Here is a 57,671-nt window from a genome sequence, read left to right on the forward strand (position 1 = left end):
ATTTTAAGGCGATTGCTGATTAGCTGTATGGCATGTGTGCTGACGTGGAGAGTGCAACGTTGTACGGATGAAAAAAATAAGCAAGTCCGTGCATTTCTGGCCCGTCTATCAGGCAGACAGCAGAAAAGAGGCAAGCTGGAAAGTGCACCGGCCCTATTGGCAGGACTTTCGATTTTACTGAACACCCTTCAACTGCTCTCAGAATATTCAATAGATGAACTAAATGAAATCGCAACCATTGCATTAGGTACCTAAAGATGTGTAGATACCTATGCCTAGCAGGAGAGGGAATNCAACTGCTCTCAGAATATTCAATAGATGAACTAAATGAAATCGCAACCATTGCATTAGGTACCTAAAGATGTGTAGATACCTATGCCTAGCAGGAGAGGGAATTTAAGCCATAAAAAAGCGCCTCAAATAAGGCGCTTTTTAATGTCTAAAAATTAACGTTTCACCACAATGGAATCAATGCCACTGCGTTGCAAAGTTTGCTGTGCAATCATTGCAGCTTCCTGAGAATCATAAGGCCCAGAAATTACCCGATACCAGGTTTGACCGCCTTCAACCGATTTCACTACGTCAGCAGACAGACCATTCAGGATAATTTCGGCACGGCGTGCATCGGCACTATCTGGATCGGGATAGCTACGCACCTGCAAAATATAACTCGGCTGGTGGGCAACTGGCGCTTCAGCGCTTTCCAGACCTGGCTCGGCTGTCTCAGCTGGAGGAGCGGTTTCTGTTTCTGGAGCTTCAACAATCACCACAGTTTCTGAATTTTTAGTTTCAGGAACTGCCTGATCTGGAATAGGCGTTACTTGCTGCTGTGGCAATAAATCGTAGAAACGATAGTCCTTGTTGGTATCTTCCTGATAATGTTCAGAACTGATCTGATTTTTCGGTTTAACCGGTGCCCACGGTTTCCATAGCATCAAAGCTACCGCAAAACTCAACACAATTAAAATAACGACAAGCGTTCCCAGCCATGCAGGAATTAATGGCTTTTTCGGCTTATTCGGTCGTTCAGAGACACCGCGCTGCGTTTTTCCAAACACGTGGGATTCCTCGTGTGTTATTTTTGAATTAAATGTTTTTAAAAACAAGGTCTTATTTTTAAAATAATAATCCCTTGTTTACCCTGTTGTCTATAAAACATGAGCTAAGCTTGCATCATCAACATGACTTTCAGTCTTGCAGTGATGCAAAAGCTGGTTTTGCTTACATCGCCTCAGGAGCAGATACACCTAATAATTCTAAACCATTACGTAAAACCTGTTGTACGTTTACTGAAAGCAATAAACGGGCTTGTGTAAGTTCAGCATCATCATTGAGTACTTTATGCTCATTATACCAACCGTGGAATAATGCTGCCAATTCTTTCAGATAGTTACCGACTTGATGCGGTTCATAACTGTTGGCTGCACGAACCACGATTTCCGGGTAGGCTGCAAGTTTGGCCAGAATTTCTGTTTCTGCATCCAGCGCAAGTTTCGCCGCAAATTGACGTGCATTCGCAGCATCAAAGTTCACGCCTGTTGTCGCTGCTTTTTCTAGCATACGGCAGATACGGGCATGTGCATATTGAATGTAGTACACGGCATTGTCTTTGCTTTGCGACACAGCCAGGTCCAAGTCAAAGTCAATGTGCTGTTCAGACTTACGCATCACGTAGTAGAAACGCGCTGCATCGTTGCCGACTTCTTTACGCAGGTCACGTAAGGTCACGAACTGACCTGAACGGGATGACATCTGCACCATCTCGCCACCACGCCATAAGCTCACGAACTGAACCAGAAGCACGGTCAATTTTTTCGAGTCATAGCCCATTGCATCAATCGCTGCTTTAACACGTGCGATATAACCGTGGTGGTCTGAACCCCAGATATCCACGATATCGGTATAGCCACGTTGCAATTTGTTCAGGTGGTAAGCAATGTCAGAGGCGAAGTAAGTGGTTTGACCATTACGGCGTTTGACTACGCGGTCTTTTTCATCGCCAAATTCAGTCGACTTGAACCAGATGTTGCCATCTTGTTCGTATAAGAATCCACGTTGATCCAGGGTTTGTAGCGCTTCTTCAATTTTTTCGGTTAAAGATGCTTCACTGAACCATTGGTTGAAGGTTACACCAAATTCGCCCAGGTCATCTTTAATGTCATCCAGAATGGCTTTTAAGGCTGCTTGATGGAATACGCGATAACCTTCGCCAATCAAAGCTTGAGAGTTATGAATCAGACCATCGATGTGTTTTTCTTTATCACCGGATAATACTACTTTGTTGCCGTCAGCATCCAGTTCTTCAGCGTATTGAATATCTTCAGGTACATCTTTATATACGTCTGCAACCGGACGTACATAAGTAGTGCCGTCTTGGTTAATAATGCTTTGCGCGATTTCTTTAACGTAGTCGCCCTGGTAAGCATTTTTAGGGAAGACTAAGGTTTGACCCGTAAGCTCTAAATAACGCAGGTAGGTAGAGGTCGCCAGAATGTCCATCTGACGGCCAGCATCATTGACATAATATTCACGGTCCACTTTGGCACCGGTTGCTTCCAGCAGATTGGCAACGGTCATGCCATAGGCTGCACCCCGACCATGACCAACGTGCAGGCTAGAAGTCGGGTTTGCTGAAACAAATTCGACTTGAACGCGTTTTTCACCATTGGCTTGAGTACGACCAAATTGATCTTTTTGTGCTTGAATCTGGTCTAAAACAGCAAAGCGCTGGTCGGCATTTAAAAAGAAGTTAATAAAGCCGGGACCCGCAATTTCTGCTTTGCTGATGTCTGCTACTTCAGGAAGGCTTGCAAGAATTTTTTCTGCAAGATCACGAGGCTTCATACCTGCAGCTTTAGAACCAATCATGGCAATATTCGAAGCGAAGTCACCGTGGCTTCGGTCTTTGGTTCGCGTTAAATGACCGCTGTTATTCCAGTCGGATGGAAGTACACCTTCAGCTTGAAGAGATTGCACTGCATGATCGAGAGCTGCTTGGATTGCCGTATTCATAATCAGTCGAAAAATAAATGTCGCAGAAAAACAGCAAATATAGCAAATTTCACAGTCTTTAGGTGAACCCATTTGTATTGAATGAATCTTGTCCGACAACGAGTGCAGAATTGAAGCTGGATAAATGCTGCCAAAGATGTAAAAAAGCATGATTTAGGCTTGTTTAAACGGATCATTCACGAAGGCTTTGCTTTTTCTAGTGTGCTGATTTTATTGCCGGTACTATGCAAAAGGACTGCAAAAGCGGTCGTTCTGCCTATGCTGTCGTCAGCCTGAACCAGAGCAAAGCACGGCTTTGTTTTCTGTCAGATGCAGCTCAGGATGAGTTTGTGTGGGTGCCTTGCTCCCTGCTAAAGCGCCCAGTCAATCAAGGCACGAATAATCCCCAGCACTAAACCGATAAAACCGCCGACCACCACACCATTGACCCGGATCATGTGCAAGTCGCCACCGACTTCATTTTCAATTTTGTCGATCATTTCGCGCGAATCCCACTCATGAATGCGTTCGCTGATAAAACGGATCACTTTTTCGCTGTATTGATCACTTAAATTGACCGCAAGGCCACTCATCCGTTCATTCAGCAATTGACGTACAGCCGGATTGGAAATGATATTTTCCCCGACCTGTTGAATGGCAATACGCAGGTTTTGCGCAATGCCTGAATCTGCCTTGAGTAAATCGGCTTTAATGGCATCACAGAGGATCACTACGGCGCCACTGATAAAATTCAGTACTTGAGGGCTATCCAGCAGGGCATTTTTGGTGCGGTTTAAACGCTCACTGGCTTCACTTTCACTATCGGCCAGCTCCAGCATAAGCTGCAGGCCCATCTGTTCAATTTTTTGCCGCCACGGATGCTGCGGGTCGGCCAGCATGGATTCCACCCGTTCAATCAGTGAATCGATGGTGCGTTGCTGTACATCAATCCCAATCCAGCTGGCACCTTTGGCCAGTTTCCACACGCCTAATTCTTTGAACAGCCGGCGAGTCATTTCATGGGCTTGTTCAGGATGTGAGATCATCCATTCATGCGCCAAATCCAGTCCGCGTTGCAATACATCCTGATGGAAATCATTTTCCAGCACCGCGCGCAGCATTTCACTGGCCAGCGTGTTGATCTGGGTATTACGTACCCACTGCACACTGTTGTTTTGAATGAAATTTCCAATCTGATCCTGACCGACAAATTCAAAAATCTTGGGTACGGTTTGCTGAATCACTTGCATGACCTGGGTGTTATTTTCCGGCTTTGCCAGCCATTGTCCAATCGCCAGACTCAGATCGGTACTTTTTAGGCTTCTTTCCACCACTTGTGGAGATAAAAAGTTTTCCTGGACAAAACGCCCCATGGATTCGGCAATCCGGGCCTTATTGCGCGGAATGATTTCAGTATGATCGAGCAAGAACTTGGGAATCGGCATTTTCCCAAACGGATTGCGGAACAATACGGTAATGGCATACCAGTCGGCCAGTCCGCCGACCACACCTGCTTCGGCAGAAAGCATCAAAATATGAATGAACCAGGCATATTCAGGAATCAGCTTGGCCACCAGCATCAGCACCAGCCACGTAACGATGGCACTGATTAAGGCAATGGTGGCAAAGCGTTTACTGCGTTGCAAACTCGGTGTGGTGATTGCTTCCGCTGTGCTCATGCAAGATTCCTGTCGGTTGCTAAACTATTGTTATTTTGCCGTTTTCGGTATAGGTGGGGGCAGCACCTGGCCATTAGGACCCAGGCCATATTTTTGTCCTAAATATTTTAAAATCAAATAGGCATCAAAGGCATCGTCGGGTACTTTTTTCTGATCTTTATAACATTCAATGGTATAGGAAACCTGTACCGGGTCAATAGTCACTATACGTGGCATGTCATAAAACGGGTCAGGCCAGAAGCCGGGATAACGGCGATAATAGCCATAGGGATAGTACATCGGGCTGGAATAGACCACGGCCTGACGGGGAGGCTGGTTGCGGTTACTCGGATCATTCAGCACCTTAAAATAGCGGAAGCCGTTTTGTACTGTGGTCTGGGCGGCTTTTACCAAGGTAATTTCTTCGGCAGTGCCAAAACTCATATTGGGACGGGCCTGGAAACTGATGCGATAGCTTTGTGCATTCAGGGGGGTATTGCTAAATTGCCCGAGCTGGTCAAAAGTCAGCGGTTTTGAAGGCGTGGTTGCACAGCCTGACAAGGCCAATACCACCACCATGCTCAAGCCTAGAATGCTGTTCTTCATGTTAAACCTCCATACGATTTACTGTGCGCGGGAGGAGACACAATAAATGCTTAGAAACGACTATTCGGTTGGGTTAAAAATTCGAGCTCTTCTACAGTTGAGCTACGTGCCAGGATGTGATTGCGGTGCGGATAGCGTCCGAAACGGTCAATAATCACCTTATGCATTTTTTCGTAATCCAGATTCATGGGATTATTTAAGCGCTGAAATAATTTTAACGCGAATTCGTGAATCAGTTTCGATTCACTGTGCATAAAGGGCATGTATAAAAACGACCGTTGTTCCGGACTTAATTGTTTATCCAAATCCAGGCTAATGGCTTCTTGCGCCAGTGCCAGGGCCAAGGCATCCTGGGCGAAGGCCTGAGCCTGGTCCCGAAACAGGTTACGTGAGAATTGATCCAGAACAATAATTTCAGCTAGGCGGCCTTCAGCGGTTTGACGCCATGACCACAGCTCAGAACGTGCCGCTTTTTGGTGAATGTCCTGAAATTTTTGCTTGATCAGTGCATCAAAATCATCACTTTTAGCAAACCACAAGGGCTGAGTTTCCAGACTAAACCAGAAGTCCAAAATATCTGGATAATTCATAATATTTACAATTCCTTAGCACTTATTATTCAATACAAACACAAAATTCAGATGTCTTATAGAGTATCTTTGTGATAAAAATTTGCCAGAAATAAAATTGACGTTTTGCTTGAAAACTATACAGGGTGTAATGTAGCAGCCAAAAATCACGTTATACTGATATAAACTGATGATTTTATTTTAGTAGTTTTATTTAGTAGTTATCTTCCGATAAGCGAGATTGTTAATGAGTCAACCCGAATCGACCTCTCAAGTTGTGGTACCAACTTGGGTGGATTCTTCGCTGTTTAAGGGCATGTTGCGCGGTATTGAACGTGAAAGCCTCCGTATGCAAAGCAATGGCTTTCTATCCCAAGCATCACATCCTCAGGCACTTGGCTCTGCTTTAACACATCCGCATATCACCACGGACTATTCCGAAGCCCTGATGGAGTTTATTACTCCTCCACAAGACAGCATTGAAAAAGCACTCGATTATTTGGCCGATATTCATGCGGTAGCGCACCGTCAGTTGGAAAATAGAGAAAAACTCTGGCCCTTGTCGATGCCCTGCATGCTGGACGATGACGAAGAAAACATTCGTTTAGCCCAATATGGCAGCTCCAATATTGGACGCTTCAAGACCTTGTATCGTCGTGGTCTGGGCGTGCGTTATGGTCGCCGTATGCAGACCATTTCCGGCGTACATTACAATTTGTCTTTTCCGGATCAAGTGTTTGAAGCACTGCAACAGCATGAAAACGATGAAGCGCTAAAAAGCCTCAGTTTGCAGGATTATCGCAGTCACCGTTATTTTGGCTTGATCCGTAACTTTATCCGTTTAACGCCTTTGGTGATGTTCCTGGTCGGAGCCAGCCCTTCGGTTTGTCAGTGTTTCATGACCGGGCGTGACCATCATCTGTTGCCTTTATTAAAAGGCACCCTGTTCTTGCCTTATGCAACAGCACTGCGTATGGGCAATTTCGGTTATCAGAATTCTGCACAGAAGCAATTGGGCATTCACTACAACAATCTGTCGGGTTATCTGGACGGTTTGCAGAAAGCCGTGAAAACACCTTATGCGCCTTTTAGCCGTTTAGGGCTAAATGATGAACAGGGTGAACCCATTCAAATTAATGATCATGTGCTGCAAATTGAAAATGAATACTACAGCCTGGTTCGTCCGAAACAGGTGCCTCAAGCAGGAGAAACCCCATCCCAGGCGCTGAAAAATCGCGGGGTGGGTTATGTTGAACTGCGTGCAGTCGACGTCAATCCGTACAGTCCAATCGGAATTGATGAAAATACGGCAGCATTTCTGGAAGTCTTGGCGCTGCATTGCCTGGTACAGGACAGCCCCGATTTGCTCGATCCGGAACAGGAACAGATTGAACGTAATCAGGCCGAAGTGGTCAATCGTGGCCGTGCACCGAATGCCACTATTGTGGATGCGGCTGGAAAACATCCGATTGAAGACTGGGCACGTACGCAGGTCATCAAAATGCAGCCTTGGGCTGATTTACTGGATGCCGCCTATAGCACCCGGATGTATTCAGCAGCCTTGGCGGTCATGCTCAACCGCATTGATGAGGTGGATGAAACTCTGTCAGCACAAGTGATTGCCGATACTTTAGAATATGGTGGGACATGGGGTTTTGGTAGTATGATGGCGCTGCAACATGCAGCAACTTATGAACAGCACCCTTTAAGCCCGGATACGCTGGCTTATTTTGATGGTTTGGCGGGGCAGTCATTGCAACAGCAACAGCAACTGGAACAAGATACGAGCATCAGTTTTGAGCAATATCTTGCCGATTATCGATAAAAATTAAGAGGATTTGCCATGCAATGGAGTTATCGCTTCGTGAGTGGTTTTTTATTTTTAGCTAGTGTCGCGGGGATGGCATTTGCGTTGTATTTAGAGCATGGACAAGGGCTTGAGCCTTGTCCACTCTGCGTTTTTCAGCGTATAGGGCTAATTGGGCTGGGGATCATTTCCCTGATCGCTTTCCTGCATAACCCCATTTCAAATGTGTTTAAGCGTTTTTATGCTTTGTTGGGTACGCTTAGTATCCTCTGGTCCGCAGGGGTGGCTGCACGTCATGTCTGGCTGCAAAATTTGCCACCCGATCAGGTGCCGAGTTGTGGTCCAGGCTTAGATTATTGGCTCGATACCTTGCCATTAAAGTCGGTATTTGAACAGGTGCTGAAAGGTTCGGGTGAATGTGCCAAAGTAGACTGGACCTTTTTGGGACAATCTCTTCCGGTATGGTCCTTGGCTTTCTTTGCGGTACTTGCCTTGATCAGCTTGTGGCAACTGTTGCGTCATTATCTAGGGGCGAACAATAAAACAGCCAAGAAAAAATAAAGCTATGCATAAAAAAGCCAACTGAACGTTGGCTTTTTTATTGTTGACTTAAGTCAGTGCAATACCTGATAAATCTTCCAGCTGCATGCGGTATTCATGCACTTCTTCTTTGACCTGTTCATTTTGCGGCGGGTAGAACCATTTTGCAATCTGTTCCGCCACACTGGAATGATAGTGAATTTCAAAATGACTTAAGCCATAAAAGATCGCTTTGTGTGATTCCGGCACTTTCAGTTGAAAACGCGGATTGGGATGTTCACCTAAAGCACTTTCCACACTGACCAGATAGTCCCCCAACACCTTTAAGGTTCGGTTCTTTTTATTTTCATATTCAATGGTGCCTGCAACCAGATAGGTATTGATATGTTTTGGCAGGGGAGCCGGTTTACGGTTGTCATCCATGCCGCCAATCCGGGCGTGATTATGCTCCCAGTCATCATCACGCACACTGCCATAGCGCAAATCCAGAATGCCATTGCTGCGGATATTGACAATATGCCGGATGATTTTCACAAAGGGAAAATGCCCCAGTTTGTCTTGCAGGATAAACCCGAAACGTTCCAAGACTGCGCCATGGTGCGGTGAACCCAGGCAGACCAGGTTTTCGGTCAGATGTATCCATTGATACATGTTCTGTTTGCCGTAAAACAGGGCGCTGCGCGAGACCAGACCGCCCATGCTGTGGCCAATTAAATCAATACTGGTAATGCGCGGATTGCGACGAATCAAGTCTTCCAGCGTATGGGAAAGACTACGGCCATTGGCCGAGATACGCCGTCCGCTATTGTAATTCAGGTACAGCATGGTGTTATTGCCACGTTGCGCCAGCAATTTCTCGCCAATACCGCCGTATTGCGTGTTGCTCCAGCCCAGATGATTCATGCACAAGCCATGTACAAAAATGACCACGCGACCGGATAAATCGCCCTTTTGCAGCCCGCCGTAATGGTCATACAGCACCATCGGCAGTGCCATCGGGTTCTGGTATTTTAATAAGTAATCACCCAGCACCCCGTTGAGCACCCCGACCAGAAAATGCAGGTTAGGCGTGAGCGGCTTGTCATGTAATTTTGGGTATTTTTCAATAATTTGACGTAGGCCTGGTGCCAATAAATAGTTGCCGTAGTTGAGCAGGGTGTCGAAGGACAGCTGGTAGAGTTTGTCGATATAAGGAATTTTTTGCAATTTTTTCGAGCGTTGCTCACTCATGCCAAACATGCTAATTAAAATTTCGCGTTGAATCGCCTGGATCAGCTCCTGCATGACGTCGTTTAGACGGGTTGTCACCAATTGTGCGAGACCTTCCAATACATCAGCTTGACTGGGCGGTGTACGGTCCCATCTACAATAGGTTTCATGTAATGGGGTTAAACTCGGCATTTGACCTGTCCTTTTTGTGACCATGTTTCCCAGACCCTTTATTTTTTTTTGGGATCACGGTATAAACTCTTAGCTTTTCATTTTATATCGTTCATCTGGAACAGTTTTTACAATAACGATGATTGAGCTTCAGTATTAATTTTTTTGTCTGACAATCCTTGTTATATCTACATTAAAACAGATAGGCAGCTAAGACTTAGGCATAAAATAAATCTAGTTTAAATTTGATAATGATGCAATAAAAACCATGAACATCATTTATTTACATGGATTTCAAAGCAGTGCTTTATCCATAAAAGGCCAGCAAATTAAAGACTACTGTCAGCAGCAGGGCAATCTTCAGGTACATCTGCCGGATCTCAACATGCCTCCAGCGCAGACAATCGCGCATGTGGCTGCCATGATTGAAAGTCTGGACCAGGTGGTGCTGGTAGGGAGCAGTCTGGGTGGCTTTTATGCGACACAGCTGGTCGCAAAGTATAGCGTGCCGGCTGTTTTAATTAATCCCGCTATGCGACCATGGCAACTGTTTCGAGACTTGTTTGGTGTCGAGCAGATCCCCTATGTGGTCAGTGAAAAATGGACCCTGGATCATACCCATCTTGATCAGCTTGAGCAGATGGCTGTGCCATTTGTGCAAGATGCGGACAAAATTTTAGTGTTATTACAACAAGGTGACGAAGTTTTGGATTATCGTGAAGCACAGCGCTATTATAGCAATGCTTCGCATCAGTCCATGCTGATCACGGAAGCAAATGGCAACCATGCGATGGAAAATTTCGCAGACAAAATACCGATGGCATTACAGTTTTTATCGGATTGTATAAATTAAGGAAGCAGTACAACGTGTCTCAATATACGGCTCAATCACTTGAAGTTTTATCTGGTTTAGATCCGGTACGTCGTCGTCCGGGTATGTATACCGATACCACTCGTCCAAACCATTTGGCGCAGGAAGTCATTGATAATGCTGTGGATGAGGCACTTGCCGGACATGCCAACAAAATTACCGTCACGGTGTATAAAGACGGTTCCCTGTCGGTTGAAGACAATGGCCGGGGGATGCCGGTGGATATCCATCCGGAATATGGCCAGAGCGGGATCGAAATCATTCTGACCAAGCTGCATGCCGGCGGTAAATTCAGTACCGATAACTACCAGTTTTCCGGCGGTTTGCATGGCGTGGGCATTTCAGTGGTGAACGCGCTGTCGACTCGTGTGGAAGTCGAGGTACAGCGTCAGGGCAACCTGTATAAAATGGCCTTTGAACACGGCGAGCCGGTTGCTCCGCTTGAGGTGCTGCAAGGTAAAGCACCGAAACGCGCGACAGGAACCACGGTACATTTCTGGCCGGAAGCCAAATATTTTGATTCGCCCAAGTTTGCTTTAAAAGCGTTAAAACATAATTTAAAAGCCAAGGCCGTTTTAGCGGCAGGTTTGGAAATCAATTATGTTGACCAGATCAATGATGAAAAGATCAGCTGGCAGTTTGAAAATGGTCTGGTCGACTATTTAATGGATGAGCTGGAAGACCGTGAAATCATTCCGAGTCCCGCTTTTGTGGCCAGTGGTGAAGCCGAACGTGCCAGTGCCGAATTTGCGATTTGCTGGAATGCCGAAGGCGGCGAACAGATTCAGGAAAGCTATGTCAACCTGATTCCTACTGCGCAAGGCGGTACCCATGTCAACGGTCTGCGTTCAGGGGTCACCGATGCCATGCGCGAGTTCTGTGAACTGCGCAATCTGTTGCCGCGCAATCTGAAACTGTCTGCCGAAGATGTCTGGGATGGAGTGAACTACATTCTGTCGTTAAAATTTCAGGAACCACAATTTTCCGGTCAAACCAAAGAACGCCTGTCGAGCCGTGAAGCATCTAGTATTGTGCTCAATATTGCCAAAGATGCCTTTGCACTGTGGCTGAATCAAAACTCAGACATTGCCATGCAGCTGGCTGAATTGGCAATTGCCAAGGCAGGTCGCCGTTTAAAAGCGGCGAAAAAAGTTGAACGCAAGAAGATTGTTTCCGGGCCTGCATTACCGGGCAAATTAGCCGACTGTGTCGGACATACCCTGGAAGAATCGGAACTGTTTATTGTGGAAGGGGATTCTGCAGGCGGTTCTGCCAAGCAGGCACGTGACAAGAATTTCCAGGCGATCATGCCCATTCGCGGGAAAATTTTGAATACCTGGGAAGTATCCTCTGATGAGGTCTTGGGTTCTCAGGAAGTACATGACATTGCCATTGCCATTGGGGTTGATCCGGGCAGTGATGACCTGTCAGAACTTCGTTACGGTAAAATCTGTATTCTGGCCGATGCCGATTCGGATGGTTTACATATTGCGACCCTGCTCTGTGCCCTGTTTGTAAAACACTTCCCGGCCATGGTCGAAGAAGGGCATCTGTTTGTGGCCATGCCGCCCTTATTCCGTATCGATGATGCTAAAGATGTGCACTATGCACTGGATGAAGAAGAGCTGGAAAGCATTTTGAAAAAATGCAAAAGCAAAAATCCGCAAATCACCCGATTCAAAGGTCTGGGTGAAATGAATGCCAGCCAGTTACGTGAAACCACCATGGACCCGAATACCCGTCGTCTGGTGCAGCTTGATCTGGACGATGCGCATTTTACCGCAGGTCTACTGGATAAACTCCTGGCGAAAAAACGCTCGTCAGACCGTAAACACTGGTTAGAACAGAAAGGTAATCTGGCGGATTTAGCAGTTTAGTTTTTATTTGAATGCATACACATCTATCTATGAAGAAGCTCGCAAGTGCGGGCTTTTTTTATGTGTTTAAATTGAGTTGCATCAACACCAGATCACGCCATTTTCCAAATTTTTGTCCAACTTCTGGCATATAACCCGTCTGCTTAAAGCCTAATTTTTCATGGAATACAATTGATGCCTGATTTTCATGATCAATCGCAGCGACCATCACATGAATATGATTTTGCCGTGCATGATCAATCAGTTTTAGCATTAAGGCTTTGCCCAGACCTTGCCCGCTAAAGTCCGGATGAATAAAGACGGAATGTTCAACCGTGTGTTTAAACCCGGTAATTTGACGAAAAGATGAATAATCGGCATAGCCTGCGATGTGTTTAGTCTCTGAATGTTCAGCAACAAATAGTGGAAATTGCTGCTCAGCAAGGTCTTTAAACCAGCTCTGAAAATCCTCAATAGACTTTGGGGTGCTATTCCAGGTCGCAGTGCCATTTAAAATTTCAGCATTATAAATTTTAAGAAGGTGTTCCAGGTCTTGTGTTTGAGCGGGACGAATCAGAAAGTCCATGAGCATAGGCCGAACGAATCAATAGACTCAGGATTTTAGAAATAAACCTGATTTTCAGCAATAAAAAAGCAAGACCGAAGCCTTGCTTTTTCAACCTTCACAACGAGGTGCTTAGAAGTGGTATTTGACCAAAGCGCTGACGTCATTTTGATCGACGCCTTGAATACCAAATTTGTTGTTCCAAACCGAGTGTTCAACACCCACGTATAGTTTGGTTTTAGGGGAGATGTGCTTGCCGACATTCCATTTGTATTGGCTGGTCCAGTTCAGCTCGCTTGCTTGAGCGCCTTTTTCAGCTGTTGACCAATCCAGGAAGGCATCTACCAGGAAATCTTCAGAACCTAGTTTAAACGGAACGGCATAAGTGATCGTCATTTGATAATCATCTTTAGTGAAAGCTGATTTCGAATCGTTATCTACTTTATAGAAGTTCACATTTGCATACTGGGTGTATGGAATATCTAAAGCGAAACCAATACCGTACAGGAAGTTATTAAACTCTTGGTTTTGATCGTATCCTGCATTATGTTCCCAAGTTGTCGCAATAAGGACATCTTTAATTGGACCAAAAGAAAGGTCTTTTCCAGATACTTCGCCTAAGCTTAAACGTGGCGCTAACTCGAAATATGTATTTTGTTCATCATTGCCATCCAATTGATGGTCAACGAAGAAGAATACATCAGAATATTTAAGTTTAGCTGCATATTCTGCAGTAACAGTTGTACGGTCTTCAGTACCTACTTCATAGTTTTCACCATAAAGACCAGTCAAGCTGAAATCTTGCCATACTACAGGTGAAGCTTGAGTGAATGCAGCAGCTGGAGCCAATGCACATGTAGCAAAAATTTGTGTAAGTTTCATTAAAAAATATCTCCCCCGAGAAGCACACAAAGGATACAGATTCTTAAGTAAAAATAAAGCCAAAATTGATCAATGGTTAAAAAAATCGTCTATTTTGCTCAGATCACTTATCATCAAAATGACGACACAGCTTTGATACCCAAAAATACATGTTGATAAAAAAAGTAAAATGGTTGCAGGAGAGAATTTTATCTTCAAATAAATAATGTGATATTTATCAAACTATTTTATCGGAAAAGTCAAATCACCTATTCTTTATAGGGTATTTAAAAAAATATCAAAATACTACTTGCATAAGCTTCACCTAGACCCTTATATTCAAAGCATAAGGACACGAATCTGCAGACTCAAAAGTGTTCATCGTTCAATGTGGAGGAATTCGTTCCAGACTGATTTGAAGATGCTCAGCGCTGTTGTTAACAGCAAGGTGAAACGTGCCAAGATAAGAAGTTTTGCACAAAAAAGATTTGATGAATAAAGAGGATGAAATTATATGAACATTGAAATCCGTACCGATAAAAACATCCAAAATAGTGATCGTTTAATTACTTATGTTCGTGCAGAACTGAATGCTGAATTCCAACGCTATAGCGAACGTATTACCCATTTCTCGGTTCATTTCAGCGATGAAAATGGTGCCAAAGGTGGTGCAGATGATATTCACTGCATGATCGAAGCACGCCCGGCAGGCTTGAAACCGGTGGTGGTGAATCATCATGGTCATAATATCGATACTGCCATTCATGGCGCTATTGACCGCTTAAAACGCAGTTTAGAACATTTATTTGAGAAAATAGATGATCCGCGCGCTGCAGTGCCGGTACTTGCTGAAACTGCTGAAGCCAGTGATGTGGATGATGCAAATCATTAAGCGCAATTTTGCTTAGGTAATAAAAAAGCTCTTCGGAGCTTTTTTTATGGGCTTTTTAATCTGCTATTTCTGCACAAGTCAAAAGGCATTAAAAAATATAATCGGTATAGATTTAGCTAAAACAAATGACAGTTTATTCGGCATAATAGTCAAAAAATGATTGAAGAGTATTTTCTCCATGTTAACAGCGCAACAACAAGTCTTTGTACAGGCAATAGAAGAACTGGATCTTGCCCAGGTGCAACGTCTTTTGGCAGAAGGTCTCGATCCGAATTTTATTGATCTGGAAAAAGGGCCGGCCATTTCTGTCTGGTCCGATGGTTTGTTCAAATGGTGGGAGCATATTTGCGAAGCCTATGAAGCCGGTTCACCTTTATCTGAACAAGAAAAACAGCAGAATCTGGCGGTTCATCTTGAAATTTTAGAGGCACTTATTCAAGCCAAAGTCAATTTACATTTATGGGATGCCGAAGAGCTGTATGGTCCATTATGGGATGCCGCCAGCTCTGCCTGCGTACCTGCCGTAAAACGTTTGCTGGATGAAAAAGTAGACCCCAACACCAAAGATGAAGATGGCCAGACCATATTATCTTCGATTAGTGATTTATTCTTTGACTGTGATTTTGATGAAATCAACTGGTCAGAAGCCTTGGCCGAAGAAAAGCAAACTTTAGAATTGCTCCGTAGTCATGGGGCCAAAATGACTAAAGAATTAACATAATTAGTGAGACAACTCATGTCAGTAGTAAAAACAGTAGGTTTCATTTTTGCGGCGGGTTTCAGTATCAATGCCATGGCTGCCGATTTTTCTTTTGACCGTCCAGGTGCGGGAATAGGCACAGGGATTACTCCAGTCGGTCAGCTGGCATGGGAACAAGGCTTACCCAGCCTCAGCTATTCAGAAAGTAGCGATGAAAACGGAATCAAAGTGAAAAATACCACTTTAAATGCCGACATGTTGTTGCGTACCGGTTTAGCGCAAGACCTTGAGTTGCAGTTGGGCTGGCAAGGTCCATCCTGGTCAAAAACCAGAACCGCAGGTCAGTCTTTTGAAGAAGACGGTCTGGGTGATGTCAGCATTGGGGTGAAAAAAGCCATTAATCTGGATGATGAAAAGCTGTCTATGGCCATTTTAGCCGAAGCGATTCTTGCAACCGGCAATGATGGTTTTAGCAATCAGGATGATATTTACAGTCTGACTTCGGCTGTCGCTTATGAGTATAGTGATTTAATTCGTACCTCTATGACCATGCGTTATGAAGCGCAAAACAGCAATTGGGCGGTGACTGCAATACCGAACATTGAATATAAGATTACCGATAAATTGTCCGGTTTTTCTGAACTGGTCTATCGCAAAGCTGAAAGTCAACACTATGAATATGCACTGGGTTCCGGACTGGTTTATGCGCTGAATGAGCGTATGCAAATGGATGCCAGTATTGGGGTAGACTTAAATGGTCGAGATAAAAATTATCAATCAGGTTTGGGCGTTTCTTTCCTGTTTTAATTCAAAAATAAACTGATATGAAAAAGCATCTTCAAGAGCTTGGCTGGTGGTTTCGGTTCGCTATATGCGGATTGATCGGTAGTGTGATTTTATTGTGCTCCATGACCCTGCAGGCGCAGGAGCAATTGCTTGCAGCCGAGGATGCTTTTTCTTTGAGTGTTGAATCCAGCAGCACACATGAAGCTCAGCTGAGCTGGACAATTCCGGATCGCTATTATTTATATCAGCATAAATTTGAAGTCCGGCAAGGGACGCAAAAGCTGGCTTTAAATTTGCCGCCAGCGACCGATTTGCATGATGAAAATTATGGCCATACCCAGGTCTATTTTCACCAGGTCCAATTTAAGGTTCCCACCGAAGCCTCGAAAACCTATCAGGTAACGTGGCAGGGCTGTGCCCAGGACCGGATTTGCTATCCACCGCAGACCATTGAGTTTCAGACCGATATTGACGGTTTGGTGCTGCTGCAAAATCAGGCCAGAGCAAGCAAGCGTCTGCTGGATCTTTCTGCATCGTCAAACAGTTCTGTCACTGGTCAAAATACGTTGAGTGCTGGACAGAATAACCTCCAACCGACAGTAAGGCCTGTCACACAAGATACTGCAAAGGATCAGATGTGGTCGGAAACACTGGCTGAAAGCTCTTTGGTGTATGGCTTATTGCTGTTTTTCGGTTTAGGCATCTTGCTGGCTTTTACACCATGTTCATTACCGATGCTGCCCATTTTAACCTCGCTGATTGTCCGGGACAGTAAAGGGCTGAAAGCCTGGATGATTGCCCTGGTGTTTGTTTGCAGCATGGCCATGGTCTATGCAGTTTTGGGCTTAATCGCTTCATCTGCCGGTTTGAACTTTCAGCGCTGGTTACAGCAGCCTTCCACCCTGATTGCTTTCAGTGGGTTATTTGTTTTATTTGCCCTGAATTTATTCGGTTTATTCGAAATTAAATTACCGCAAGGCTGGCTTAACCGCCTGGATCAGGCCCAATCGCTACAAAAAGGCGGCAGCCTGATTGGAGCAAGTGTCATGGGGATGATCTCGGCACTGCTGGTTGGACCCTGCATGACCGCGCCGCTGGCCGGTGCACTGTTATTTATCTCCCAGAGCCAAAGTCAGTGGCAGGGGGCAATTTTGCTGTTCACCTTGGGTTTTGGCATGGGAACGCCCTTGCTACTGGCCAGTGTCCTGGGGTCCAGGGTGCTGCCTAAAGTCGGGCTGTGGATGCACCAGATTAAGGTGCTGTTTGCCTTTATCATGTTGGCCCTAGCCCTGTATTTTATTCGTCCGCTTATTTCCGAGGCCTGGCTGCAATGGGCGGGCTTAGGTTTAGGCATTGCTTTTATTGCGTATATCTTTTTTCGCATCAGGCAACAAAGTCCACTTCGGGCCTTATATATAATTGTCTTGCTCGTGGTGATGCCTTATCTGGCTTATACTCAATATCAACACAGCCAGCGGTTTTTTATCGGACAGAGCACCACCCAGGCCACCTGGCATGTGGCAAAAACAGCGGATGAATTTCAGCAGTTGCTCAGCAGTGTGCCTTCCAATCAGGCGATTATTATTGATGTCTATGCAGACTGGTGTGTGGCCTGTCAGCCAATTGAACATCGGGTGTTAAAATCGGTTCAAGTCCAACAAGCCCTTGCGCCACATTTTCTGATTAAACTGGATTTGAGTGACTATGATGCAACGCATCAAGTCTTGTTGAATCAATGGGATATTTTAGGACCGCCCACCTATTTATTCCTGGATGCAAAGCAGCGGGAAATTCGGGGTTTACGTCTGACCGGTGCTTTTAGCGAGACTGAATTACTGAAACAGCTCGAGCTGTTTCAACAGCATATGGGATCATAATCTGATGTATCAGCTCTATATTGCCAATAAAAATTATTCCAGCTGGTCAATGCGCCCGTGGCTGGTGTTGCAGGCTTTTCAGTTGCCTTTTCAGGAAATCATGATACCGTTTCCCGTGGAACGGAACACGGGCACATTCAAGCAGGATGTATTGGCCATTAACCCCAATGGTAAAGTACCGGTATTGATTGATCATGACCTGATGCTGTGGGATTCGCTGGCGATTTGTGAATATCTGGCAGAACGGCACCCCGATCAGCATTTATGGCCGCAAGATGTCAGGCAGCGGGCACGAGCACGTTGTATTGCGGCGGAAATGCACAGCGGATTTTCCGGTTTGCGCAATGCCTGTGGCATGAATATCCGTGCCCATTTAGCCGATGTGGGGAAACGTTTATGGCAGGACAATGCCGAGCTTAGGCAAGATGTGGCACGTATCGAGCAGATCTGGTCAGAACGTCCAGAGGTGAACGGTTTTTTATGCGGTGACTTTTCAATTGCCGATGCATTTTATGCCCCGGTCGTGACGCGGCTTATGACCTATGCCTTACCGGTGAACGAGTCTACACGGCAATATATGCACACCATGCTGCAACATCCGGCCATGCAACTGTGGATGGAAGGCGCGTTGCAAGAACAAGCCTGGGTGAATTATTTAGAATCGTATCAACAGCAGCCGCTTTAGCAGGGCTTGGGTTCAGTAAAAAATTCTTCCTGGTAACATTTGACCTGATTGCGTCCGCTGGCTTTGGCTGCATACAGCGCCTTATCTGCCTGGCTGAGCAATTGTTGCGAATTTAGGGAGTGGCTGGATAGTGCGATGCCAAAACTGGCGGTGACCGGAATGATCTGTCCTGAATCACTGCATAAATGAAGCTGTTGAATGGCGTGACGACAACGCTCGGCAATAATTTGTGCCTGTTCCAGAGAAGAATGATTCAAAATCAGAATAAATTCTTCTCCGCCAAAGCGACCGACCACATCACTATCCCGAATAATCTGTGACAGGACTTGACTGACCTGAATCAGGGTTTCATCGCCTTTATCATGCCCGTATTGGTCATTAATGCGCTTGAAATGATCGAGGTCAATTAACACCAGGGCATAAGATGTACTTGGCTTGCGTTCCAGTTTTTCCAGAACGTAATTGATGCTGCGCCGGTTAAGTGCATTGGTTAAGGGGTCAACCTGACTTAAATGCTGAATCAGTTTTTCCCGGTGGCGCCATTGGCTCAGTAAAATCTCAAATAAAATCAGGCAGGTAATTAAGATTGGCACGATGAAATACATCATACTCAGAACCCAAAACATATTTTGGTAGGGCAGAGTATCTAGATGAAACAATGGACCGTAACTGATTTGACCTTGCAGACTTAAATACCCGCAAACCAGTAAAAATAATGTGGCGGGGATGAGCGCGCAATAAACGATTTTACGCTTAAACAGCACTAAGCCTACAGTGAGCAGGCACATGTAAGTGATCATGGTGGCAGGACTGAGCACGCCGACCACATAACCATCACGACAGAGTGAAATAACTAAAGTACCTACAGATATATAGGGGAGGTATTGCTTTACCCAGGCTTTTTTACGCCAGATCGAACATGTGTAAATCAGCCCAATAAAGATGGTCAACATCAGAATATTCATTTTCAGCTGCAGTTTGAGCAAGGGTAAATTTACCCAAGGCCAGACTTCAGGCGATAAAAGTACCAATACTTTCCAGATAATCCAGATCAGATGCACCGAACTTCCTAAAATCAGCATCAAAATGCATTTGTTCAGGACACTCCAGTTCATTACGCCCCCGTCTTCTAACAGGTATTTCGCAATTTTTTCTTTGAACGAGATGATGTGATTCGGTGAAAAGATTGGCTTCATTCGATAGATATAATCCCTAGGTCTTTAAATCATAAATTAATGTGAATTGAGTAGATTTATTTTTAATAAATCACAACATAGCACGTTTTTTCAGCAATAGTCATACCTATTTTTTGTACTTTTAAGTCTGAAAAATATTTTGATCTGAATTACTATTGTATTAAATATAGAACGTTGTGTTGTATGTAAATCTATTATTCTATTTTTATGGACCGATTAAAATGTCTACATTGAATAAATAGAGATGAAGGTAACAGGCATGAAAGTTTTACATATCGATTCCAGTATTTTAGGTGAGAATTCTGTTTCACGCCAATTGAGTCAGGCGATTGTCACTCAACTGCAAGCCAAGCATGCAGATGCAAGCGTAGAATATCTAGATCTGGCGAAACAGCCCATTCCACATTTGACCGCTGAAATTTTGATGGGGCAAGATGCTGAACAGGCAGCCTTAGGCGAAAAAATTATTCAGCAATATCTGGATGCTGACGTGGTCGTGGTGGGTGCGGCAATGTATAACTTTGGTTTGCCTTCTACGCTAAAAGCCTGGATTGACCGTATCAGTGTGGCGGGTAAAACTTTCAAATATACTGAAAATGGTCCTGTCGGTTTGGCGGGCGAAAAAAAAGCCTATATCGCCAGCAGTCGTGGCGGCGTGTATGGTGAAAATAGCCCGGCAGATTTCCAGGAAGGCTTTTTGAAAACAGTATTTAACTTTACCGGTGTGAATGATGTTGAAATTATTCGTGCTGAAGGCGTCAATATGGGCGCAGAGTTAAAAGATCAGGCAATTGCCAGTGCTTTGGCTCAGGTAAAAAGCCTGTAATTTGCAATGATTCCATCCCATGATTCCTCTTTGGTCAGCTTCGGCTGACCTTTTTTATGGAGAATGTTGAAGTTGCTGATTAAATTTAGCTTTGATCCAGTGCATGGGCAAACTCGGCCAGGTCGGCCAGGGCCTGCTTGGCTTCATCAAACCAGGCATAGAACATCTGAAAATTGTGCCACATGCCGGTGTAGAGTTTAAAGGTGACTTGTACATTGGCCTGCTCGGCTTTTTCTTTAAAGCGCTGTGCATCGTCCAGCAGAATTTCTTTGGATCCTACCTGCACCAGCGTCGGGGGTAATCCGGTTAAATCTGCAAATAGAGGAGAAATTGAGGGATGTGATTTATCCATCGATTTCGGGACGTAATAATCAATCCCGGTTTCTAAGGTTTCAATGGACAATAAGGCATCATGTTTCTGGTTATAGCGTAAGGATTCACTGGTGAGGGTTAAATCTAAAAAGGGTGACAACAGCATCAGACCGCTGACCTGAGGCAGCTCTTCATCACGAATCTTAAGGGCCAAGGCCAAAGCCAGATTGGCACCGCAGGAGTCACCAGACAAAATGATATCCTTGGCCTGTATGCCCTGAACCAGCAAAGTATTGTAAATATCAAACAGTGCATCCAGGGCTTCAGGAAAAGGCTGTTCAGGGGCCAAAGGATAATCTACATGCAGCGCTTGCATCTGGGTGCGTGCCACCATGTCAGATACAAATGCCCGATGAGTATTTAAAGACCCTAAAAAGAATGCGCCGCCGTGAATATGTAAAATAAGCTGGGTAACGTCATTGTAAGGTTTGATTTCTTCAGCACGTAAACCGGCAAGACGAATGGGGCGAATACGGACATTTTTATTCTGCGGAAATAGACGGCACATTTGTTCAATGGCAAAACGTGCTGAACTTGGCGCTAAGTTAAACTGGCTTGGCAGACGGATGGTGGTTTTTAAAAAACTTTCTGTAATTAATTGTTTCCATAACGGACTTATCTTCATGTTTTTTCCATCTTCTTATGTCTTTTGGGGGATAACTGGATATTTACCAATTCAAGTTACAAGATTACACTAAACGGTCACACGGAAAAATTGCAAATATGTTGTGACTTTTTAATACTAAGGCCGTCTACACTAGACTAGGAAACGAAAAAAAATGAAAAAAATTGCTCTTGCATTAGGATTGCTTGGATTAACAGCTTTGGCGAATGCTGCTGATCCTTTAAATGGAACAGTTTGGAAAACGATTGACGATAAAACAAAACAACCCAAAGCAATCGTAAAATTTACTGAACAAAAAAATGGCACATTGTCTGCGAGTATTCAAAAAGTTTTGACGCCGGGCGAAGAACAGGCATGTAAAAAATGTGAAGGTCCTTATCACAATAAATCTTTAAAAGGTTTAAAGATTGTTCACGGTCTTAAAAATGTCGGTGGTACAAGTTATGAAGAGGGTACCATTCTTGACCCTTCTTCAGGCAAAACCTATAAACTAAAAGGTGAACTGGAAAATGGCGGTAAGACCCTGGAATTACGCGGTTTTATTGGCGTATCCGTTTTAGGTCGTAACCAGACCTGGATTCGCGCAAACTAAGTGTGCTGAGCCAAATGGATTAAACAAAAAAAGCCTGACTTTCTCAGGCTTTTTTTAATATGGGGAAGTAGGCTTACTTTAATGCCCGATATGCGTCTTCATCAAAGCCCACGATATATCCTGAAGCAGTTTCAAGCACTGGACGTTTGATTAAGCTGTTATGGCTGGTGAGCGCTTCAATCAGATTTTCTTCACTGCTTAAAGCGGTTTGTTGTTCCGTTTCGCTCAGTTTGCGCCAGGTGGTGCCTTTTTTATTGAGGATAAGCTCCTGACCTTTGGCATCCAGCCATGTTTTTACCGTTTCAGCCGCAATGCCTTGCTTCTTGTAATCGTGAAACTCATAGGCAAGACCGAGTTCGTTGAGTAGATCAAAGGCTTTTTTCATTGAATTGCAGTTTTTGATGCCATAAATCTTTAGCATAAGTGAATCGTTCCATTTTCTCTTATGCGATAGCGTAGCGAAAATTATCCAGAAGCTCTAGCGTGAATTAACAGGATTAAAATTAAAAAATTCAGCTGTCATCAAACTGACATTCAGATCTGTAATGATAAAGCCATACATAAGAACCATATGATTATTCTAAATATGGAAAATAGAAAAAATAGGGAAATAGAAAAGAAAAATAAAGATGATGAAAAGAGAAAACCCGCATTTAATCATCCTGATCATGCGGGTCTCATTTCAACGTCCATTGTCACATCCTTGCAAAATAAGCTACCGAAGTGGTTTATTCTGTTTCATCCTACGGCGTCCTATCCCTTTTCAGTCTTCCTGACTTATCCCTGTGCCGTGCGACAATAATGCACTTAAAAGATGTATATAAAAAGCAACAAATTCGACATCTTTTGTAATCTATACGCTGGTATTGAGTGAACAGGTGTCCACTCAATACCACATGATCAGTTATATTTTATAATCAATTATCACAGGTGCATGGTCGCTAAACCAGGTCTCTTTATAGACCCAGGCATTGACGGTACGGGCTTTCCAGTCCGGTGAGCAGGCCTGGTAATCAATGCGCCACCCGACATTTTTGGCACGTGCCTGTCCGCGATTGGACCACCAGGAATAAAGTTCAGCTTCTTTACGCACTTCACGGAAGGTATCGACATAACCCAGATCATCATAAATATGGTCGAGCCAGGCGCGTTCATGCGGCAGGCAGCCTGAAGATTTCTGGTTGCCCGACCAGTTTTTAATGTCAATGCGTTTATGCACAATGTTGTAATCGCCGCAGACAATGATCGATTTATCTTCATCCCGCCATTGTTTGAGAATGTCTTGGTATTGATCCAAAAAATGGTCTTTACGGGCTTGGGCTTCTTCACCGGATGAACCCGAAGGCAAATACAGCGAACAGATGTATACAGGCTTGTCCAAACCGAGATCAAATTCTGCAGAAATAAAGCGCCCTTGAGCATCTGCCAGTTCAAAGCCTAAACCATCTTTTACGGAGACAAAAGGCAGGCGACTATAAATGGCGGTACCGGCATAGCCTGCACGTTCTGCCGGGAAAAGGTGCGTGTACCAGCCTTCAGGTCTAAATTTTTCAGTCCACTGCGCATGGGTGATCCGGCTTTCTTGCATACAAATGACATCGGCTTCCGACTGTTCCATCCATTCCAGCAAGCCTTTGGTCACGGATGAACGCAAGCCATTTACGTTAATTGAAACCACTCTTAGAATTTTTTGATCACTTGGATAGCTACTCTTTGGTATCATGCGCAAGTCTTACCTCTATTTATGAATTTTGGAGCACCTCATGACGTCGCAAGCGACTTTTAACCCTCAAGCTTTTATCGAACTTGCATTATCACGTGGTGTGCTTAAATTTGGTGAGTTTACTTTAAAATCGGGTCGTGTGAGTCCTTATTTTTTTAATGCCGGCCTGCTCAATGATGGTGAAGCGTTAACGCTATTGGCTTCAGGCTATGCAGACAAATTAACGGCATGTGAGAATGTGGATGTGATTTTTGGCCCGGCTTATAAAGGTATTCCATTTGTTGCTGCAACGGCTGTAGCGTTGTCACAAAATCATGGCGTAAGTGTACCTTGGGGCTTTAACCGTAAAGAAGCCAAAGACCACGGTGAAGGCGGGGTACTGGTAGGGGCTTCAGTAGAAGGTAAAAAAGTCTGGATTATTGATGATGTGATTACTGCAGGCACCGCTATTCGTGAAGTTGTGACCATTCTTAAAAATGCCGGCGCGCAAATTGCCGGTGTATTGGTGGCGCTGGATCGTCAGGAAAAAGGACAGGGCGAATTGTCTGCTATTCAGGAAGTTCAAAAAGAACTGGAAATTCCTGTTCATGCCTTGATTACGATGAAAGATTTAATGGATTTTCTGGATGCCAAAGGCGAGAAAGAGGCGTTAGCAAAAATGGAAGCGTATCGGGTGAAATACGGCATCTGATGGGACAATGCTTAAAAAGGAAGCCCTGTGCCACTGCTGTCCCATAGTTAAATTCCAGGGATTTGATTTGTGAGTGTGGCAAGGATGCCACACAATCCCCATCACGACAGGACGTCGTGTATGGGGACTAAAGACTTTTGCCTACTTTTGGTCTGTCAAAAGTAGGGTTAAGCCTACACAAAGTCACTTCAACTTTTAAAGAAAAGACAAGGCTGTGAGAAATTAAATATAAATAAATATCAAATATTTAAGCGTAAAATATCCTTGTATTGATTTGGTGCTGAAATAAAATTCAAATTATGGACCAGCAATGATCCTGTGCTTCCTTTTTATCATTTTTTAATTTATTCAGCGCTAAGACGGGAAAAGATTAAAAGAAAATTCTTTTTTCCTCAGGCTCCGTTGACGGATAGCCCTTTTTTAATTTTGCCCCTCAGAAAATTCGCTATTTCCGAGCAAAAATTCTGCTTTAAATTTATTTTAATAAAGATATCTAATAAATTAGTGAATATTCAACAAACTATACAAAATGCATATTGTGAGAAAGTAAAGAAAGATTATTTTTCCTTTATTTTTTAAACTCTATACTCTAAAAGTATAAAATTTTAATATGTAAAAATACTAAATTAAACAGTATTTTATTTTTATCAAAAATATAAAAAAATTCATAAACTCAATTTTTTACTTATTTTAATAAGTTAAAAATTGCAGAAAATAGACGATTTTTCCAAAATAAATTAATGTTAACTCTGTCACATTTTTACACATCTGCAAAAATAAAATGGTATTTTTTGTGATAGATCATTTAACCATTAAAGTGATTTAATCATTTTGCCTAATAACAATAAATAAATATAAAAGGGAACTGTACCTAGAATTGGACTCTCTAATTCTTTTTATTAAAAAGAGGCTCGCAGAAGCAAAAAAGAATTAGAGAGTTAATTTTAAAAAGAGAGTAGAGGGGGGAATAATGAATCGCAGATATTGAGTGGGTAAAATGTAACAAAGATTAAAGGGAATAAAATAGAATGCATTTTAAAAGAGTTTTAATGATCCTAATGGGTTAAAAGAGGTGAGGTCGTGGCAAAAAAGTACAATAGGTTTTTATCTGGATCTGCAGATTTTAATTTAGAAAATTCTCTATATCACTGGATTACTCAAGTGCATGCTCAATATATACAAAACGTTGATCATGCATTAAAGAAATATGGTTTAGATAATTCACGCCGTCGTGTCTTGCTGGCATTAAAATCTAAAAATAAAGCCAGCGTATCTGATCTGTCGGAAATGTTGATTTCTAAAATGTCGACCACCACTAAAGTGATCTATCGCTTAAGAGACGAAGGATTGGTGAGTACTTATTGCTGTGAGAAGGATGCCCGAATTACCCGAGTATTATTAACAGAGAAAGGACAACAAACAATTCAGAAAATTAATGATCTCAGCCTGATTGTATTAGAACAGTCCTTTGATGGTTTAACTCCCCTACAAATTGAGAAAATGCTGGATAATCTTAAACATATTTTTAAGAACCTTGCGCCTTAAATGAATGAAAGTAAATAAATGTTTAATAGATTGCTAATTTTTATTTTAAGGGGTAAATGTGATTTATTCTGTATGGGAAATAATTTAATAGTAGGGGCTTAAATAAAAAATTAATAAAGGTGATTATAATATCTGGTCAAATCATTATTTTTTTATTATATAGATTTTGATTTAACAGGGGTGAATATGGTGGATTGGGGTTTTATTTTTAAATGGTTAATTTAAATGATCTGTTTTTGGGGTTTTAAACTCTTTTAATTTATGCAATTGAGGATAAAAATCATTATTCTGACATGGCTAAAGAAAATTGTAATATTATATTTTAGATAAATATTTCATTATTTATTCTTTATCTGAAAAATCATTAATCTGGTTCTTCACATTTTTTGCATTCCAGCATTATCCCGATTTTCTCTTTTCGACCCTGCTCTGTCATGACCCAAGGGCGGTTTTGCCAGGGCGGATTATGCCGCATATGTTGCGTATGACCGCAAGCCAGGTCTGCGACCCAATGATTTTCTTCATCTAGGTGAAATCCAATAATGGCTTGTTGCATAAAGTATTCCTGTCAGTGTTCAAAGTATTCCATACAAGCTTTACTAAAATTGAGAAAAAAGAAAGATTAAACTCCGCTATACTTTTCTCAATTTAAAAATACATGAGCAGATCGATATGCGCGTACTTGTTGTGATGGATCCCATCGAAAATGTAAACCTGAAAAAAGATTCTTCTATGGCCATGCTCTGGGCTGCCAGCCGTCGTGGACATGAGTTGGGTTATGCATTACAGCAAGATTTATACATCGATCAAGGTAAAGCCTTCGGTTTGATTTCACCGCTGAAAGTGTTTGAAGACTATAACCATTATTATGAATTGGGTGAAAAGAAAAAAGAATCGATCGCGGCGTATGACGTGGTGCTGATGCGTAAAGACCCGCCTTTCGACATGAACTTTGTTTATACCACCTATATTCTGGAACAAGCCGAGCGTGAAGGGGCATGGATTATTAACAAGCCGCAAAGCTTGCGTGACTGTAACGAAAAACTGTTCGCCACCCAGTTCCCAGAACTTCAGGTACCGACTTTAGTGACCTCAAATGAAGGTTTGATCCGCGATTTTCTGAAAGAACACATCGATGTAATTGTCAAACCACTGGATGGAATGGGCGGCACAGGCATTTTCCGCTTGTATCAAGATGGCATCAATATTGGGTCGACCATTGAAATGCTGACCAATAACGGTATCCGACCGATTATGGCGCAGCGTTATATTCCGGAAATTGTCGAGGGCGATAAACGTATCCTGATGGTGAATGGTGAACCAGTACCTTACTGCCTGGCCCGTATTCCGCAAAATGGCGAAGTGCGCGGCAACCTGGCAGCAGGTGGCTTGGGGCAAGCTCGTCCACTTTCTGAAAATGACAAAGCCATTGCAGCAAAAGTAGGCCCTTACTTACGTGAAAAAGGCCTGGTTTTTGTCGGTCTGGATGTGATTGGCAATTACGTGACGGAAATTAATGTGACCAGTCCAACCTGTATCCGTGAAATTGATAGCCAGTTTGGAACTTCCATTGCCGATGATTTATTTGCCGTTCTGGAAGCAGGTTTGCAAGCCTAAGTCTTATTTTTTAAAAGAGCTCCTCATGGGAGCTCTTTTTTATTCTGTTTGATTCGTTCCTTTTCTTGCTTTTTATTTTGGGATACCAAAGGGACAGGAATTTACGGGTTGTTCAAAAAAACAGGTCGTAAAATTGCTTAAAAAATATATATTTTGCTCGATTATCAATAAAACTAGTTTAAACTTTAAAATCTGAAGAAAAAAACAATCAAACGCATGTTGAAAAAAAGTAAATAACCTTTCACGGTTATGCGTTTGTGATTACAATTGTTAGCTTAAAATCAAATTTCGTTATTCCTATTTTAGAATTGAAGAATTAGACTGTGACCGAAGCAACGCAAACAACGCCGAAACATGTAATGATGATGGCTGCCGGAACCGGTGGGCATGTTTTTCCAGCACTTGCTGTTGCCAAAGAATTACAGCAGCAGGGAATTGAAGTGTCCTGGCTGGCAACGCCGACCGGCATGGAAAACCGCTTATTAAAGAATCATAATATTCCAATTTACCAGATTGATATTCAGGGTGTACGTGGGAATGGGGCTGTGCGTAAGTTATTGGCACCATTTAAAATTTTAAAAGCCACCCTAAGCGCCATGCGTTATATGAAACAGCTTAAGGTCGATGCTGTGGCCGGTTTTGGCGGCTATGTGGCCGGTCCTGGTGGTTTGGCGGCTCGTGCCTTGGGTATTCCCGTAATTATTCACGAGCAAAATGCCATTGCCGGTTTCACCAATACCCAGTTATCGCGTATTGCAAAAAAAGTGTGTCAGGCATTTCCCGACACTTTCCCTAAAAGTGCAAAAATCGTGACCACCGGCAATCCGGTACGTAAAGAAATTACTGAAATTTTAAGCCCGTCTTGGCGTTATCAAGAACGTGAGAAAGCGGGTTTGCCGCTACGTATTTTAATTGTCGGTGGCTCACTCGGTGCACAGGCATTAAATGAACGTGTACCGGAAGCCTTAAAACAGCTGAATGTACCATTGAATGTGTATCATCAATGTGGTCAAAACCATGCCGAGGCGACCCAGGCACGTTATGTAGATAAGCCTGCATCACTAGAGGTGGAAGTACAGCCTTTTATTGAAGATATGGCCAAGGCTTATTCGGATGCCGATCTGATTATCTGCCGGGCCGGTGCTTTAACCGTGACAGAAATTGCAACGGCAGGGGTGGCAGCGGTTTTTGTACCACTGCCAAGTGCGGTCGATGATCACCAGACGGCGAATGCCGGATTTTTAGCCAAAACTGGTGCGGCAAAAATTTGCCCACAAGCCACTTTAACTCCAGACAGCTTAAAAGAACTTTTAGCCCCGTTGATGAATCGCCAGTTGTTGTCTGAAATGGCAGTCAAGGCACGTCAACAAGCTCAACCAGATGCAACCCAACACGTGGTTCGTTTAATTCAAGAATTGTAAAATTAGAGTAATATATGTCTCCATCTACTCCTGCTGACCAAGCAAAAAAGTTAATCAAAGTGCCTGAAATGCGCCGTATCAAACACATTCATTTCGTGGGGATCGGCGGTGCAGGGATGTGTGGCATTGCAGAAGTACTAAAAAACCAGGGCTATAAAGTATCGGGCTCCGATATTAAAGCCTCTAAAACCACGGCTCAACTCGAAGAAAACGGCATCAAGGTCTATATTGGCCATGCGGCAGAAAATATTAAAGATGCCAATGTCCTGGTGGTTTCAACCGCGATTGATCCTGAAAACCCGGAAATCAAGGCCGCCATTGAAAGCCGTATTCCCGTGGTTCGCCGTGCAGAGATGCTGGGTGAGCTGATGCGTTACCGTCACGGTATTGCCGTTGCCGGTACGCATGGTAAAACCACCACGACAAGTTTGGTGACTTGTATGCTGGCGGAAGAAAATCTTGATCCAACTTATGTGATCGGCGGTTTGCTGAACCGTACCGGTGTCAATGCGGCACTCGGAGCCAGCCGTTACATCGTGGCTGAAGCGGATGAATCAGATGCATCATTCCTGCACTTGCAGCCTATGGCCACCATTGTGACCAATATTGATGCGGATCATATGGATACTTATGGCGGCAGCTTTGATGTCCTGAAAGATACCTTTGTGCAGTTCTTGCAGAAACTTCCATTCTACGGTCTGGCTGTGGTCTGCGGTGATGACGCCAACATTCGTGAAATTATGCCACGTATTGGCCGTCCACTCTTAACCTACGGTTTTAACGAAGACAACGACATCCGTGCGGTTGATGTTGATCAGGATGGTATGCGTACTCACTTTACCGTGCTGCGTAAAAACCGTGAACCACTTCGTGTGACGGTAAACCAGCCGGGTCTGCATAACGTGTTGAATGCCTTGGCGGCAATTGGTATTGCAACCGATGAAGGTGTTTCTGATGGTGCGATCTGCCGTGCATTAGAGGGTTTTAGCGGTGTAGGCCGTCGCTTCCAGGTTCAAGGTGAATTTGAAGTTGCAGATGGCAATGTTAAATTGGTAGACGACTATGGTCACCATCCTAAGGAAGTCGAGGCCACCATTAAAGCGGCACGTCAAAGTCATCCAGACCGTCGCCTGGTGATGATGTTCCAGCCGCACCGATTTACTCGTACCCGTGACTGCTTTGATGACTTCGTCGATGTATTGTCACAAGTCGACCAATTGTTATTGTTAGAAGTGTATCCTGCAGGCGAAAAGCCGATTGTCGGGGCAGATAGTCGCAGTCTGGCACGCAGTATCCGTTTGCGTGGCGATGTTGAGCCGATTTTGATTGACCCTGTAGATGGCAATTTACAAAACGCGATGCAAAAAGTGTTACAGGCGAATGACTTGTTATTAACGCAAGGCGCAGGTAATGTGGGTGCGATCTCGGTTGAGCTTGCACAAAATAATTTGTATTTAAAATAATCACTTTGTGTGTTTTTGCATGTGATCGTTCAGTTATAAAGTTTAAGGATATAAACGTGGCAAATGCTTCAAAATTCGGCAAAGTTGCCGTATTGCTTGGTGGTAAATCAGCTGAGCGCGAGGTTTCTCTAGATAGTGGTCAAGCTGTGCTTGAAGCATTGGTGCGTTCGGGGGTGAATGCCGAAGCTTTTGACCCGCAAGAGCGTAGTGTGACTGAACTGGTCAACTATGACCGCGCCTTTATTGTCTTGCATGGTCGCGGTGGGGAAGACGGTCAAATCCAAGGTACATTGGAATGGTTGAATATTCCTTATACCGGTACCGGTGTGCAAGGTTCTGCGATTGGTATGGACAAGGTAAAAACCAAGCAGGTCTGGCAAGGTTCGGAACTGCCAACGGCACCCTATCGTATTGTGACCAAAGACTCTGACCTGGATGCAATTATTGATAGCATTGGTCTGCCATTTATTATCAAACCGGTGCATGAGGGTTCAAGTATTGGTATGAGTAAAGTTGAACGCAAGGAAGACTTTGCTGATGCGATTGCCAAGGCGACTGAACATGATGCAGTGGTGATGGCAGAGAAATGGATTACTGGCCGTGAATTTACCATTGTGATTTTAAATGGTCAGGCCTTGCCGATCATTCGCCTGGAACCGCCAAAAGATGTGGCATTCTATGACTATGAGGCCAAGTACAACCGTAATGACGTGCAGTATGGTATCCCTTGCGGTTTAACCGAAGAAGAAGAAAAACGTCTGCAGGCTTTATGTTTGCGTGCTTTTCAGGCTGTCGGTGCCAGCGGTTGGGGTCGTATTGATGCCATGCAGGATGAACAGGGCAACTTCTGGTTACTGGAAGTGAATACTGTTCCAGGCATGACCAGTCATTCTCTGGTACCCAAGGCTGCCAAAGCTGTAGGCTATAGTTTTGATGAGTTGTGTGTGGCGATTTTAGAACAGACTTTAACGGCTGCGGCTCACTAGAATATGGCTCAACTCCCTGCTTCAATGCGCCGTAAACGAGCGGCAATTACCTCCATTCATGATAAGCCACCTACACGTAAGGAAAAGCTTACGAATCTGGGTGGCTGGTTATTGATGCTGGTTGCACTTGTGGTATTGGCTGTGGGGATATATGGTCTGTATGGTGTCATGACTGATGCGCGGGTGGCCAAACTGAGTGTGGTGGGTACCCGCTCAGAGGCTGAAAATCGCCAGGTCATGACCCATGTTGCACCCAAGGTTACAGAAAATTATTTTACCTCTGATCTGGAAAAAATCCGGGATCAGGCTTTAGAGTTGTCTTGGGTGGATCGCGTGGTGGTTTCACGTGCATGGCCAAATTCAATTCGTGTACGAGTGATGCCCCGTCATGCCATTGCCCGTTGGGGAACTGGACGACTGTTGAGTGATAGTGGCGATATTTTTACAGAAGTGGTGCCGCAGAATAACCAGAAATTACCTTTGTTGCATGGTCCTGCTTCTCAGTCAAAAATGATGATGCGTCGTTACAATGAAATTAATCAGTTGTTCCTGCCGGTCAACATTCGCTTAAAAGAATTATATTTAACAGAACGTATGACCTGGTTCATGCAGTTTGATTCAGGTTTGCGCATTATTGTCGATCAGGATCAGACCATGGGTAAACTTCAACGCTTGAGTCATCTGGCACAAAGTGATTTAAAACCGGTTTGGGCTAAAATTTCGTCAGTAGACTTGCGTTATAGAAACGGAATGGCCATACAATGGAAGAATGCAGCACCTCCGAATATTGTAAATGGTCATTTTGTTGTAACGATTGATGACACAAGCATTGCAGATACAAGAACGGTAAAGCCATAATTGGGCGGCTTTATATAAAATAGAGGCTTAAGGCCATAAATTAACTAAACACGTAATGGTAGTAGTAGATAATGAATGAAGCTGTTCCCTCGGTTGTTGCGATTGACATTGGGACACACAAAGTTTCAGTTTTGATTGGTAAGGTACATGCGCCAGACAATATCCAAGTGATTGGGATGGCAACCGCTCGTAACCGAGGCATGAATAAAGGGAAAATTGTTAGTCTAGACAAGGTCATCACTGCAATTAAAAATGCCGTACAAGAAGCAGAAGATATGGCTGAATGCCGGGTGCATTCCGCTTGGATTTCCATTCCAAGCGCAGAATTAAAAAGTTTTTATGCTTCAGGCCGTACTCCGATTGAAAATAGCGACCACACAATTACAACAAGCGAAGTGGTTCGTGCGCTCGAGTTGGCCAAAGCCAGTCATTTGACTTCAGACCATTATCTGGTGAGTGCTGTACCTTTAGGTTTTGAGTTGGACGATTCTGCTGAATGGGTGCAAAATCCGATTCGCATGTCTGCACATAGTATGGTGGGGCATTATCAGCTGATGATGTTGCCGATCAGCACCATGCAGAATCTGGATCGTGCGCTGAAAGGGGCCAATATTGGCGTGGAGAAAATGGTGGTCTCCTGTCTGGCGACTGCTGAAGCCAGTTTGCTGAAAGATGAAAAAGAATATGGGGTATGCCTGGTCGATATCGGTGCGGGTACCACCAATATTGCCGTATATCTGGATGGTCGCCTGGCATTGACACATACCTTGCAACGCGGGGGAGAGCATGTCACCCGTGATATTGCTGCCGTATTGCAAACCACCACCGAAGAAGCTGAACGGCTGAAATTGTTGTATGGCTGTGTTGACCTGAAAGTGGTCAAGCCTGACCATATGATTCAATTTCAGGGTATTGATGGTCCACAGACCATTAGCCGTATTGAATTGGCGGAAATCATTATTGCGCGTTATGAAGAAATTCTGACCCAGGTTCATCAAGAGTTACAGCGGAATGGGGCCATTCATGGTTTGTATCATGGTGTGGTTCTGACGGGTGATGCCAGTCAAATTGAAGGCATGGTGAATCTGGCGCGTCATATGTTGGGGGTGTCAGCGCATTTAGGCAATCCGCCCGTGCAAGTACATGCTGATGAACAGAATCAGGCCGCTTTACGTCGTTCACAGTATGCGACTGCTGCCGGCTTGTTGATGTTTAGCCAAAGTGATACGCAAGATACCATTGTAGAAGCGACAGACCCTGAAAAACTGAGTGTTTTTAAACGGGTCGGTCGGGCATGGTCAGCATTGAACAATCAGTTAAAATCGATATTTTAAGTGAAATTTATTGGGAATATTGTAAGGAAGTTGTACGTCTAACGGCTTGCACTTGACAAGCGTGTGGTTGGACAGCATCCTAAACTCAATTTTTATTAAGATCAAGGCAGTATACGGGCTTAAGTGACTGCCAATTACGAATTAGGAAATCCAAAGGTCATGGCCTCATTTGAATTTTTAGAAGATGATCAAAACGATAGCAACGGTCAAGCCCGTTTCACTGTATTTGGTGTTGGTGGTGCTGGTGGTAATGCCGTGCAACACATGCTTGAATCCGACATTCAAGGGGTAAAATTTGTTTGTGCCAATACCGACAAACAAGCTTTAGACCGTATGAATGCGCAATTCAAAATTCAATTAGGTGAACAAAGCACGCGTGGTCTGGGTGCAGGGGCAAATCCTCAAGTGGGCCAGACTGCTGCTGAAGAAAGCCGTGAACTGATTCGCCAACACCTGGAAGGTACCGACATGGTATTCGTTACTGCCGGTATGGGGGGCGGTACAGGTACCGGCGCTGCGCCAGTTGTGGCTGAAATTGCGAAAGAAATGGGTATTTTGACCGTAGGTGTGGTGACGACTCCGTTTAACTTTGAAGGCAAGCGTCGTCAACAGTCTGCTGAAAAAGGCATTGAGGCTCTGGAAGCGCATGTCGATTCACTGATTATTATTCCTAACCAGCGTTTGCTTAAAGTTTTCCGCGACATTTCAATGAAAGATGCGTACAAAAAAGCAGATGATGTGTTGTTAAATGCGGTACGCAGTATCTTTGATCTGGTTGTTCGTCCAGGTCATATCAACCTTGACTTTGCCGATTTGAAAACCGCCATGAGTACACGTGGCTATGCCATGATGGGTGTGGGTTCAGGTCGTGGTGAAACCCGTGCACGTCAGGCAGCTGAACAGGCTATTCGTAGTCCATTACTGGATAACGTCACCATTATGAATGCCAAAGGCATTTTAATTAACGTGACTGGTGGTGATGATGTGACCTTCGGTGAAATTGAAGAAATTACCGATGTCGTCAACCAGATTGTCGATCTGGACGAAGGTCAAGTGTTCTACGGTACAGTCTTTGATCCGGATGCGCGTGATGAAATCAGTGTTACTGTGATTGCAACCGGTTTGACCCGTAATTCCGCAGACTCGGCAGATACGGTAAAACGTCCAGCAGTGCAGTCTGCTACACGTCCAGTCAATCATACAGCACAAGCTGTCGTAGAAGATGATGATGTGCCAGCCATTCAACGTCAGCAAAATGAAGCGGCAACGGCACCTGCTCCGGCCGTTGGTTCATCACGTCCAACGCCAATGAGTATTCAAGATTACTTGAAAAATCAGCAACGTAAATAATGCTCAATTTGTGCAGGCTGCACAAATTCAACAGAAAAGGTAGTCTTGCGACTACCTTTTTATTTTTTATCAATGGCTAAATATGCTAACGTATAGCGGTTTGATGAGCAGATGATAGAAAAACATGTTGAAACAACGTACCCTACAGCGTGTCGTGAAAGCGAGCGGTATTGGTCTTCATAGTGGGCAAAAAGTCTTAATTAACTTTGTGCCGCACCATGTGGATGGGGGTATTGTATTTCGACGTATCGATTTAGATCCGCCGGTAGATATTCCTGCAGATGCGATGCTGATTCAAGAAGCGTTCATGTGCTCTAATCTGGTTCAGGACAATGCCAAAGTCGGTACCATTGAGCATGTCATGAGTGCGATTGCCGGACTGGGAATTGATAACCTGATTATTGAAGTTTCGGCTTCAGAAGTTCCGATTATGGACGGTAGTGCGGGTCCATTTATCTATTTGCTCATGCAAGGCGGATTGCAAGAACAGGACGCACCGAAAAAATTTATAAAAATTTTAAAACATGTTGAAGCGTTAATTGATGATAAACGTGCAGTATTTCATCCTTATGACGGCTTCCAGCTCAACTTTACCATTGATTTTGATCATCCGGCATTTAAAAAAGAATATCAGTCCGCAACCATCGATTTTTCTACCGAAACCTTTGTTTACGAAGTCAGTGGAGCCCGTACTTTTGGTTTTATGAAAGATCTGGACTATCTAAAAGCCAATAATCTGGCCTTAGGCGCCAGCCTGGAAAATGCGATTGGTGTGGATGAAACCGGGGTGGTCAATGAAGAAGGGCTGCGCTTCTCGGACGAATTTGTACGTCATAAAATTCTGGATGCAGTCGGGGATTTATATCTCTTGGGACACCAGATTATTGCCAAATTTGATGGCTATAAGTCCGGACATGCCTTAAATAATCAATTATTACGCAATGTTAAAAGTGATCCAAGTAATTACGAAATTGTAACATTTGATGACATTAAACAGTGTCCAATTTCTTATGTAAGTGTGACATAAGTTATTGTCTTTTAATGCAAGTGTTATAATGTAACAAAACGAATTGTTAAGCAGTTCACATCTTTTATTTCTTAATTCAAAGATATGCCTGTATTGGTTACTTTTTATTTCTTGCCAAACGTAGCATAGCTTGGCTAAGCTTAGGGTCACTTACAAAGTCGGCAGCACCACGAAGTAAGTCTTGAGTATCTGGACTAAGGGATCGGGACAGAGATTGGGGTTTTGGAGGGGTTTGCGTCTGAATTCTTAATCGTACTTGCAATTTTTGTAAGTCTTTAAATTCAGGTAATTGTAACAATTGGGCGATATATTGCTTTTGAAGATAGGCGAGCTGGCTAATCATGGCCTGATTTGCACCCGTTATCGTCAAAATGCCATGTTGATAACAAACAACTTGCCATTGCTCTGGTTGGGGCAATATCGGTTGAATGAGTTTTGTAAGTTTCTGCCATGCAGCAACTTGTGTAGAGAGAAACGTAAAGTTTCCTGTTTTTAAGTGTTTTCTTGTTTGTTGAAAGACGTTCACTGGTTCCGACATACATTGTTCCTACATACTTGTGTCTTAATCTTACGCACTTCTTTTAGTGGATATCAAGGAAGAGATCACGCAAGGACATTGACTAAGAACAGTTAAAAGAGGTTTTTTATGCATACGCGACGTATCTTATTAGCGTTTTCATTGGCAGCTTCTGCCGCATCTGTAGCTTTTGCAGATTTAGTTGAATTAACTCCTAGCTCTAACAATGCATCGGTAGATCGTATTGAACAATTGACCCGTACTTTGGCCCAAGGGTCTTATGCAGAATCAAATGATATTGATCTTCCTGCTGAAACCAGAATGAATGTTCAATTGCGTGAAAAAACAATTGAATTAAACAATGAATCTTTAGCGAAAAAATATCGTTCAACCAGCTCAAACACTTATTCTAGCAATGCTTACTCCTGGTTGGTGTCTCATCCTCTTCCAGACATGAAACGTGTGAGTTCCAACTTTGGTGGGCGTACCATGGGCGGTCGCGCTGAAAATCATTCCGGTCTGGATTTGTCTGCACCAAGCGGTACGCCTATTTATGCCACTGGCCCGGGTGTAGTGACCAAATCAGGTTGGGGTACAGGGTATGGTCAATACGTAGAAATTAATCATGGCAACGGTTATTTGACCCGTTATGCACATGCATCACGTTTGATTGCCCGTGTTGGGGATCGCGTAGAAGCTGGAGAGCACATTGCCAATGTGGGTTGTACAGGTCGTTGTACGGGTCCACACTTGCATTATGAAGTCGTGAAAGATGGACAACGCAAAAATCCATCAACTTATTTAGCAATGTTGCCATAAGTTGATAAATACAGATTTGTATATTCGTTAAAGAGTAACTCTAGGACCTTTAGAGCTTTCGAATATAATAGTATCATTCAAGAGAATAGTTATTGTATAAAAAACCGCCTTTATTGGCGGTTTTTTGTTTTATTGCGTAAAGAATGGTCAACGAGTATTTATTATCTAAATAATAGTGGTATTCCGTATTCAGCTGTAGCGATAACTGATGCCCTCTAAAGTATGGTACATATAGAGACTATAAATAAGCTCAAGGAATAGGTGAAATATGGCGTTTTATGGTGATACCGACGCGCAAGAAACCCAAGAATGGCAAGATGCATTTGACTCGGTTTTACAGCATATGGGTACAGAGCGTGCTGCATTTTTGTTAGAAAAGCTCTATCAGCGCGCGATTGCCAAGCATGTTCCTATTCAGCGTCTAAATACTCCTTATCTTAATACCATTTCAGTTGAAGAAACTCCGGCTATGCCAGGCGACCAGGATATGGAGCGCCGTATCCGTGCCCTGATTCGCTGGAATGCCTTGGCAATGGTGTTACGTGCCAATAAAACCGGTGACGACCTGGGTGGTCACTTGGCCAGTTTTGCATCTTCTGCAACCTTATACGATGTTGGTTTTAACCACTTCTTCCGCGCCAATAGCGACCACTTTGGTGGCGACATGATCTATTATCAAGGTCACTGTGCGCCAGGGATTTATGCGCGTTCATTCCTGGAAGGCCGTTTGACTGAAGAGCAACTGAATAATTTCCGCCGTGAAGTCGGTGGCAATGGTTTGCCAAGTTATCCGCATCCTTACTTGATGCCGGATTATTGGCAGTTCCCGACCGTATCCATGGGTCTGGGTCCGATCATGTCGATCTACCAGGCGCATATTCAGAAATACCTGATGAACCGTAGCCTGATTAAAGAAGAAGACCGTAAGGTTTGGGCTTACCTCGGCGATGGTGAAATGGATGAACCGGAAAGCCTGGGTGCAATTTCTCTTGCCGGTCGTGAAAAGCTGGACAACCTGATTTGGGTGGTGAACTGTAACCTGCAACGTCTGGACGGTCCTGTTCGCGGTAACGGTAAAATCATTCAGGAACTGGAATCCTTGTTCCGTGGTGCCGGCTGGCGCGTGATTAAAGTGGTGTGGGGACGTCATTGGGATCCGCTGCTTGCCAAAGATGAATCCGGTGCTTTAAAAGCCGTGATGGAAGAGGCTGTGGATGGGGATTACCAGCGTTATCAGGTGAAAGGTGGGGCATATACCCGTGCACACTTCTTTGGCAAATATCCAGAAGCTGAAGAGCTGGTGAAAAACCTAAGCGATGAAGATATTGATAATCTGAACCGCGGTGGACATGACCCGTACAAAGTCTTTGCAGCCTATGCCGCAGCAACCCAGGCCAATGGTCAGCCGACCGTCATTTTGGCAAAAACGGTTAAGGGTTATGGTCTGTCTGAAGAAATTGAAGCGGTCAACAAAACGCATCAAATCAAGAAAATGCAGCTTGAATCATTAAAGTATGTACGCAACCGTTTCAACCTGCCATTTACCGATGAACAGCTTGAAGAAGTTCCATTCTACCGTCCAAGTGAAAACTCGCCTGAAATTAAATATATGAAGGCACGTCGTGAAGCTTTAGGTGGTTACTTACCAGCGCGTCGTAAAGAAAGTGAATCATTGGCGATTCCTGATCTGTCTGTTTTTGATGCCGTATTAAAAGGTTCAAATGGCAAACAGCAATCCACGACGATGGTGATGGTGCGTTTAATCTCTGCATTACTGAAAGAAAAAGCAATTAAAGACCGCGTTGTGCCAATCGTACCGGATGAAGCCCGTACCTTTGGTTTAGAAGGCATGTTCCGTCAGCTCGGTATTTATGCTGCTCATGGTCAGAAATATACGCCTGAAGACCAAGAACAGCTGATGAACTATCGTGAAGCCAAAGATGGTCACATGTTGCAGGAAGGGATTAATGAAGCCGGTGCGATGAGTGCATGGGCAGCCTTGGCGACCAGTTATTCAACCAATAACCTGCCAATGATTCCAATGTACATGTACTACTCGATGTTCGGTTTCCAGCGTATTGGTGACATTGCCTGGGCAGCCGGTGACGCTCAGGCACAAGGTTTCTTGCTCGGAGCAACTGCGGGCCGTACCACATTGAACGGTGAAGGCTTGCAGCATCAGGACGGTCATTCGCACATTCTGGCCAACACTATTCCGAACTGTGTGTCTTATGACCCTTGTTTCGGTTATGAGCTTGCGGTGATCGTACACGATGGCTTGCAACGCATGTATGTCAATCAGGAACGCGTGTTCTATTACCTGACCGTCATGAATGAAAACTATGAGCATCCGGAAATGCCGCAAGGCGTGGAAGAAGGCATCAAGCGCGGTATGTATCTGCTTGAACAGGATGAAAAAGCCACTGTTCAGCTGATGGGTTCCGGTGTAATTCTTCGTGAAGTGATTAAAGCAGCGAAAATCTTGCGTGATGAATACCAGATTCACTCAAACGTGTGGAGTGTCACCAGCTTCAACGAACTGGCACGTGATGGCATGGCGTGTGAAGAATACAACCGCCTGCATCCATTGGCTGAAGAGGCGAAGGAATCCTGGGTATCACAACAACTGCGTGAAACAGACGGTATTGTGGTTTCTGCAACCGATCATATGCGTGCCTACAGCGAACAGATCCGTGCCTATCTTCCAGACAACCGTCCATTCGTAGCCTTGGGCACCGATGGTTACGGCCGTTCAGATACCCGTGGCAATTTGCGTAGTTACTTCGGTGTGGATGCCGCGCACATTGTCGTAGCAACCTTGAAGAAACTGGCCGATGAAGGCGAAGTGGATGCGCGTCTGGTGAAAGATGCCATCTCCAGCTTCGAACTTGATACCGATCGTCCAGTCGCCTGGGCACCTCAAGCACACCCTGAAGTTCAGGCGGTTGCGGACTATAAAGAACAATCAGGTGAGGAGAACTAAGCATGCAAATCAAAACACCTGATATTGGAGTTGATAAAGCCACCGTTGCTGAAATTTTGGTAAAAGTGGGCGATAGCGTCGCGGTAGATGACAGCCTGGTTTTGCTGGAATCCGATAAAGCCTCTGTTGAAGTGCCAAGCACTTCGGCAGGGATTGTGAAAAGTATTACGGTTGCAGTTGGCGATGTGGTTTCAGAAGGTTCGGTACTGATTGAACTGGAAGCTGAGGAAGGTTCAACCGGCACGACTGAAGTCCAGGAAGCAGACGCTTCACAAAAGACTTCGGAAAACACGCCGACCTCGCTGCCTGATCAGGAAATTATGCAGGAACTGGCATCCCATCAACCCGCAGCTGCAGCAGCGAAGACTCCGGCCGGCAGCACTTCAGTGGTTGAGGTGCAAGTCCCTGACATTGGGGTAGAAAAAGCCCTGGTCGGCGAAATTCTGGTCCAGGTAGGTGATGAAATCACTGTCGATCAAAGCATTGTGGTGGTGGAATCTGATAAAGCTACGGTTGAAGTACCAAGTACCGTTGCTGGTACGGTTGAGAGCGTTGAAGTTCAGACAGGCGACACGGTCAAAGAAGGTGTGGTTCTGCTCAAGGTGAAAACAGCATCTTCAGCTGCTGAAGCAGCGCCAAGTACGGCTTCTACAACAGCATCTTCTGCAGAAACCGCTGCTGTGAATGCACCAACAACAGAAACATCAGTTCAGGTACCTGTAGCTTCTGCACCAGGCGGAGAGGTTGAAATTGCTGTGCCTGATCTGGGTGTAGACAAAGCTGTAGTGGCGGAAATTTTAGTTCAAGTCGGTGACACGGTCGAGGCGGATCAAAGCATTATTGTGGTTGAGTCCGATAAAGCCACGGTTGAAGTGCCAAGCTCATCTGCAGGGGTGATTAAAGCCATTCACGTACAAGTGGGGCAAAATGTCTCACAAGGTATGGCTCTGGTAAGCATCGAAGCGAAAGGGCAGGCAGCTGCTGTAGCTCAGCCAGCCAAAGTTGAAGCTGCTCCTGCAGCCAAGGCAGCACCTGCTCCGGCAGCAGCGCCACAAGCAGCTACCTCTGTAGAACAAGCACCAGTCCAATCGGCCGATAAGCTGAGCAAGGAGCAGAATGCTGCCAATGCCAAAGTCTATGCAGGTCCTGCGGTACGTAAGCTGGCGCGTGAGTTGGGTGTGGTCTTGGCTGAAGTCAAAGCTTCGGGTGCCCATGATCGCTTGATGAAAGAAGATGTGTTTGCCTATGTGAAAACACGCTTAACTGCACCTCAAGCTGCACCGGTAGCGCAGACTGTAGCGCAAGTTCCTGGTTTGCCTGCATTGCCAGATTTCTCGGCATTTGGTGGTGGTGAAGTGAAAGCCATGACCCGCCTGCAACAGGTTTCTGTGCCGCAATTGTCGTTGAATAATTACATTCCACAGGTAACCCAGTTTGACTTGGCAGATATTACCGAACTTGAAGCATGGCGCGGCGATCTCAAAGCCAAGTTTAAACAAGAGGGTATTAGCCTGACGATTCTGGCTTTCATTGCCAAAGCAGTCGCGCATCTGTTGAAGGAAGAGCCGTATTTTGCCGGCCATTTAGCGGATGACCAGAAATCGGTATTGCTGCGTAATGAAATCCATATGGGCATTGCTGTGGCAACCCCGGATGGTTTGACTGTGCCGGTACTGCGTAATCCAGATCAAAAATCAATTAAGCAAATTGCAGTTGAACTGGGTGAGCTGAGCAAGAAAGCACGTGACAAGAAACTGTCACCGAAAGATTTGCAAGGTGCGAACTTCACCATTACCAGCCTGGGTTCAATTGGCGGTACCGCATTCACCCCGTTGGTGAACTGGCCTCAGGTGGCAATTCTGGGTATTTCGCCAGCCACCATGCAACCGGTCTGGAATGGTACAGGTTTTGATCCTAAGTTGATGCTTCCATTGTCATTGTCTTATGACCACCGTGTGATTAATGGCGCAGATGCAGCACGCTTTACCCATAAGCTGACCAAGCTGTTGTCGGATATTCGTAGCCTGTTGCTCTAATTTCACGTCATGCTCGTTAAAACCCTGCTTCGGCAGGGTTTTTTTATGAAAGGCATGGGTAGATTGAGAAACGCACAGGCTTATTTCTATGATAGGGATAAGACAGTGAATACAGCCGCGTAAAATACTGCTTGGCTTAAAATGATTTCTAATGCAATTTTTGCCCTGGATAACAAGGTCGATTGTTATCCTGAAATGATATTTTTAAAGGCATTTGAAAATTTTTATCTTTCAGCTTAAAATGCATGCACTTCATTGGGGAGTAGCCGCTTTTTACGCAAGGTAAAAAGGTGATGGTCAACATAATTGTTCCACAGAACATGGTCATCATAGCAAAGAACCAAATGATCTTTTTGATCATGATTTTCTTTTTGTTGGCAAGACCTTTGATTTACCACTCTGCTCAATTTGGCTAGCAGGAGGGGTGAGTCACAGGTTTTATTATGCTAGCCAGAGAAATACATCATGCTTTCAGCCTTCCTGATTTCTTTAGCTGTTGTTGCCTTGTCCGAAATGGGTGACAAAACCCAATTGCTGGCTTTGCTGCTGGCCGCGCGTTTCCGTAAACCTGTCCCAATTCTGATCGCAATTTTCTTGGCGACCGTAGTCAACCATGGTGTTTCCGCTGTCCTGGGGCAATGGATTACAACCGTTCTGAGCCCGACCGTATTGTTATGGATTGTTTCCCTTGGATTTATTGCGATGGCGGCCTGGATGCTGATACCCGATGAACTGGATGATGAAACTGAAAGCATTAATAAATGGCAAAAATATGGCGTCTTTGGTGCCACGTTTGTTTTGTTCTTTCTGGCAGAAATTGGTGATAAAACCCAGATTGCTACCGTGGCACTGGCCGCGCGCTTTGACAGTATTGGCTGGGTAACACTGGGAACCACGCTGGGCATTATGCTGGTCAATGCTCCTGCAGTCTTTATTGGCAACAAACTGGCGGAAAAACTCCCGATTTCACTAATTCATAAAATTGGCGCACTTGTGTTTTTAGTGATTGGTGTGGCAGCACTGGTTCAGCATTATTTCTTTTAAATTTGAATAGCGTTAAAAAATCCTGGCATTTTTGTCGGGATTTTTTATTGTGAAATACCGCACAATTTGCTGATAAATCTACCAATATTCAGGTGTTATTTTGTTGTAAATTCCCATGAATCCCTATATGTTGAGAGGAATTAAAAAGTTAGTTTAAAAACGATATTTTGGGGAATGGGTATGGCGTTTGATCGCACCACATCACAGGTACTATTTGATAATGGTACGCATAAATGTATTAGTTTTACCAGTTTAGTGAAAGGTGAAGGTGTACAGGCAAACCAGTTTCTAATCCTGGACAATGAACGTGCTGCAGTGCTGGATCCAGGGGGCGACTTGACCTATGTTCCATTGACGATGGAACTGAACAAATATACCCGTCTAACCAATCTTGATTATGTTATGGCCTCCCATCAGGACCCCGACATTATTACCTCTATGCCACGCTGGCTGGTCTACACCGAGGCCAAGGTGGTGGCATCAAAATTATGGGCGCGTTTCTTGCCGCACTTGAACTCGGCTTTCATGAGTGACCGGATGAAGGGGAACTGGCTGGATCGTCTGGTCGAGTTGCCTGACCATGGTCAGGTGATTCCATTGGGTGAATCAAGCATTATTGCCGTGCCGGCACATTTCCTGCACTCGGTTGGTAATTTCCAGTTTTATGACCCGATTGCCAAAATTCTGTTTTCTGGCGATATGGGCGCATCCATGGTTGAGGATGCATCTAAACCGCTGGAGAATTTTGCTGCGCATATCCCGAAGATGAAAGGCTTCCATCAGCGTTATATGTGTTGCAATAAAGTGATCCGTCTTTGGGTACAAATGGTTCGTACCATGGACGTGGAAATGATTGTGCCACAGCATGGCACGCCATTTATTGGCAAAGAGCAGATCAATCAATTTTTGGACTGGATTGAAACCTTGGAATGCGGTGTCGATTTAATGGATGAAACTGTATTCACCTGTCCTGAATAGTTCAAAAAAAATCAAAATTTTTCTTGAGTGAAAAAACAACATTTTTTATATTTTCTATCCCAAAAAAACTTTTTTTGATGACGAGAATCTATAAGAAATGTTGTCTCAAGTACCCACACAGGATGCCTGTTTAAGCTGTGGCGCATGTTGCGCCTATTTCCGCGTCTCATTCTATTGGGCAGAAGGCATTCATATGCCCGAGCACTTTACTGAGCCGGTAACAGCAGTGTATTCATGTATGGTGGGAACCAATCAAAAAAATCCACGTTGCATTGCACTCGAAGGGGAAATAGGCAAGCAGGTGAGCTGTGGCATGTATGAGGCACGCAGTTCCTCATGTAAAGAAGTGCAGATTGCCGATGAACAATGCAACAAGGCAAGACGGGCGCATCACATGATTCCCTTTGTGCCGCTTGAATCTTTTGAGTCGACCAATGATGAAGATTTTGATCAGGTCTGTTAATCGAGTATTTGCCCAAATTTAAATATTCATGCAGTAAAATCACTGTTTTTAAATAAAAAAGTTGGCCAATATCCAGCAATGTAAATTTATTTTGCATTGCTGTTTGAAATTAGCATGAATAAAACTGTTTTTTTTGTTTATAATAGCGCACGGAAATTACCAGTGAGACTGTTATGTTGACCATCGTTCAAGAAGCTCTAACCTTCGATGATGTCTTATTACTCCCTGCCTACTCAACTGTTCTCCCAAAAGATGTCTCCTTAAAGACACGCCTCACTCGTGGCATTAACCTGAATATTCCTCTTGTGTCAGCCGCTATGGATACGGTGACTGAATCCCGTATGGCGATTGCGATGGCACAAAATGGCGGTATCGGTATCTTGCACAAAAACATGGATATCGCTGCGCAAGCTGCAGAAGTACGCCGTGTGAAAAAATTTGAAGCAGGTATGGTGAAAGATCCTATCACCGTAACGCCGGAAACAACGGTTCGTGAACTGATTGCAATTACCCAAGCCAACAACATCAGCGGTGTGCCTGTTGTTAAAGATGGCAAAGTAGTCGGTATTGTGACAGGTCGTGACACGCGTTTCGAAACCAACCTGGAACAACCTGTCAGCAACATCATGACCGGTCAAGACCGTCTGGTGACTGTTCGCGAAAACGAATCCAAAGAAAATATCCAGGCCCTTCTGCAAAAAAACCGTATTGAAAAAGTACTGGTGGTGGGTGACAACAACGAACTGAAAGGTTTGATTACGGTCACTGATTTCCGTAAAGCGGAACTTTATCCAAACAGCTGTAAAGATGACCTGGGCCGTCTACGTGTGGGTGCGGCAGTCGGTACTGGCGCAGAAACACCAAGCCGTGTTGAAGCACTGGTGGAAGCGGGTGTAGACGCCATTGTTGTTGATACTGCGCATGGTCACTCTGCTGGCGTGATTGAACGCGTACGCTGGGTAAAAGCCAACTATCCGCAAGTTCAGGTGATTGGCGGTAACATTGCCACTGGTGATGCGGCGCTTGCCCTTCTTGATGCAGGTGCGGATGCGGTGAAAGTGGGTATTGGTCCTGGTTCGATCTGTACCACGCGTATTGTTGCCGGTATCGGTATGCCGCAAATCTCTGCGATCGACAGCGTTGCCAATGCATTGAAAGACCAGATTCCTTTAATTGCTGACGGTGGTATCCGCTTCTCTGGCGATATGGCGAAGGCAATTGGCGCCGGTGCAAGCACCATCATGGTCGGTTCATTGATGGCGGGTACTGAAGAAGCACCGGGTGAGGTTGAATTCTTCCAGGGCCGTTATTACAAGGCTTACCGTGGTATGGGTTCATTGGGCGCAATGGCGGGTGCAACAGGTTCTGCTGACCGTTATTTCCAGGACTCTAAAGCCGGTCAGGAAAAACTCGTACCGGAAGGTATTGAAGGCCGCGTACCTTATAAAGGTCCTATGGGTAATATCGTTCATCAAATGATGGGCGGCCTGCGTTCTTCTATGGGTTATACCGGTTCTGCGACTGTGAACGATCTTCGTCAAAATGCCAAGTTTGTGAAAATTACCGCAGCAGGTATGTCTGAGTCGCACGTACATGACGTGACCATTACCAAAGAAGCACCGAACTACCGTGTTGGTTAATTTTTAGTAATCAAAGTCAGGAAAAGCCGTCATTTATATGACGGCTTTTTTGATTTTGGTGTAAAGTAATTAGGACTAAAATTGGATGATCAATCCCATCTACATGTATAAGAAGTGAGAAAAGAATGAGTTATTTTGGAACAGATGGAATTCGTGGAAAGTTTGGGGAACTTCCGATTACACCTGAATTTGCCCTGAAATTGGGTTTTGCTGCAGGTAAGGTTTTAAAACAATTCAGTAATAAGAAAAAACCGATTGTTGTGTTGGGTAAAGATACGCGTTTATCGGGCTATATTTTAGAATCTGCATTACAGGCGGGCTTAAATGCGGCGGGTGTATATGTGCATTTGCTTGGCCCTTTACCGACACCTGCCATTGCCCATTTAACCCGTGCTTTACACGCCAGCTTGGGCATTGTGATCTCGGCTTCGCACAACCCTTATTTTGATAATGGCATCAAGTTCTTCTCTAGCGAAGGCAAGAAACTGCCCGATGAATTACAGGATGCGATCAATAAAGAGCTCGAAAACGAACTCAAAATTGAAGATACCGCAAACCTGGGTAAAAGTGTGCGGGTGAAAGATGCCAATGGCCGTTACATTGAATTCTGTAAATCGACTTTCCCTTACCATTTTGACCTGAGTAACCTGAAAATTGTGGTGGACTGTGCCAATGGCGCTGCCTATAACGTGGGACCCTCGGTGTTTAAGGAACTGGGCGCCAAAGTTGTAGCGCTTTATAACGAACCGGATGGCTTAAACATCAATCAGGACTGTGGTTCAACCCATCCGGAAAACCTGCAAAAGGCCGTGCTTGAACATCAGGCGGATGTGGGTATTGCCTTTGATGGTGATGCAGACCGCGTGATTATGGTGGATAAAAACGGTCAGCAAATTACTGGTGACCATATCCTGTACATTTTGGCCACTCAGGGCAAGCACAAGCCGGCGGGCATTGTCGGTACGGTCATGAGCAATATGGCCCTTGAATTGGCCTTGGAAAAAGCCCAGGTTCCATTTGTCCGTGCCAGCGTGGGTGACCGTTACGTTCTGCAAGCCTTGGACGAAAAAGGTTGGGTGATTGGTGGTGAACCATCAGGCCATATTCTGACACTGGATAAAAGCACCACAGGTGATGCCATTATTGCCGCATTGCAGGTATTAACCGTGATGGTCGAGCAACAAAAAGCCCTGCATGAACTGGTTGAAGGTTTTACCTTATTGCCGAATGTATTGGTCAATGTCCGTCTGGCGGAAATGTTTGATCCGTATGCTGTACCTGCATTGGTGGCTGAATTTGATCAGGCTGCAGCCCAATTGAAAGGTCGGGGCCGTTTACTGATTCGTAAATCGGGAACGGAACCCGTTATTCGCGTGATGGTAGAAGGTGACAATCTTCAGGAAGTCACCGATTTGGCCAATCACCTTGCAGACAGTGTACGTTCTAACGCAGCTTAAGGGTACAATATGAATGATCTGATTAAAGACTTGAGCGAACTGCGCTTGAGTTACCAGAAAGGGGAATTACACGAAACTCATGTGGCTGAAAACCCGCATGAGCAATTCTTGAACTGGTTTAACCATGCTTTAGAAGCACAACTGCATGAACCCTATGCCATGTCGCTAGCAACCGCGAGTGCACAAGGACGTCCGCATGTGCGTACCCTATTATTACGTGGTGCGACTGAAGCAGGTTATGATTTTTATACCAATTACGACAGTCAAAAAGGCCTGGATCTGGCAGACAATCCCTATGCCGAACTGCTGTTCTATTGGCCTGAGCAAGAACGCCAGATTCGTGTCGGTGGCCGCGTTGAAAAAATCTCGTTAGAGGAATCAACCGATTATTATCATAAACGCCCGCGTGACAGCCAGATTGCAGCGCATATCAGTACGCCGCAAAGCGGTGTGATTGCCAGTCGTGAGGAACTGCAAACCCGTTTTCAGGCTTTGCAAGACCAGGTAGCGGAAAAAGCGGAATTGGCAAAACCTGAATTCTGGGGCGGCTATCGCCTGCAACCGGATTATTATGAATTTTGGCAAGGTCGTCCAAACCGTTTACATGACCGCTTGTGTTATGAAAGAATCGACGGTAAGTGGAAATTACAACGACTCATGCCTTAATGCCAAAAACACTGATTCAGCAAAGACCGTTTATTACACGCCCTGAAAACTTTCAGGGCGTGTCGCCGTTTATTGCGCAAATTTTAGCGCGCCGTGGTGTGCAATCGGAACAAGAACTTGAACTGAAATTAAAGCATCTTTTAGCGCCAAGCATGAAGGGTCTGCAGCAAGCGATTCAGCTGATGGACTTAGCCATTGATCAGCAAAAGAAAATCGTGGTTGTCGGCGATTATGATGCTGATGGTGCCACCAGCACCGCATTGATGATTTTAGCCTTGCGGGATATGGGCGCGAATGTCGCTTATCTGGTGCCGGACCGTTTTAAATATGGCTATGGTTTAACACCGGCCATTGCCGATTTGGCTTTTAGCACTTTCCAGCCAGATGTGCTGATTACAGTAGATAATGGCATTTCCAGTCATGCCGGGGTGGAACAGGCGCAGGCACATGGCATGCAGGTGATTATTACCGATCACCACCTGACCACCAAAGAAACCCCTAAAGCGGAAGCCGTGGTCAATCCGAACCAGTTGGGTTGTGAATTTCCCAGCAAGGCTTTGGCCGGGGTGGGTGTGGCGTTTTACCTACTCGCCAATTTGTCCAGTTATCGCAGCCAATTAGGCAAATCGACCTCAAAAGTGGCTCAATATCTGGATCTGGTGGCTTTAGGCACTTATGCCGATGTGGCCAGCCTGGATTATAACAACCGGATTCTGGTCGATGCCGGGGTCAAGCGCATACGGCAAAATCAGTGCCGTGCCGGGATTAGTGCCTTACTGGATATTGCCGGACGTGATCCAGCCTCCTTAAAGGCGCAAGATCTGGGTTTTGTGCTAGGTCCGCGTATCAATGCAGCCGGACGCATGGAAACCATGGATATAGGTATTGAATGTCTACTGGCTGCCGATCTGCAAAGCGCTTATCCCTTGGCACAACAGTTAAATCAGTTAAACACTGAGCGCCGTCAGGTCGAGACCCAGATGAAGCAGGAAGCTTTGTCTGAACTCACTCAGCTGGAACTGGATCAAGAACATTTACCAGCTGCGCTCATTCTGTTTGAGCCGCATTGGCATCAGGGCGTGATTGGGATTGTAGCCGGCCGCTTAAAAGAACAGTTTCATCGCCCCAGTATTGTTTTTGCCTCCGATGAAGATGGTATACATATTAAAGGCTCCGCCCGCTCTATAGATGGTGTGCATATACGTGATGCAATTGAAATGATTGCCGAGCAGCATCCCCATTTGGTCAGCCATTTTGGCGGACATGCCGCCGCTGCCGGTTTGACCATTCAGAAACAGCATTTTGATGAATTTAAGCAGGCCTTTGAAGCTTTAATCTCAAATATGGATGAGTCCCTGTTTCACGCCACTTTATGGACCGATGGTGAATTACCGACAGAAAATTTTCACATTGAAACCGTCGATTTTCTGCAAAATTTAACCCCTTGGGGACAAAAATTCCCATCACCGATTTTTGAGGGAGTATTCAAGGTTCTGGATTATCGCTGGCTGAAAGACATGCATTTGAAGCTGCGTCTGGCTTTGCAAAATGGTCAGATTGTAGAAGCCATTGCCTTTAATGCGCGAAACAAGTTTGAATTTGATGCCATGCAAGACCATGTACGGTTGGTCTATGAAATTGATAAAAATGAATTTAATGGCAATGTCAGTTTACAGCTGCGCGTGATTCATCTGGAACAGTAAAAAAAACCGCTCGGTTGAGCGGTTTTTGTTGATCACTTTAAAAATCAGAAGCGATATGCACCACGGACCGCGAAGACATTGCCAGCATCGGCAAAGTGAATAGAACCTTCTAGGCTAACTTGTTGATTCAGGAATTTTTTTGTGCGAATGCTAAATACGTCGCTATCTTTTACATCGCTGTCCGCAAAACCGAGACCTAGGCTGAAGGTATTATCCAGATACACGTCGGTGCCTAAAGTATAGGCATCAAGATCGCCAAAATTTGCGCCTGCTTCAAAATTCATATCGTACTGACCGACCCGAGTCACATATTTGGCACGTACAGTGGGGTCAATACCATCATCTATATCATTGTCATAGCCGGCAAGGCCAGCGGCAAGCAATAAGCCTGGTACCGGTAAATAGCCTAATTCTGCTGAATAAAGAGTGGTATCAAAATCCTCAAAACCTTCAGTTTCTTCACTCATCTGCCCCAGATTTCCGCTGATATAGAAATCGGAATTTGGAACAAAGTATTCAATGCCGGCATTCAAGGTCGTATTTTCATAGCCGTCATAATCTACATAAGAAAGGCTGGCATTCAGATTACTGGTACGGTTTAAGAATGCAGCTTCATTGTAGGGATCATTTTTAAGGCGTACTGAATCAAAGTAGTAAGTCCCATCCACGCCAAAACCGGTAGACGTATCCCCATTATCTGGATCTATAATTGCAATTGTGCCTCCCAGTTCAGCCTCATAAGCATGAGCAGTTCCCAAACTGGCAAGTAACGCTGTAGCGAGAGCAATTTTTTTAAGCATTTAGAGTTTCCCCTGGTGATTAAAGCTATTTAATATCATTTTATTTTATAGTTGTAACAAATTGTATGTTAAATATTCGCACAGTCAATCTGCATTTTCTATTTAAATCCTTTATTTAAGGACAAAAAAATGGCCCATCCGAAGATGAGCCATTTGATGAAAAGGGATTAAGGCGTGCTTAGAAGCGGTATTTAGCAGCTACACCAAATGAGTTGTAGTCGTTGTTACCGACTTCACCGAAACCAACTCGACCTTCAAGGCTGACTTGTTGGTTAAAGAATTTACGCGCATTAACGCCAAATTCATTTTGATCAGTTAAGTCGTTGTTGTAGTAATCCGCACCAACACTTAATGATTTGTCAATGAAGTAATCTGCTGCAAGATTGAACTCGTCTAGATCACCAAATGATGCACCTGCTTCAAGGTTGATGTCTTTACCATTACTAAGCTGAGTCACGTATTTGGCACGAAGAGTTGGATCTACACCGTCATCATTGTCATTGTCATAACCTTTTACACCAGCAGCAATTAACAGGCCTGGTGCTGGAAGGTAGCCGACTTCGGCAGAATAATAAGTGGTATCGAAGTCATATTTTTGACCCAATACATCACGGTATTCAGTGTTGTTACGGCTTACATCACCACCCAGATAGAAATCTGAGTTTGGAACGTAGAATTCAGCACCGACACCATACGTGTTGTCATCTACATCACCACGGTCAGCAAATGTTGCGTGCGCATTGACGTTGCTGGCACGGTCAAGGAATGCTGCTTCTGCAAGTGGCGCATTACGAGTTTGAACGGGGTTAAAGTAATAAGTACCATCTACACCGAAAGCACTACCTGAACTGCCGTTATCTGGATCAATATAAGATGCTGCTGCACCGACTTCGGCCTGGTAGGCATTGGCTGTACCTGTGACTGCTAGAGCAGAAAGAAGTGCTGAAGCAATGGCTAATTTTTTCATGGATACTACCCCTCAAATTTCGGTTAAAAATAATACATTTTTTGTTACAACTTTTAGTCTAGACCAAAACAAAAACAGGTCAATCCATTGAAAGTTACAGAAATGTTTCTAAGGTAATGTTGTGTAATTAATATTAAATAAATATTTGAAAATTATAAAGAAATTGAAATGTTTTATTTTATTAAAATTGTGGAGTTTTTATGGAGTTATACGGTTTTTAAATAAAAAACCAAGTATTTTGTAACATAAAAATGATTTGAATCTTAAAAATGCTCTCTCAAATAAGGGTTTTGGATGAGCTGTTTTTTATTCACTATTTGCTCAATTGTTATTGAATTAAAGTGCTTTAAAACTCCCTCTATGCTCTGTGCTATAATTGACGGCTATTTAAGCCTAATATTCTGATTGAGAGTAATTCACGTGGAAATTAATCCTTATCTAAACCAATTAAAAGACTTAAACGACCGTGGTCTGACATTACGGGGGTATCTTTGACTACGATCTGAAAAAAGAGCGTTTAGAAGAGGTTCTGCGTGAACTGGAAGACCCGGCGATCTGGAATGACCAAAGCCGTGCCCAAGCCATGGCCAAAGAAAAAGGCGAGCTTGAGAACGTACTGAATGTACTGGATGGCTTAGCCACTCAGCTTGAAGATGCCCAAGCCATGCTTGACCTTGCTGTAGAAGCAGACGAAGAAGCCATGCTTGAGGATGTGCAGGCTGAACTTGATGTTGCAGAAGCGGAACTGGCAAAACTTGAGTTCCGCCGTATGTTCAGTAACCCGATGGACCCGAACCCATGTTATGTGGAAATTCAGGCCGGTTCGGGGGGGACGGAAGCACAGGACTGGGCTTCAATGCTGCTTCGTATGTACTTGCGCTGGATTGAACGTCATGGCTTTAAAGCTGAAGTGATGGAAGAGTCTGACGGTGATGTGGCCGGGATTAAATCGGCGACCATTCGCGTAGAAGGCGAGTATGCCTATGGCTGGCTGCGTACCGAATCCGGTGTACACCGTTTAGTGCGTAAGTCGCCATTTGACTCGGGTAACCGTCGTCATACCTCTTTCTCTGCGGTGTTTGTATCTCCTGAGATTGACGACAATATCGAGATCGAGATTAATCCGGCAGACGTGCGTACCGATACCTATCGTGCATCGGGTGCCGGTGGTCAGCACATTAACAAAACCGACTCTGCGGTGCGTTTAACCCATGCACCAACCGGTATTGTGGTAGCGTGTCAGAACCAGCGTTCACAACATGCCAACCGTGACCATGCCTGGAAACAGTTACGTGCCAAACTCTATGAGTTAGAGATGAGCAAGCGTAATGAAGCGGCTCAGGCCCTTGAAGATTCGAAGTCGGATATTGGCTGGGGTAGCCAGATTCGTTCATATGTACTGGATGACTCACGTATTAAAGACTTGCGTACCGGTGTGGAAAATTCCAACACAGGTGCGGTACTGGATGGTGATCTGGATAAATTTATTGAAGCCAGCTTGAAACAGGGTCTATAAATTTATTGCGTGAAAAAGCAGAGGCGGGTCCTCTGCTTTTTTAGCTTTAACATTTGTCGATCGGCAGGATGAATGCCCCTGACCAGACAATGCTAGAATGACCTGGATTTGAATAAAATTACAGCAATTTACAAAATGACTCATAATATCGATAATTTTCGATATTAATATCGTATAAATTCGATATAATGATTTTTGCGAAGGTGCTGATCATGAACATGAGTGAAATGAGATGGACACAGAAGCGATTTATAAAGCCTTAGCCAACCCGATTCGACGCCAGATTCTGCAATGTTTAAAAGAACCTGAGCGTTTCATTTCCACGGAAGAATGTGGGGATGATTTTAGTCGTGGCGTATGTGCAGGGCATATCGAAAAAATCGCGGATATTTCCCAATCAACCATGTCCAATCATTTATCAGTGTTGCAACAGGCAGGACTGATTCAAGTGACCAAATATGGGCAATGGTCTTATTTTTCTCGTAATGAAGCACTGATTCAGGAATTTTTACAACATTTACAGCATGGGCTTTAGACTCGAATTGGTCTAAGCCAGCTGTAAGAGGATGGCTTGATGACAGATTTTTCCACCCCAATTCAATTTGGTGAACTCAAACTTAAAAACCGTGTGGTAATGGCACCATTGACACGTAGCCGTGCTACCGCAGACCGTGTTCCGACAGTGATGATGGCGGAATACTATGCACAGCGTGCCAGTGCAGGTTTAATCATCTCTGAAGCGACAGTGATTTCAGAAGAAGCCAACGGTTATGAAAAAACCCCGGGTCTGTTTACCGATGAGCAGGTGGAAGGCTGGAAGCTTGTCACCGATGCCGTGCATGACAAAGACGGTTTGATTGTAGCGCAGTTGTGGCATGTGGGCCGTGTCTCCCATCCTGATCTGTTAAAGGGTGAAACACCGGTTTCAGCAAGTGCTGTACAACAGGCCGGCTATGTCAGCCTGCTGCGTCCAAAACGTGAATATGTGGTGCCACGTCCACTGGAAATTTCGGAAATTCACGCCATTACCGAACAATATAAACAGGCAGCGATTAAAGCCAAAGCAGCCGGTTTTGATGGGGTAGAACTGCATGCAGCCAACGGTTATTTAATTGACCAGTTCCTGCAAAGCAAAACCAACCTGCGTGAAGATGAATACGGCGGTTCAGTTGAAAACCGTGCCCGTTTCTTATTGGAAGTGGTCGATGCACTGATTGAAGTGTGGGGCGCAGGCCGTATCGGTGTACATCTGGCACCGCGTGGTGATGAGCATGATATGGGCGATGCCAATCCTTTGGAAACCTTTGGTTATGTCATGCAAGAATTGGGTAAACGTCAAATCGCCTTCTTCTTTACCCGTGAATATCTGGCCGATGACAGCATCAGTCTGGAAATGAAGGCGCGTTCCAACGGTGTGCCGTATATTGCCAATATGCGTTTAAGCCGTGAAGATGCGCTTGAGCTGCTGGCATCGGGCAAAGCCGAAGCGGTGTCTTTCGGTAAGGCTTATATTGCCAATCCTGACCTGTTTGAGCGTTTGCTAGAAGATGAGCCACTGAATGAATTGAAGCTGGAAAACATGATTGGAACCGATGTGGCAGAAGGCTATATTGACTATCCCTTCCTGAATAAACAGCTTGCAGAAAGTTAAGCAGCTAATTTCAATAGAACAGAATAAATGATGTTACAGAGCAGAATTCATTAACATGTGAAGGCTGCTCTGTTATATTTTGCCGATTAAACATGATTTGAGGCAACTTGTTTGGCTACTCCTTTTTGGTACAACGCGGCACTTACTCTAATTAAGCCATTATATAAATGGCAGATTAAAAAACGTGCGCTGAATACGGAGCAATTGCAACAAGAATGTCTTGAGCGCTTTGGTCCATTTCAACAGCCGAAAAACCTGCATGCGCTCTGGTTTCATGTGGTGTCGGTGGGAGAAACCAATGCGGCACAGCCTTTAATTGAACATTACCTCAAACTGGGCCATCCGGTACTGGTCACCAATACCACCAAGACAGGGCAGGCTCGGGCCAAATCCCTGTTTTTAAAAGCTCCTTATGAACATTTGTTTCAGGCGGTGTATTTACCTGCCGATCAGAAAAAATTAGTCCAGACGTTTTATCAAAAATATCAGCCAAAAGTCCTGGCTTTGGTCGAAACTGAAATCTGGCCGAATTTAATCGACCAGGCACAGCAATTTAAAGTGCCATGTTTACTGATTAATGCCCGGCTTTCGGAAAAATCGGCCAAAGGCTATGCAAAGGTTCAAGGGCTGACCCAAGGTATGCTGATGGGTCTGGAACGCTTGCTGGCTCAGGACCAGACCACTTTAGACCGCTACCGCAATTTAGGCATGCCAGAGAATAAAAGTCAGGTACTCGGCAGCATTAAATTTGATATTCATGCGCCACAAAGCTTTATTCAACAGGCGCAGCAATTGCAGCAGGACTGGCATTTATCGGCACGTAAAATCATCACCCTTGCCAGCACGCATGCCCCTGAAGAACAGAAACTGTTAACGGCTCTAAAGCCTTATCTGAAAAAACATCCAGAACTGCTGGTCATTGTGGTGCCACGTCATCCGGAACGCTTTGATGAGGTTTTTCAAGCCACACAAAGTTTAAATCTCTCAACACAGCGTCGTAGTCTAGGACAAAAAATAGAAACCGATACGCAAATCTATTTGGCCGATTCGATGGGGGAAATGTGGCTGTGGTATGCCCTGAGTCAAGTCTGCTTTGTGGGCGGTTCGCTGAATGAACCGGGCGGCGGGCATAATATTCTGGAGCCGATTGCCTTAAATGTGCCGACAGTTTTGGGTAAAAATTATTTTAACTTCCAGACCATTGTGGATGAGTTTGTCGAGGTGGTTGGCGTAAAAGTCGTAAATGATGCAGAGCAAGCGGCTGAAATTTTAATTGAATTGTTAAATGATCACAGCGCTGCGGATCAGCTGAACCAGCATGCACAGAAAATTATGTTGCAGAACAAGGGTTCTTTAGCCAAACATATTGCGGTGATTGATCAGTATATTTAAATATTTCAAATGCACCATACGGCCTCATTTTGACAGAAAAGTTTAAATGTTGATTCGTAGGCAATCTCTACTTTTGAGGGATCAAAAGTAGCAAAAATCCTTTGCTGATCTGATACAGCATCCATGCTGTACAGATCAGCGGGCGACATCCCTGTCGCTTTCCGCGTATCCTAATATGTTGAATGATTCTTTAGCAGAAGATTATGAATATTGTCCTCCTTGACCCACGCCAAACTGAATCTGAATACTGGTCGATTAGCAGCAAACGTCAGTTAGAGCATCTACAGCAACATCTGGAGATTACTGTAGGCGATACGCTCAAAGTGGGTATTCGTGAGGGGAAACGGTATCTGACCGAAATTGTGGAAGTGACCCAACAGGCGATAACATTAAAACTGATTAAAGAAGAAAGTGTACCGGCTAAACTTCCAGTGACTCTAATTGTCGCCATGCCACGTCCGAAAGTGCTGCGCCGCCTGATTATGGATAGCGTGACTCTGGGGGTAGAAAAAATGATTTTGCTGCATAGCTATCGCGTCGATAAAAGCTATTGGCAAACCCCATTTCTACAGCAGCTAGATCATTATGTAACCTTGGGTCTGGAACAGGCGGGGGATACGGTTGCACCGCAAATTGAAATCCATAAACGTTTTAAGCCCTTTGTTGAAGATGTGTTGCCCGGTTTAATCACCGCAGAACGTCCTGCCTATGTGGCCCATCCTTATGTGGAGAAGTCCATGCCTTTTGCGATTGATCATCCCTGCACAAT

General features: G+C 44.5%; 52 protein-coding genes, 1 pseudogene and 1 riboswitch (1 of these 54 running past the window's edge). Of the genes and pseudogenes, 37 read left to right on the forward strand and 16 right to left on the reverse strand.

Features of this window, described 5'->3' with window-relative positions; all coding sequences use genetic code 11:
- Positions 1-255, forward strand: a pseudogene (locus tag H4I94_RS12255) (transposase); the annotation flags it as partial.
- 191 nt (positions 256-446) lie between these two features.
- On the opposite strand, the gene H4I94_RS12260 reads toward H4I94_RS12255, so the two are convergent.
- The 5 genes from H4I94_RS12260 to H4I94_RS12280 form a co-directional block, all read right to left on the reverse strand.
- Complete coding sequence (locus H4I94_RS12260; RefSeq protein WP_261183271.1) at positions 447-1,058, reverse strand: SPOR domain-containing protein; 612 nt, start codon at positions 1,056-1,058, stop codon at positions 447-449.
- Between the two features lie 163 nt (positions 1,059-1,221).
- On the reverse strand, positions 1,222-3,012 hold the full coding sequence (gene argS, locus H4I94_RS12265) for an arginine--tRNA ligase (RefSeq protein WP_261183272.1): 1,791 nt from the start codon (positions 3,010-3,012) through the stop codon (positions 1,222-1,224).
- Positions 3,013-3,362: 350 nt separating this feature from the next.
- Complete coding sequence (locus H4I94_RS12270) at positions 3,363-4,670, reverse strand: DUF445 domain-containing protein (protein WP_261183273.1); 1,308 nt, start codon at positions 4,668-4,670, stop codon at positions 3,363-3,365.
- Between the two features lie 30 nt (positions 4,671-4,700).
- Positions 4,701-5,255: a CC0125/CC1285 family lipoprotein gene (locus H4I94_RS12275; protein ID WP_261183274.1), complete on the reverse strand. Its 555-nt coding sequence runs from the start codon at positions 5,253-5,255 to the stop codon at positions 4,701-4,703.
- Between the two features lie 50 nt (positions 5,256-5,305).
- A complete protein-coding gene (locus H4I94_RS12280) occupies positions 5,306-5,845 on the reverse strand; it encodes a DUF924 family protein (RefSeq protein ID WP_131274215.1) in 540 nt (179 codons plus the stop codon).
- A 226-nt stretch (positions 5,846-6,071) separates the two neighbouring features.
- On the opposite strand from H4I94_RS12280, the gene gshA reads away from it, so the two are divergent.
- Positions 6,072-7,649, forward strand: coding sequence for a glutamate--cysteine ligase (gene gshA / locus H4I94_RS12285; protein WP_261183275.1), 1,578 nt, complete (start codon positions 6,072-6,074; stop codon positions 7,647-7,649).
- Positions 7,650-7,667: 18 nt separating this feature from the next.
- The gene (locus H4I94_RS12290; protein ID WP_261183276.1) at positions 7,668-8,192 is read left to right on the forward strand and encodes a disulfide bond formation protein B; all 525 of its coding nucleotides are present in this window, start codon (positions 7,668-7,670) and stop codon (positions 8,190-8,192) included.
- A 48-nt stretch (positions 8,193-8,240) separates the two neighbouring features.
- Here the strand turns inward: H4I94_RS12290 and H4I94_RS12295 are convergent, their stop codons facing one another.
- Positions 8,241-9,572 (reverse strand): GPI inositol-deacylase, encoded by a 1,332-nt coding sequence (locus H4I94_RS12295; RefSeq protein WP_261183277.1) that lies wholly within the window; start codon positions 9,570-9,572, stop codon positions 8,241-8,243.
- A gap of 247 nt (positions 9,573-9,819) precedes the next feature.
- Between H4I94_RS12295 and H4I94_RS12300 the strand changes: the two genes are divergently transcribed.
- Both H4I94_RS12300 and parE read left to right on the forward strand, forming a co-directional pair.
- Positions 9,820-10,404 carry a YqiA/YcfP family alpha/beta fold hydrolase gene (locus tag H4I94_RS12300; protein ID WP_261183278.1) on the forward strand — a complete coding sequence of 195 codons (585 nt, stop codon included), beginning with the start codon at positions 9,820-9,822 and terminating at the stop codon, positions 10,402-10,404.
- A 14-nt stretch (positions 10,405-10,418) separates the two neighbouring features.
- The gene (parE, locus tag H4I94_RS12305; protein WP_131274211.1) at positions 10,419-12,299 is read left to right on the forward strand and encodes a DNA topoisomerase IV subunit B; all 1,881 of its coding nucleotides are present in this window, start codon (positions 10,419-10,421) and stop codon (positions 12,297-12,299) included.
- Positions 12,300-12,357: 58 nt separating this feature from the next.
- Here parE and H4I94_RS12310 read toward each other — a convergent pair whose 3' ends face one another.
- Entirely contained in the window at positions 12,358-12,864 is a 507-nt protein-coding gene (locus tag H4I94_RS12310; protein WP_261183279.1) for a GNAT family N-acetyltransferase, read from the reverse strand.
- A 111-nt stretch (positions 12,865-12,975) separates the two neighbouring features.
- Entirely contained in the window at positions 12,976-13,725 is a 750-nt protein-coding gene (locus tag H4I94_RS12315) for an outer membrane protein OmpK (protein ID WP_261183280.1), read from the reverse strand.
- Positions 13,726-14,218: 493 nt separating this feature from the next.
- Here H4I94_RS12315 and H4I94_RS12320 point away from each other — a divergent pair, with 493 nt between their 5' ends.
- The 5 genes from H4I94_RS12320 to H4I94_RS12340 all read left to right on the forward strand — a co-directional run bounded on the left by H4I94_RS12320 (position 14,219) and on the right by H4I94_RS12340 (position 18,644).
- Entirely contained in the window at positions 14,219-14,596 is a 378-nt protein-coding gene (locus H4I94_RS12320) for an HPF/RaiA family ribosome-associated protein (RefSeq protein ID WP_092820667.1), read from the forward strand.
- Between the two features lie 178 nt (positions 14,597-14,774).
- Positions 14,775-15,317 carry an ankyrin repeat domain-containing protein gene (locus tag H4I94_RS12325; protein ID WP_131274208.1) on the forward strand — a complete coding sequence of 181 codons (543 nt, stop codon included), beginning with the start codon at positions 14,775-14,777 and terminating at the stop codon, positions 15,315-15,317.
- 15 nt (positions 15,318-15,332) lie between these two features.
- Positions 15,333-16,103: a transporter gene (locus H4I94_RS12330; protein ID WP_261183281.1), complete on the forward strand. Its 771-nt coding sequence runs from the start codon at positions 15,333-15,335 to the stop codon at positions 16,101-16,103.
- A gap of 17 nt (positions 16,104-16,120) precedes the next feature.
- Complete coding sequence (gene dsbD, locus H4I94_RS12335; RefSeq protein ID WP_409976763.1) at positions 16,121-17,959, forward strand: protein-disulfide reductase DsbD; 1,839 nt, start codon at positions 16,121-16,123, stop codon at positions 17,957-17,959.
- A gap of 4 nt (positions 17,960-17,963) precedes the next feature.
- The gene (locus tag H4I94_RS12340; RefSeq protein ID WP_261183282.1) at positions 17,964-18,644 is read left to right on the forward strand and encodes a glutathione S-transferase family protein; all 681 of its coding nucleotides are present in this window, start codon (positions 17,964-17,966) and stop codon (positions 18,642-18,644) included.
- Here the strand turns inward: H4I94_RS12340 and H4I94_RS12345 are convergent.
- Positions 18,641-19,840 carry a GGDEF domain-containing protein gene (locus H4I94_RS12345; protein ID WP_261183283.1) on the reverse strand — a complete coding sequence of 400 codons (1,200 nt, stop codon included), beginning with the start codon at positions 19,838-19,840 and terminating at the stop codon, positions 18,641-18,643. The genes H4I94_RS12340 and H4I94_RS12345 overlap by 4 nt on opposite strands.
- A gap of 259 nt (positions 19,841-20,099) precedes the next feature.
- Between H4I94_RS12345 and H4I94_RS12350 the strand changes: the two genes are divergently transcribed.
- The gene (locus H4I94_RS12350) at positions 20,100-20,666 is read left to right on the forward strand and encodes an FMN-dependent NADH-azoreductase (protein ID WP_131274203.1); all 567 of its coding nucleotides are present in this window, start codon (positions 20,100-20,102) and stop codon (positions 20,664-20,666) included.
- A gap of 85 nt (positions 20,667-20,751) precedes the next feature.
- Here the strand turns inward: H4I94_RS12350 and H4I94_RS12355 are convergent, their stop codons facing one another.
- Positions 20,752-21,663 (reverse strand): alpha/beta hydrolase, encoded by a 912-nt coding sequence (locus tag H4I94_RS12355; RefSeq protein WP_261183284.1) that lies wholly within the window; start codon positions 21,661-21,663, stop codon positions 20,752-20,754.
- Between the two features lie 154 nt (positions 21,664-21,817).
- Between H4I94_RS12355 and H4I94_RS12360 the strand changes: the two genes are divergently transcribed.
- Positions 21,818-22,255 carry a DUF2147 domain-containing protein gene (locus H4I94_RS12360; RefSeq protein WP_261183285.1) on the forward strand — a complete coding sequence of 146 codons (438 nt, stop codon included), beginning with the start codon at positions 21,818-21,820 and terminating at the stop codon, positions 22,253-22,255.
- 73 nt (positions 22,256-22,328) lie between these two features.
- Here H4I94_RS12360 and H4I94_RS12365 read toward each other — a convergent pair whose 3' ends face one another.
- The gene (locus H4I94_RS12365) at positions 22,329-22,676 is read right to left on the reverse strand and encodes a Spx/MgsR family RNA polymerase-binding regulatory protein (protein ID WP_092820700.1); all 348 of its coding nucleotides are present in this window, start codon (positions 22,674-22,676) and stop codon (positions 22,329-22,331) included.
- A gap of 483 nt (positions 22,677-23,159) precedes the next feature.
- A complete protein-coding gene (locus H4I94_RS12370) occupies positions 23,160-23,978 on the reverse strand; it encodes an exodeoxyribonuclease III (RefSeq protein WP_261183287.1) in 819 nt (272 codons plus the stop codon).
- A 40-nt stretch (positions 23,979-24,018) separates the two neighbouring features.
- Here H4I94_RS12370 and pyrE point away from each other — a divergent pair, with 40 nt between their 5' ends.
- Both pyrE and H4I94_RS12380 read left to right on the forward strand, forming a co-directional pair.
- Positions 24,019-24,669: an orotate phosphoribosyltransferase gene (pyrE, locus tag H4I94_RS12375; RefSeq protein ID WP_131274200.1), complete on the forward strand. Its 651-nt coding sequence runs from the start codon at positions 24,019-24,021 to the stop codon at positions 24,667-24,669.
- A gap of 1,080 nt (positions 24,670-25,749) precedes the next feature.
- Positions 25,750-26,214: a MarR family winged helix-turn-helix transcriptional regulator gene (locus H4I94_RS12380; RefSeq protein WP_261183288.1), complete on the forward strand. Its 465-nt coding sequence runs from the start codon at positions 25,750-25,752 to the stop codon at positions 26,212-26,214.
- A gap of 364 nt (positions 26,215-26,578) precedes the next feature.
- Here the strand turns inward: H4I94_RS12380 and H4I94_RS12385 are convergent, their stop codons facing one another.
- Positions 26,579-26,770 carry a DUF3565 domain-containing protein gene (locus tag H4I94_RS12385; RefSeq protein WP_261183289.1) on the reverse strand — a complete coding sequence of 64 codons (192 nt, stop codon included), beginning with the start codon at positions 26,768-26,770 and terminating at the stop codon, positions 26,579-26,581.
- Between the two features lie 116 nt (positions 26,771-26,886).
- Between H4I94_RS12385 and gshB the strand changes: the two genes are divergently transcribed.
- From gshB to lpxC, 8 genes are all read left to right on the forward strand, one after another.
- The gene (gshB, locus tag H4I94_RS12390) at positions 26,887-27,831 is read left to right on the forward strand and encodes a glutathione synthase (protein WP_261183290.1); all 945 of its coding nucleotides are present in this window, start codon (positions 26,887-26,889) and stop codon (positions 27,829-27,831) included.
- Between the two features lie 323 nt (positions 27,832-28,154).
- The gene (murG, locus tag H4I94_RS12395; protein ID WP_261183291.1) at positions 28,155-29,252 is read left to right on the forward strand and encodes an undecaprenyldiphospho-muramoylpentapeptide beta-N-acetylglucosaminyltransferase; all 1,098 of its coding nucleotides are present in this window, start codon (positions 28,155-28,157) and stop codon (positions 29,250-29,252) included.
- A 14-nt stretch (positions 29,253-29,266) separates the two neighbouring features.
- Positions 29,267-30,715, forward strand: a complete 1,449-nt coding sequence (murC, locus tag H4I94_RS12400; protein ID WP_261183292.1) for a UDP-N-acetylmuramate--L-alanine ligase — start codon at positions 29,267-29,269, stop codon at positions 30,713-30,715.
- Positions 30,716-30,771: 56 nt separating this feature from the next.
- Positions 30,772-31,701 carry a D-alanine--D-alanine ligase gene (locus H4I94_RS12405; protein ID WP_092820535.1) on the forward strand — a complete coding sequence of 310 codons (930 nt, stop codon included), beginning with the start codon at positions 30,772-30,774 and terminating at the stop codon, positions 31,699-31,701.
- A gap of 3 nt (positions 31,702-31,704) precedes the next feature.
- Entirely contained in the window at positions 31,705-32,559 is an 855-nt protein-coding gene (locus H4I94_RS12410) for a cell division protein FtsQ/DivIB (RefSeq protein WP_092820534.1), read from the forward strand.
- A gap of 71 nt (positions 32,560-32,630) precedes the next feature.
- Complete coding sequence (ftsA, locus tag H4I94_RS12415; protein ID WP_092820532.1) at positions 32,631-33,893, forward strand: cell division protein FtsA; 1,263 nt, start codon at positions 32,631-32,633, stop codon at positions 33,891-33,893.
- Positions 33,894-34,052: 159 nt separating this feature from the next.
- Positions 34,053-35,243, forward strand: coding sequence for a cell division protein FtsZ (ftsZ, locus tag H4I94_RS12420; RefSeq protein WP_092820530.1), 1,191 nt, complete (start codon positions 34,053-34,055; stop codon positions 35,241-35,243).
- A 124-nt stretch (positions 35,244-35,367) separates the two neighbouring features.
- Entirely contained in the window at positions 35,368-36,270 is a 903-nt protein-coding gene (lpxC, locus tag H4I94_RS12425) for a UDP-3-O-acyl-N-acetylglucosamine deacetylase (RefSeq protein WP_261183293.1), read from the forward strand.
- Positions 36,271-36,367: 97 nt separating this feature from the next.
- On the opposite strand, the gene H4I94_RS12430 is transcribed toward lpxC, so the two are convergent.
- Complete coding sequence (locus H4I94_RS12430; RefSeq protein ID WP_092820526.1) at positions 36,368-36,808, reverse strand: DUF721 domain-containing protein; 441 nt, start codon at positions 36,806-36,808, stop codon at positions 36,368-36,370.
- A gap of 108 nt (positions 36,809-36,916) precedes the next feature.
- Here H4I94_RS12430 and H4I94_RS12435 point away from each other — a divergent pair, with 108 nt between their 5' ends.
- The 10 genes from H4I94_RS12435 (at position 36,917) to recJ (ending at position 50,576) form a co-directional block, all read left to right on the forward strand.
- A complete protein-coding gene (locus tag H4I94_RS12435) occupies positions 36,917-37,606 on the forward strand; it encodes a M23 family metallopeptidase (RefSeq protein WP_261183295.1) in 690 nt (229 codons plus the stop codon).
- A 268-nt stretch (positions 37,607-37,874) separates the two neighbouring features.
- Positions 37,875-40,589, forward strand: a complete 2,715-nt coding sequence (gene aceE / locus H4I94_RS12440) for a pyruvate dehydrogenase (acetyl-transferring), homodimeric type (RefSeq protein ID WP_092820522.1) — start codon at positions 37,875-37,877, stop codon at positions 40,587-40,589.
- 2 nt (positions 40,590-40,591) lie between these two features.
- On the forward strand, positions 40,592-42,625 hold the full coding sequence (locus tag H4I94_RS12445) for a 2-oxo acid dehydrogenase subunit E2 (RefSeq protein WP_261183296.1): 2,034 nt from the start codon (positions 40,592-40,594) through the stop codon (positions 42,623-42,625).
- A gap of 245 nt (positions 42,626-42,870) precedes the next feature.
- Positions 42,871-43,016, forward strand: a riboswitch (yybP-ykoY riboswitch).
- 74 nt (positions 43,017-43,090) lie between these two features.
- Positions 43,091-43,669 (forward strand): TMEM165/GDT1 family protein, encoded by a 579-nt coding sequence (locus H4I94_RS12450; protein WP_092820518.1) that lies wholly within the window; start codon positions 43,091-43,093, stop codon positions 43,667-43,669.
- Between the two features lie 180 nt (positions 43,670-43,849).
- Positions 43,850-44,647 carry an MBL fold metallo-hydrolase gene (locus H4I94_RS12455; protein WP_092820552.1) on the forward strand — a complete coding sequence of 266 codons (798 nt, stop codon included), beginning with the start codon at positions 43,850-43,852 and terminating at the stop codon, positions 44,645-44,647.
- Positions 44,648-44,744: 97 nt separating this feature from the next.
- A complete protein-coding gene (locus tag H4I94_RS12460; protein WP_092820516.1) occupies positions 44,745-45,110 on the forward strand; it encodes a YkgJ family cysteine cluster protein in 366 nt (121 codons plus the stop codon).
- Positions 45,111-45,283: 173 nt separating this feature from the next.
- Complete coding sequence (gene guaB / locus H4I94_RS12465; RefSeq protein ID WP_092820514.1) at positions 45,284-46,750, forward strand: IMP dehydrogenase; 1,467 nt, start codon at positions 45,284-45,286, stop codon at positions 46,748-46,750.
- A gap of 125 nt (positions 46,751-46,875) precedes the next feature.
- Entirely contained in the window at positions 46,876-48,207 is a 1,332-nt protein-coding gene (gene glmM / locus H4I94_RS12470) for a phosphoglucosamine mutase (protein ID WP_261183297.1), read from the forward strand.
- A gap of 9 nt (positions 48,208-48,216) precedes the next feature.
- Positions 48,217-48,873 (forward strand): pyridoxamine 5'-phosphate oxidase, encoded by a 657-nt coding sequence (gene pdxH / locus H4I94_RS12475; RefSeq protein WP_261183298.1) that lies wholly within the window; start codon positions 48,217-48,219, stop codon positions 48,871-48,873.
- Positions 48,873-50,576, forward strand: coding sequence for a single-stranded-DNA-specific exonuclease RecJ (gene recJ, locus H4I94_RS12480; protein ID WP_261183313.1), 1,704 nt, complete (start codon positions 48,873-48,875; stop codon positions 50,574-50,576). Before pdxH ends, recJ begins: the two co-directional genes overlap by 1 nt.
- A 44-nt stretch (positions 50,577-50,620) precedes the next feature.
- Here the strand turns inward: recJ and H4I94_RS12485 are convergent, their stop codons facing one another.
- Together H4I94_RS12485 and H4I94_RS12490 are read right to left on the reverse strand one after the other, a co-directional pair.
- The gene (locus tag H4I94_RS12485) at positions 50,621-51,376 is read right to left on the reverse strand and encodes a putative porin (RefSeq protein ID WP_261183299.1); all 756 of its coding nucleotides are present in this window, start codon (positions 51,374-51,376) and stop codon (positions 50,621-50,623) included.
- Between the two features lie 178 nt (positions 51,377-51,554).
- Entirely contained in the window at positions 51,555-52,343 is a 789-nt protein-coding gene (locus tag H4I94_RS12490) for a putative porin (protein WP_092820504.1), read from the reverse strand.
- A 420-nt stretch (positions 52,344-52,763) separates the two neighbouring features.
- On the opposite strand from H4I94_RS12490, the gene prfB reads away from it, so the two are divergent.
- From prfB to H4I94_RS12515, 5 genes are all read left to right on the forward strand, one after another.
- A protein-coding gene (gene prfB, locus H4I94_RS12495; RefSeq protein WP_131274184.1) for a peptide chain release factor 2 occupies positions 52,764-53,859 on the forward strand; the annotation gives its coding sequence in 2 pieces (ribosomal slippage) (positions 52,764-52,835 and positions 52,837-53,859; 1,095 coding nt in all).
- A gap of 232 nt (positions 53,860-54,091) precedes the next feature.
- Positions 54,092-54,394 carry an ArsR/SmtB family transcription factor gene (locus H4I94_RS12500; RefSeq protein ID WP_131274183.1) on the forward strand — a complete coding sequence of 101 codons (303 nt, stop codon included), beginning with the start codon at positions 54,092-54,094 and terminating at the stop codon, positions 54,392-54,394.
- Between the two features lie 39 nt (positions 54,395-54,433).
- Positions 54,434-55,510 carry an alkene reductase gene (locus H4I94_RS12505; RefSeq protein WP_261183301.1) on the forward strand — a complete coding sequence of 359 codons (1,077 nt, stop codon included), beginning with the start codon at positions 54,434-54,436 and terminating at the stop codon, positions 55,508-55,510.
- A 111-nt stretch (positions 55,511-55,621) separates the two neighbouring features.
- Positions 55,622-56,902 (forward strand): 3-deoxy-D-manno-octulosonic acid transferase, encoded by a 1,281-nt coding sequence (locus H4I94_RS12510; protein WP_261183302.1) that lies wholly within the window; start codon positions 55,622-55,624, stop codon positions 56,900-56,902.
- A gap of 203 nt (positions 56,903-57,105) precedes the next feature.
- Positions 57,106-57,671: the 5' portion of a 16S rRNA (uracil(1498)-N(3))-methyltransferase gene (locus tag H4I94_RS12515; protein ID WP_261183303.1), read on the forward strand. It continues 148 nt past the right edge of the window; only the first 566 of its 714 coding nucleotides appear in the window; its start codon is at positions 57,106-57,108; its stop codon lies beyond the right edge, outside the window.

Source organism: Acinetobacter sp. T_3_1 (assembly GCF_025377055.1).
GTDB lineage: Bacteria > Pseudomonadota > Gammaproteobacteria > Pseudomonadales > Moraxellaceae > Acinetobacter > Acinetobacter kookii.

Excerpts from the sequence above, each read along its gene's own strand:
- H4I94_RS12490 (WP_092820504.1), bottom strand. The coding sequence starts at position 52,343 with ATGAAAAAATTAGCCATTGCTTCAGCACTTCTTTCTGCTCTAGCAGTC.
- aceE (WP_092820522.1), top strand. The coding sequence starts at position 37,875 with ATGGCGTTTTATGGTGATACCGACGCGCAAGAAACCCAAGAATGGCAA.
- gshB (WP_261183290.1), top strand. The coding sequence starts at position 26,887 with ATGCGCGTACTTGTTGTGATGGATCCCATCGAAAATGTAAACCTGAAA.
- ftsA (WP_092820532.1), top strand. The coding sequence starts at position 32,631 with ATGAATGAAGCTGTTCCCTCGGTTGTTGCGATTGACATTGGGACACAC.
- H4I94_RS12325 (WP_131274208.1), top strand. The coding sequence starts at position 14,775 with ATGTTAACAGCGCAACAACAAGTCTTTGTACAGGCAATAGAAGAACTG.
- H4I94_RS12280 (WP_131274215.1), bottom strand. The coding sequence starts at position 5,845 with ATGAATTATCCAGATATTTTGGACTTCTGGTTTAGTCTGGAAACTCAG.
- pyrE (WP_131274200.1), top strand. The coding sequence starts at position 24,019 with ATGACGTCGCAAGCGACTTTTAACCCTCAAGCTTTTATCGAACTTGCA.
- H4I94_RS12350 (WP_131274203.1), top strand. The coding sequence starts at position 20,100 with ATGAAAGTTTTACATATCGATTCCAGTATTTTAGGTGAGAATTCTGTT.
- H4I94_RS12270 (WP_261183273.1), bottom strand. The coding sequence starts at position 4,670 with ATGAGCACAGCGGAAGCAATCACCACACCGAGTTTGCAACGCAGTAAA.
- H4I94_RS12450 (WP_092820518.1), top strand. The coding sequence starts at position 43,091 with ATGCTTTCAGCCTTCCTGATTTCTTTAGCTGTTGTTGCCTTGTCCGAA.
- H4I94_RS12435 (WP_261183295.1), top strand. The coding sequence starts at position 36,917 with ATGCATACGCGACGTATCTTATTAGCGTTTTCATTGGCAGCTTCTGCC.
- H4I94_RS12500 (WP_131274183.1), top strand. The coding sequence starts at position 54,092 with ATGGACACAGAAGCGATTTATAAAGCCTTAGCCAACCCGATTCGACGC.
- recJ (WP_261183313.1), top strand. The coding sequence starts at position 48,873 with ATGCCAAAAACACTGATTCAGCAAAGACCGTTTATTACACGCCCTGAA.
- H4I94_RS12275 (WP_261183274.1), bottom strand. The coding sequence starts at position 5,255 with ATGAAGAACAGCATTCTAGGCTTGAGCATGGTGGTGGTATTGGCCTTG.
- gshA (WP_261183275.1), top strand. The coding sequence starts at position 6,072 with ATGAGTCAACCCGAATCGACCTCTCAAGTTGTGGTACCAACTTGGGTG.
- H4I94_RS12295 (WP_261183277.1), bottom strand. The coding sequence starts at position 9,572 with ATGCCGAGTTTAACCCCATTACATGAAACCTATTGTAGATGGGACCGT.
- H4I94_RS12320 (WP_092820667.1), top strand. The coding sequence starts at position 14,219 with ATGAACATTGAAATCCGTACCGATAAAAACATCCAAAATAGTGATCGT.
- lpxC (WP_261183293.1), top strand. The coding sequence starts at position 35,368 with ATGTTGAAACAACGTACCCTACAGCGTGTCGTGAAAGCGAGCGGTATT.
- H4I94_RS12315 (WP_261183280.1), bottom strand. The coding sequence starts at position 13,725 with ATGAAACTTACACAAATTTTTGCTACATGTGCATTGGCTCCAGCTGCT.
- argS (WP_261183272.1), bottom strand. The coding sequence starts at position 3,012 with ATGAATACGGCAATCCAAGCAGCTCTCGATCATGCAGTGCAATCTCTT.
- H4I94_RS12355 (WP_261183284.1), bottom strand. The coding sequence starts at position 21,663 with ATGAAGATAAGTCCGTTATGGAAACAATTAATTACAGAAAGTTTTTTA.
- H4I94_RS12430 (WP_092820526.1), bottom strand. The coding sequence starts at position 36,808 with ATGTCGGAACCAGTGAACGTCTTTCAACAAACAAGAAAACACTTAAAA.
- H4I94_RS12340 (WP_261183282.1), top strand. The coding sequence starts at position 17,964 with ATGTATCAGCTCTATATTGCCAATAAAAATTATTCCAGCTGGTCAATG.
- H4I94_RS12290 (WP_261183276.1), top strand. The coding sequence starts at position 7,668 with ATGCAATGGAGTTATCGCTTCGTGAGTGGTTTTTTATTTTTAGCTAGT.
- H4I94_RS12310 (WP_261183279.1), bottom strand. The coding sequence starts at position 12,864 with ATGGACTTTCTGATTCGTCCCGCTCAAACACAAGACCTGGAACACCTT.
- H4I94_RS12365 (WP_092820700.1), bottom strand. The coding sequence starts at position 22,676 with ATGCTAAAGATTTATGGCATCAAAAACTGCAATTCAATGAAAAAAGCC.
- H4I94_RS12505 (WP_261183301.1), top strand. The coding sequence starts at position 54,434 with ATGACAGATTTTTCCACCCCAATTCAATTTGGTGAACTCAAACTTAAA.
- H4I94_RS12370 (WP_261183287.1), bottom strand. The coding sequence starts at position 23,978 with ATGATACCAAAGAGTAGCTATCCAAGTGATCAAAAAATTCTAAGAGTG.
- H4I94_RS12300 (WP_261183278.1), top strand. The coding sequence starts at position 9,820 with ATGAACATCATTTATTTACATGGATTTCAAAGCAGTGCTTTATCCATA.
- H4I94_RS12485 (WP_261183299.1), bottom strand. The coding sequence starts at position 51,376 with ATGCTTAAAAAAATTGCTCTCGCTACAGCGTTACTTGCCAGTTTGGGA.
- H4I94_RS12410 (WP_092820534.1), top strand. The coding sequence starts at position 31,705 with ATGGCTCAACTCCCTGCTTCAATGCGCCGTAAACGAGCGGCAATTACC.
- ftsZ (WP_092820530.1), top strand. The coding sequence starts at position 34,053 with ATGGCCTCATTTGAATTTTTAGAAGATGATCAAAACGATAGCAACGGT.
- H4I94_RS12330 (WP_261183281.1), top strand. The coding sequence starts at position 15,333 with ATGTCAGTAGTAAAAACAGTAGGTTTCATTTTTGCGGCGGGTTTCAGT.
- H4I94_RS12460 (WP_092820516.1), top strand. The coding sequence starts at position 44,745 with ATGTTGTCTCAAGTACCCACACAGGATGCCTGTTTAAGCTGTGGCGCA.
- pdxH (WP_261183298.1), top strand. The coding sequence starts at position 48,217 with ATGAATGATCTGATTAAAGACTTGAGCGAACTGCGCTTGAGTTACCAG.
- H4I94_RS12360 (WP_261183285.1), top strand. The coding sequence starts at position 21,818 with ATGAAAAAAATTGCTCTTGCATTAGGATTGCTTGGATTAACAGCTTTG.
- H4I94_RS12455 (WP_092820552.1), top strand. The coding sequence starts at position 43,850 with ATGGCGTTTGATCGCACCACATCACAGGTACTATTTGATAATGGTACG.
- H4I94_RS12445 (WP_261183296.1), top strand. The coding sequence starts at position 40,592 with ATGCAAATCAAAACACCTGATATTGGAGTTGATAAAGCCACCGTTGCT.
- glmM (WP_261183297.1), top strand. The coding sequence starts at position 46,876 with ATGAGTTATTTTGGAACAGATGGAATTCGTGGAAAGTTTGGGGAACTT.
- murC (WP_261183292.1), top strand. The coding sequence starts at position 29,267 with ATGTCTCCATCTACTCCTGCTGACCAAGCAAAAAAGTTAATCAAAGTG.
- H4I94_RS12345 (WP_261183283.1), bottom strand. The coding sequence starts at position 19,840 with ATGAAGCCAATCTTTTCACCGAATCACATCATCTCGTTCAAAGAAAAA.
- dsbD (WP_409976763.1), top strand. The coding sequence starts at position 16,121 with ATGAAAAAGCATCTTCAAGAGCTTGGCTGGTGGTTTCGGTTCGCTATA.
- guaB (WP_092820514.1), top strand. The coding sequence starts at position 45,284 with ATGTTGACCATCGTTCAAGAAGCTCTAACCTTCGATGATGTCTTATTA.
- H4I94_RS12385 (WP_261183289.1), bottom strand. The coding sequence starts at position 26,770 with ATGCAACAAGCCATTATTGGATTTCACCTAGATGAAGAAAATCATTGG.